We start from the raw sequence: 57,090 nt of genomic DNA, 5'->3' as shown, positions 1-57,090 counted from the left end.
CATATCAGAGCTTGGTCTTTGCCGATCTCGAACCGGCGCTCGCCGTCAGTCAGGGTGCAGTGGCCGCTTCGGCACAGATGTAAGTGCAGCATCCTGCTGCTCTTGGTGAGCAGCCGGACCGGCAGCGATGTGGCTGAAACCAGCAACAAGAGGTTCGGGAGCTGCGCGCAAGTCGTGCTGGTCCGGAACCCCTCGCGCGGCGAGGTGCCGAGTTCGCAGCCGTAGTGTTCGCGCGCGATCTCGTAAGCGGTCGCCGGATCATCGGCATGTTGAATCTCGAAGCCTTGCAACAATCGTCTTGGGTCTTCGGGCGCCATCCACTCTCGCAAATGATCTGCAAAGGCCAATGAATCGAAGAGCAGGAAAAAGTTCTCATCTCGAGAAAACCCCGAGGTGGGCTGCTCACTATCGTCCGTTCTGCACTGGAATGTACATACACCATATTACCATTTTCGAGGAACAATGCCCGCGTCGCTCGTCTGGGGGCTGGCTTTCGCCAGGCGGGGAGCGACGAAAACGGGGGACATCATGGCCATCCTGGCGCGATTTCGGATCATTACAAAGATACTGTTCATCGTGGTTCTGCTGTCATTGGTTGCGGTTTCGCTGACCTGGGTGGCGATGAGCGCGATGGAGACGCTCAACGCCGGCTCGGACGATATGAATCGGGCCTCCAAGCGCGCGCTGCTGGCGGCCCGCGCCAATCAGAACGTGCTTGCGATCAGCCGCGGCGAATTCATCGCGGCGATTGATCCGAACGCCGAGTCGCTCCGCCGTGCGCGCAAGGTCGTCGATGAGAACCTCGCCACGCTGACCGAGCGGGTCGAGGAGCTCGGCAAGACGCGCGACGAGCAAGCGCGTGCGATGATCCCGAACGTGCTGGCGAAATTGAAGGCTTATCGGAGCGAGGCTGAGGACACGCTGCGAATGGTCGATGCCGTCATTTCCGGAAAGCAGCAGTCGCGCGAGATGCTGCTCGATTCGATGATGCGCAGCGTCGAGAAGTCGAACGAACTGCAGACTGCGATGCGTGAAGTCGCGAACCGTCTGACGGTCCGCGCCGACGGAATGGCCAAGGACGCAAGCGTTCTTTACGATCAGACGTCGCGGATGATGATGACGGTCACCGCGGTCGGCGTGGTCTTCGGCCTGTTGCTCGGCTTCGTCGTCGGCCAGTACGGTGTCGCCAAGCCGATGGGGTCGCTGGTGGGGCTGCTGCAGCGGATGGCGAAGGGCGAGTCCGTCGAGATGACAGGCGTCGACCGCAAGGACGAAATTGGCGAAACCGCGCGCGCCGTCGAGGGCATCAAGCTGATGCTCGAGGAGAAGACGCGTCAGGATGTAGCCGCCAAGGCCGCGCAGGACCGTGCGCTCGCCGCGCAGCGCAAGCAGGAGATGGAGAGGCTCGCTCACAACTTCGAGGCCGCCGTGGGCGAGGTGATCCAGACCGTGTCGTCGGCCTCCACCGAACTTGAAGCCTCGGCCACGACACTGACCTCGAACGCCCACCGCTCGCAGGAGGTCACGACCTCGGTGGCGGCGGCTTCGGAGCAGGCATCTGCGAATGTCCAGTCGGTTGCGTCCGCGACTGAGGAGATGGCCTCTTCGGTGACCGAGATCAGCCGTCAGGTTCAGGATTCTGCGCGCATCGCACAGGAGGCGGTGACCCAGGCGCAACGCACCAACGAGCGGGTCGCGGAGCTGTCGCAGGCTGCCACGCGGATCGGTGATGTGGTCGAACTGATCAACACCATCGCCGGCCAGACCAACCTGCTGGCGCTCAACGCTACGATCGAGGCGGCGCGCGCCGGCGAGGCCGGCCGTGGTTTTGCCGTGGTCGCGGCGGAGGTGAAGGCGCTCGCCGAGCAGACCGCCAAGGCGACCGGCGAAATCAGTCAGCAGATCGGAGGCATCCAGCTTGCGACCAACGAGTCGGTGAATGCGATCCGCGAGATCGGCGCCACCATCGCCAAGATGTCTGAGATCGCTTCGACGATCGCCTCCGCGGTGGAGGAGCAGGGGGCTGCGACCCAGGAGATTTCCCGCAACGTCCAGCAGGCGGCGCTCGGCACCCAGCAGGTCTCTTCGGGTGTGGTCGACGTGCAGCGCGGCGCCAGCGAGACCGGCTCCGCATCGACGCAGGTGTTGTCGGCAGCGCAATCCCTCGCCAACGACAGCAATCGCCTGAAGATGGAAGTCGGCAAGTTCCTCGAAACTGTACGCGCGGCTTGAGCGGCGCATCCATTCGAACCGGCGCGGGCCTCTTCGATGGGGCCCGCGCTTTCTTTTTGTCATTCAGTCGTCTCGCATCGCTGGCCGCACTGGCGAAGCGGGTTGAACCCGGCCCGCATTTTGGTCGACTATGGGGCAGGCGGCCCGATCCGGCCGTATGGCTCATCGGGGAACTGGGAATGCGATCGCTGCGTGCGCGCGGGATATCGGCGGTCGGTCTGATCGCCGCGGTGCTGATCTGGTGTGCGCCGGCCGAGGCTGCCAAGCGGGTCGCGCTGGTGATCGGCAATGACGATTATCGCAAGGTTCCCAAACTGCAGAAGGCGGTCAACGACGCGCGCGCCATGGGCGATGCGCTGCGGACGCTCGGCTTTCAGGTGATGGTGGCGGAGAACCAAACGCGTGCCGGTTTCAGCCAGAGCCTTTTGGCATTCGATTCCATGATCGAGCCGGGGGACACCGCGTTCTTCTTCTATGCCGGCCACGGATTCGAGATCGCCGGTCAGAATTTCCTGCTGCCGGTCGACGTGCCGGCCGCAACGGAAGGGCAGGAGGAGCTGGTACGCGACGCCTCGATCATGGCCGATCGCATCGTCGACCGGTTGCAGAACCGCGGCGCCCGGACCGCCATTCTGGTGCTCGACGCCTGCCGCAACAATCCGTTCGAGCGTCGCGGCGTGCGCGCGCTGGCCGGGCGCGGCGGATTGGCGCCGATGACAGCGCTGCCGGAGGGCGTGTTCTCGATCTTCTCCGCCGGTCCGCGCCAGACCGCGCTCGATCGGCTGTCGGACACAGATAGTAACCCGAACTCGGTGTTCACCCGTGTCTTCGTCAAGCAGTTGCTCGATCCCGGTGAGAACCTGGTGCAGGTCGCGCAACGCACCCGTCGCACTGTCAGTGAACTGGCCGAGCAGATCGGGCACAAGCAGGTGCCGGTGTATTTCGACCAGATGGTCGATGACGTGTTCCTCAACGGACCGCCCAAGGCGGCCGCCAACAGCTTGGCTCAACCGAGTCAGGTGCCCGAGAAGGTTGCCGCGCTGCCGCCGGTGGCGCCTCTGAAACCGCCGACCTCCGAAAGCCTGAATGCGCCGATCGCCAGCTTCTCGCGGCACAATGGCGGCTGGACCGTGGTTTTCTCGATCGCCGATCCGACGCTCGGCATCTCATGGCGGATGGTTGGCGAAAGCGAGTTCCGCGAAACCGGATTCATGGATGCGCTCGACCCGCGCACCCGCAAGCGATTGCCGAACCCGTCGATCCAACTGCCAGCGGACGCCCCGGCGTCGACCATCGAAGTGCGTTACGTCGATGCCAACGGCGAATTGCAGGGCCCGTTTCCGATCAAGTTCGAGCCCGAAGCGGCGTTGCTACGCGACCAGCGCAAGATCCTCGACATGACCGCGACGAGCTGGTTGTCGTTCCGCGACTACAACGGCCTGTTGGTCTACTATACGCATTTGATGTCGTATCGCTGCGCGATCCGTGAGGCGCGGATCGGCATCGACAGCGCAGTGCCCGACAAGGTGCTGAAGATGCCGGCCTGCGACATGCGCGACCCGATCGCGATCCCGAGCAGCGCTACGCCGTATTTCAAGCTGCCGTCGACCGTGAAGTCGGTCTCAGTCGAGCTGACTTACCGCGACGGCAGCGTGTCGGAGATCAAGACGTTCCGGAAGTAGTTGCGACGTCGCCGCGCCGGCCCCGTCTCAGGAGAGAAGGCTCCAGAAGCCGGTCTTGCGGCTGTGCTCCGCTCGCAGGCGAGTCTTGTAGGTGACGTGGCTTTCGAAGCCGCTGAAGTCCGAGATTGCGCCGGACAGGCTCTCGCATTCCAACAGATGCCGCGCGGCATGGCGGTAGCGGGCTGAGCGGCCCTGGACCAAAGTGAAGTCGATCATCGCCCGCAGCGCCAGCGTCGCGGCGAGCGGATATTTGCCGGCGAGCGCATCGGCTGCCGGGGAGAGAAGTTCGTAGTGATTGCCGTCGAGTTCTTTGGCGCGCCGGGTCACCAGTCGGGCGGCGCGATCCAGCGCGGGCCACGCCACGAGAAAGTCCAGGGCCGGCAGCAAATGATCGAACCGCTCGACATAGTCCAGCGCGCGTCGTTCGGCTTCGACGTCGTCGAAATCCGGTAGGCGTTTGAGATAAGCGCGCAGATGGTCGACGCTCAGGAACCGCTCGAAACACGACCACCGCGCGGTCTGCGCTTGGTCGTGCCGGCCCAGTGCGTCGAGGACTTCGATCCGCGCATCCTCCCAATCGAAATCGGGAAATCTGGATGGACGCGACTTCGCATCGTCCACGATCCTCAGCGCCTCGTCGGCACGACCGGCGGCCAGCAGCCGCCGCGCGAGCTCCGCGGCGATCCCGGGACTCTTCCGCGCTTCGATGCTGTACTGGGCAATGTAGGAGTCGACATCGCCCTGGACATCGGCGACGGTTCGGAGGCTCGCGGCGATCATCTGTTCACGGCGGGAGGACATGATCTGATCGAGGTAGATCGGGCCCCCTGATCCCAAGCCGATCACCGTCCGGTCCTCGTCGGCAGGCAGTTGCACAGGCTGTTTTGACAGCTCGATCAGCCGCTGCTTCAGATGGTCGAGACCGGCTCTCCCGAGCGCCGGGCCGAGCGACTCGATCAGATCCTCCTCCTGGTCGTAGAGGCTCTCTTCGAGTGTCTTGAAAGCTCGTTCGGCCAAGGCGATCGGATCGGACTGTGTGGCTTGTGCGAGTGGCCCGAGATCGCGGATCGCATCGACGAAGATCTGGAACAGGAGGCCGTTGCTGTCGTAGCTGCGCTGCAAGACATCGTTTGCCATGTCGACCAACTGCCACATCAGATCCTGTGCCGCCGCGGGATCGTTGGCGGCGACGTGGTTGACAATCGTGCGACGTTGCGCCTCCAGGTCTGCGGCGAGCTCCTTGACTTTGGGCCCTTCCAGCAGGCTTTGCGCGCGGGCGATCTGGCCCAGCCTCTTGCCGATTTCGCCGACGACCGCCTTCGGCGAGGTGAGGGCCGTGATCTCCAGCTTGAGCCGCCGTTTTGCTGGAGCGTCGTTGGCGGTGATCGCCAACAGCAGTTCGGCCAGACGCGGCGCGCCGAGTGCTTCCAGTTGGCGAGCCGTCAACGTTGATTTCGGGGCCATGGTCGACGCTTCCGGCGGCTACGACCGTCGCGAAACGAAGATCAGCAATAGCCCGCCGAACGCAGTCGAGGCGCCGTACCACATCCACTGCGACTGGTTGATCATGAAACTCTGGGCCGGCCACTGAATCAGGCCGGCGCCCTGGCCGGTCCAGACCAGGCCCACGAGAAGGGCGATGACGCCGATAACGAGAAAAAGTGTGCGCATGAGCCAATTAGGCATCTTTTTGCGCGCCCGTTCAAGCCCGGCGAGGATCGGGCAGCGCTAGCCGCTAAGCGAGCGGCTGTCCCATTTGCGCTTCTCGGCGGCCGGATATTTGATCAGCACGCAATTCATCACGGCACGGCCGCGGTTGCAGCGGTTGTAACAGATGCGGCCGTTGCGGATGCTCGACAACGCGAAGAACCGCGGGGTGACGCGGCGATAGATGATGCCCGATGGCGGGTTGCGCGCCGCCAGGAACGCGGCCGGGGAGGCGCCGTCGGGATTGGGCACCGCCTGCACGGTGAGATCGCGCGCGGCACGTCGGCGGCCGCCGAGCCGGCGGCGACTTTGTAACGCTGCCAGTCGAGCGAGCGCGGCTGGGCGTGGGCCAGGTCAGGACGAGGGTGATAGCGGCGGCGATCAGCGCGTGTGGTTTCATCAGCGGTCTCCGGCAGTCGCTGCAAACGCCGCCGCGCCGTCAAGGTTGCGAAGGCAAAAGATCAGGGAGCCTGCCGCATCTTCGCCAACCGCTCAAGCCGAGCGGCTTGAGGTTCGCCGTTTGCCGTAGTATGAATTTGCCATGATCCGGTCATGGCGCAATGCTGCCACCCGGAAGTTATGGGACGGCAGCCGGTTCGACCAATTCCGCGCCCTTGATGTCGAGGCCGCGATCGATCTGTTGCTGGCTTTGAATGCCGCCAAGTCGCTGCAAGATCTCAGTCCTCTACAGAGCGTAGGATTACACAAACTCAAGGGCGTGCGCAGGAACCAATGGGCGATGACGGTCAACGACCGGTGGCGGATTTGTTTCGAGTTTCGCAAAGGTGATGCGTTCGAAGTCGAGATCGTCGACTATCACAAAGGGTGAAAAGAGGACGACCATGGCTCCTGTTTCCCATCCCGGCCGGCTGCTGAAGCGAGAACTGGCGGCGCGGAAACTCAGCGCCAACCGGCTGGCGCTGGACATAGGCGTTCCGTCTGGACGGATCACCGACATTCTCAACGGTCGTCGGTCGATTACTGCGGATACCGCGGTGCGGCTGGGGCGTTATTTCGGAAATGCTCCGCAGTTCTGGCTCGATCTGCAGAGCCAGTACGACATCGCCGTCATCGAGCGTGACAAGGGCGCGGAGATCGACCGTCAGGTGCGGCCGGCGGACGCCGCCTGACCGATCGTTTCCTTACACGTCCAGCATCTCCTCGCTGGCGAATTCGGCCTTTTCTGAGATGAAGGCGAAGCGGGCTTCGGCCTTGGTGCCCATCAGCCGCTCGACCGAATTGGCGGTGCCGTCGCGGTCGTCGGCGAGCAGCACGACGCGCAGCATCGTGCGCTTGGCCGGATCCATCGTGGTCTCTTTGAGCTGCGCCGGCATCATCTCGCCGAGGCCTTTGAAGCGGCCGACATCGACCTTGGCGTTGGCGTTGAATTCCTTCTTCAGCAGCTCTTCCTTGTGGGCGTCGTCGCGGGCGTACACCGTCTTGGCGCCGTGGGTCAGGCGGTACAGCGGCGGCACGGCAAGATAGAGGTGGCCCTCGTCGATCAGCTTCGGCATCTGCCGATAGAAGAAGGTGATCAGCAGCGAGGCGATGTGGGCGCCGTCGACGTCGGCGTCGGTCATGATGATGATGCGCGAATAGCGCAGGTCTTCCTCGCGGTAGTTCACCCCGGTGCCGGCGCCGAGCGCCTGGATCAGATCGGACAGCTGGGCGTTCGCCACCACCTTGTCCTTGCCGGCGGAGGCGACGTTGAGGATCTTGCCGCGCAAGGGAAGCACAGCTTGGGTCTTGCGGTCGCGCGCCTGCTTGGCGCTGCCGCCGGCCGAGTCGCCTTCGACGATGAACAGTTCGGAGCCTTCGGCAGCGGTCGAGGTGCAGTCGGCGAGCTTGCCCGGCAGCCGCAGCTTCTTGACCGCGGTCTTGCGCGAGATTTCCTTTTCCTGGCGGCGGCGCAGCCGCTCCTCGGCGCGCTCGATGACGAAGTCGAGCAGCTTGTTGGCCTGCACCGGATTGCCGGACAGCCAGTGGTCGAACGGATCCTTGATCGCCTGCTCGACGATCTTCTGCGCCTCGGCGGTGGCGAGGCGGTCCTTGGTCTGGCCCTGGAACTCGGGTTCGCGGACGAACACGCTGAGCATGATCGCGGCGCCGACCATCACGTCCTCGGACGTGATCGAGGAGGCGCGCTTGCCTTGGCCGGCGCGCTCGGCGTGGTCCTTCAGGCCGCGGAGCAGGGCGCTGCGCAGGCCGGACTCGTGAGTGCCGCCGTCGGGCGTCGGCACGGTGTTGCAGTACGACGACAGGAAGCCATCGGCATCGGCGGTCCAGGCCACCGCCCATTCGCACGCACCGTGCGCGCCGTTGCGACCGGATTTGCCCGCGAAGATGTCCGGGTGCACCAGCGTGTCGTTGTGGATCGCCGCGCCAAGGAAGTCCTTCAGGCCGCCTGGAAAATGGAATTCATCCTCGGCCGGAACGTCCTCGATGCCCTTCAGCAGTTCGGGGTCGCACTTCCATCGGATCTTCACGCCGCCGAACAGATACGCCTTCGACCGCGCCATCTTGAACAGACGCTGCGGCTTGAACGACGCCTTGGCGCCGAAGATGTCGGTGTCAGGCTTGAAGCGCACCCGGGTGCCGCGGCGGTTGTTGACCTTGCCGAGGTTTTCCAGCTTGCCCTTGGGATGGCCGCGCTCGAACACCATGCGGTGGAGCTGCTGGCCTCGCGCCACTTCAACTTCAAGACGAGACGACAACGCATTGACGACGCTGACGCCGACGCCGTGCAGACCGCCCGAGGTCTCGTACACCTTGCTGTCGAACTTGCCGCCGGCGTGCAGCGTGCACATGATCACTTCGAGCGCCGACTTCTTCGGAAATTTCGGATGCGGATCAATGGGAATACCGCGTCCGTTATCGGAGACGGTGAGGAAGCCGTCGGCCGACAGCTCGACCTCGATGAAGGTCGCGTGGCCGGCCAGCGCTTCGTCCATCGAGTTGTCGATCACCTCGGCGAACAGGTGGTGCAGCGCCTTCTCATCGGTGCCGCCGATATACATGCCGGGCCGGCGCCGGACCGGCTCCAGCCCCTCCAGAACCTCGATGTCGGCGGCGGTATAACCGTCCTCGGCGCCGCTCGGCTTGGCCGGGGTCTTGGGCGCGGCAGACTTCGGCGCGCCTTCGAACAGGTCGTTGCCGGATTTCGATTTCGAGCTTGCCTTCAATGCCTTGGCCATGAGTCCTGGAGTCTGTTCTGATGTCGTGCGAACGGCCGAGGCCGTGCGAATCGCTGTGTTGCACTATGCCATGGAAGGGCTACGGGTGTGACGCTGGGGCGAGCCCCGGCCGGCGCAGGCGCCGACAGGGGCGGGGGGCCGGGCGGATGCACGAGAATTTGCACCCCCCAAGCCGGTGCCGACTGACCACCGTGAGGCCATATAGGCTCCTCCGGCAGGGTTGAATAGAGCCGACGCGCCGCGTGACCCTGCGTCGCGGGATACCTTAATACCGGCAATGGCTTGTGCCGGATCAATCTTCTGCGCTGAGGCGTGAGGTCGCGCCGGCCGGCCGCATTGCGGCCACGCGGGTCTGGTCGGGAAGGCGTGTCGCATGTTGGACCCGCCATGGTCCGTGCTATTGCGACAGCCCTATGAAGGCCGCGTCGGGGGATGGCGGCCACCTGAAAGACAATGGAAGCCTATATCCACGACATCGCCGAGTTCGTGCGCCAGCATCAGGCGTGGGCCGCACCCGTCGTCCTGATCCTGGCGTTCGGGGAGTCGCTTGCGTTCATCTCGCTGCTGATCCCGGCATGGGGCGCGCTGGTTGCGATCGGCGCGTTGATCGGCGTGTCCGGCGTCAGCTTCTGGCCGGTGTGGATCGCCGGCGGCGTCGGCGCCGCGCTCGGCGATTGGGTGTCGTATTGGTTCGGCTACCGCTACAAGGACAACGTCACCCGGATCTGGCCGCTGTCGAAATACCCTGGGCTACTGGCGCGCGGCGAGGACTTCGTCCGCAAATGGGGCGTTCCCAGCATCTTCATCGGCCGGTTCTTCGGGCCGCTGCGCGCCTCGGTGCCGCTGGCGGCCGGCATTTTCGAGATGCCGTTCTGGTCGTTCCAGATCGCCAATGTGGTGTCGGCGCTGGTCTGGTCGGCGGTGCTGCTGCTGTTCGGCGACGGCCTGTCGATCGGGCTCGGCTGGATGCTACGGTCGGTCTGACGATCCCGATCAAATGCACGTCATGACGTGATCGCGCCATGAAACGCGCCATGAGTTGCCGCTTAGACTGCACCCCAAATCACCAGCGAGGACACGCCATGGATCTGACCCGACGTCACGCCCTCACTGCGACTGCCGCGCTCGCGGCGGCACCGCTGTTGCGCAATGCGCCCGCCCATGCCGCGGCGCCGGTCGCCGACAAGCAGGCGCCGAGTTACTACCGCTACCGGGTCGGCGACGCCCAGGTGAACGTGATCTCCGATGGCATCAACACGTTCCCGCTGTCCGACGGCTTCGTCACCAACGTCATGAAGGAGGAGGTCAGCGAAGCGCTGGAAGCCTCGTTTCTGCCGAAGGACAAGGTTTCGATCCAGTTCGCGCCGCTGGTGATCAACACCGGCGGCAAGCTGGTGGTGGTCGACACCGGCAACGGTCCCGGCGCGTTCGCGTCGAGCAAGGGCAATGTCGGGCAGTTCGCCGGCAACATGGCCGCGGCCGGGTTCGATCCGAAGGCGGTCGACCTGGTGGTGATCTCGCATTTCCACGGCGACCACATCAACGGCCTGCTCGATGCGTCCGGCAAGCCGGCGTTCCCGAACGCCGAGGTGCTGGTGCCCGCCGCCGAGTGGAAGTACTTCATGGACGACGGCGAGATGAGCCGCGCGCCGTCGGGCCGGATGCAGAGCGTGTTCCAGACCGCGCGAAAAGTGTTCGACACCGGGCTGAACAAGAAGGTCACGCCCTACGAGTGGGGCAAGGACGTCGCGCCCGGTCTGCTGGCGGTCGAGACCCGCGGTCACACCCCGGGCCACACCTCGTTCGTGCTGTCGTCCGGATCGGACAAGGTGTTCATCCAGTCCGACGTCACCAATCTGCCGGCGCTGTTCGTCACCCATCCGGGCTGGCACCTGATGTTCGATCAGGATCCGGCGATGGCGGAGACCACCCGCCGCAAGACCTACGACATGCTCGCCGCCGAGAAGATGCGGGTGCAGGGCTTCCACTTCCCGTTCCCGGCGATGGGGCACGTCGAAAAGACCGCCGACGGCTACCGGCTGGTGCCGACGCCGTGGAGCCCGGTCATCTGAGACCGTCCCCGATACTCCGGCGTCCCGTTATTGCGAGCGCAGCGAAGCAATCCAGGGCTCAATTCTGAGAGCTGGATTGCTTTGTCGCGGAGCCTGTGGGCGCCGATCCGGGGGCGCCTCGATAATCAGGGCTCAGGCCGCGAGCCGCGGGGCGAGGTGGCGGATCAGCGCCACGGCTTCCGGCGGCGGCTTCTGCTCGACCCGGCGATACACCCGGCCGTCGCGGGTGCGGGTCATCAGGCCGGTGTCGCACATCATGCGGCGCAGCAGCGCGTGATCGCCGAAGCCGTGATGGCCGAGCAGCAGCTCGTTGAGCTGTTTCTCGCTGAGCTCGCCGCCCGCCGGCACCCGCGACCACATCACCCACAGGCACAGCAGGCGATGGCTGGCCTTCTTCGGCCACCGCGTCAGCACGCCGGTCGTATCGAAGTAGCGCGTCGCCTGCGCGACCTTCTGCAGATCGGGCGCCGGCTCCGGTTCGGGCTGGCGTTGCAGCATGTCCTCGGCGTCGAACTGGGCGCGAAAATGCTGGAAGTTGCGATAGCCGGCCGAGCGTGCCAGCAGGTTCAGCATCTCGACATGGCCGAGCTTGTGGCCCTGGGCGTCGAGCTCGCGGTTGAGCGCACGCGCCAGCGCGGACACATCCTGGGTGGCGAAGGGGAAAGCAGTTCTGGTCATGACCTCATCCTCGATCGTGCCGAACGATGAATGTCGTTGGTCGCTGACTTACGACGGCGGCACGGGACAAGTGTCAGCCGATCAGGAAAACAGGCAGGTTTAGCTCCCCTTGCGGGACAGCGACGCCTTGGTGAACTGCCGACCAGTGCGCGGGGAGATACACTCTCGATGAAGTGTTTGCAAGCAGAGCTTGTATGGACGGCGCCGCCGGTGTGTGGCGCTCTCTGGGCGAGATCTCGTTGCTCACTCGGCGTCGTCGTCGAGGGGCCTGATGTCGATCCGTTCGGCTTGCGCGACGTTCTCGCCAGTCGTGACAAGCTGTCCGGATTGACGCGGCGTCAGACCAAAGCGTCGGCGGTAACAGGTCGAAAAGTAAGATTGGCTGGTGAAGCCGCACTCGTAGGCGACCTGGCCGAGGTTGACGTGGTTGGCCCCGCCGTGCCGAACGATCAGTTGGCGGGCGCGCTGCAGCCGGAGTTCAAGTAACCGCTGCCCGAACGACGTGCCGTGATAGTGAAAGATCTTGTGCAGGTAGCGGACCGAGATCTTGTGCTCACGCGCCGCTTGATCCGGGGTGAGCTCGTGATCCTTCAGGTTGTGCTGGAGATAGTGATCGATCCGGCTGAACAACGAGGAAGCCAGCCGCTGCCGGATGAACGCGCCGTCCTGCGGCTCCTCCCGCAAGTCGAGCATCAGGCAAATCAGATCGATGACCGACTGCTGCAACCTGTCGGCGTGCTCGCCGGGTGGAAGGCTCAGAAGTTGCGTGCCCAGGGTTGCGACGACCGGGACGAGTTTTGAGTTCCCGATATTCATCGTCGCGCAAAGACCGTCGATGCCTTTGACACGATCGATCAGCAGTTCGCGGTCGATCTTGATCGTGATGTTCTCGGAGCCGTCGGGCACGTCGACGACGTAGTCTTCAGCGGAGTTGAGGAGAAAGACAGCACCGGGCATGGCGAGACCCGAGCGCCCCCGTTGCTCGAATTGCAGGGCTTTCCGGGTCGGAAACAGGAATACGAAGTCTTCGGACTGGTCGATTTTGGCCGACTCCTTGCGCCTGATCACCCGTTGGGCATCCGCCCTGAAGTTGGACACCCCCATTGCCGCGAATTGCACGTCGATCAGTTCGCCGACAACGCGATCGTCCTGCCGGGCCTGGATATCAAGTCGATAGTAGACCTCCGCCATCGCCTGGCGCCATGCGGCGATGCTGTCCGCCGCGGATAGGGAGGCGGTCGAGTAGTGGTTCCTCTGACTCATCGCGGTGACCTCGCCGGAACGTGCAGACCTGTCTCAGGCAAGAAGTATGCCGATCATCGGCGGCTCCGAGCGCTCTTGTATTAGCAGTGCACTGATCTTGCAGAGACAGTACCCTGCAGTGAAAGACCTAACTCCGATCAGTCACCTAAGATGCCCTCGTTGTTGAAACAGCGCTCCTCCGAGGGGGACGCTTGTCAGGAGAGGTCTTATGGTCGGCAAGGTCTCGCGTCGCAAACTGCTTCAACTTGCGTCAGCCGGCACGGCTGCTGCTGCGTTTCCAGCCCCTTTCGTCGCCAGCGTGACGCGCGCCGCCTCGGCCGACCCGATCCTGCTCGGCGTTCCGACGGCCCAAACTGCGCAAGCTGGGGTTGCTGATCACCAGGACTATCTCAATGGAACTACGCTGGCGCTTGAGGAAATCAACGCCGCCGGCGGTGTGCTCGGGCGTCAGGTCAAACCGGTCGTGGTCGACATCGATCCGCTGTCCCCGGAAAGCGGTCAGGTTGCAATCAACAAACTGATCGACGCCAAGGTGCATGCGATGTCCTGCGCCTTCGTATTCACGCCGATCCCGGTCGCGGACGTCTCGGCGCGCTACAAGGCGCCGCTGCTGTGGGGACTGACGCAGCGCAATATGACCGACTTGGTCGTCAAGCAGCCGGACAAATACTCGCACGTATTTCAGACCGACCCGTCCGAAGTGCATTATGGTCACACATTCCCGGTGTTTCTCAAGGCAATGAAGGACCAGGGCACATGGAAGCCTCTGAATAACGGCGTTCATATCGTCCAGGAGCAGATCGCCTACAACCAGACGATCTCCAAGGCGCTGCAGGCCTCGCTGCCCAAGAGTGAGTTCAAGCTGGCGGGTATCACGGACATCCAATACCCGGTCCAGGATTGGGGGCCGGTGATTCAGGAGATCAAGAAGATCGGCGCCGGCGCGGTGATGATCGACCACTGGGTGGCGGCCGAATATGCGGCCTTCGTCAAGCAGTACAGTGCCGATCCGCTGAAGGGGGCGCTGGTCTATCTGCAATACGGACCGTCGCAGCCGGAGTTTTTGGAACTGGCCGGCCCCGCCGCCGAAGGCTTCGTCTGGAGCACCGTGCTCGGCGTCTATGCCGACGACAAGGGCAAGGCGTTCCGGGCCAAGTACAAGAAACGTTTTCCCGGCATCATGGGGCTTTGCTACACCGGCAACGGCTACGACACGACCTACTATCTCAAGGCGGCATGGGAGGCGGTCGGTGATCCGTCGAACTTCAAGGGCGTGAGCGACTGGATCCGCAAGAACTCGTATCGTGGCGTTTGCGGCTTCATGAGCATGGATAATCCGTACCAGGAGTGCGCGCACTATCCGGACACGGGCGACGCGATCGGCGCTGCCGACCTCGAGAAGGGCATGGCCCAGCTGTTCTTCCAGGTCCAGAACAACGAGCACAAGATCATCTATCCGGACGTTCTCGTCGAGAACAAGCTCCAGAAAGCGCCGTGGTGGTGATGCCTGGGCGATAACGATGACGCCGTCGCCGATCTTCTCCTGTGACCGGATCGCGCTCGATCTCGGTGGCCGGTCGATCCTGCGTGAGATCTCCCTCGACGTGAAGCCGGGCGAGGTGATGGGGATCATCGGACCTAACGGTGCGGGCAAGACCAGCTTGTTCGAGGTGCTGTCCGGCCGAATTTCGCCGAAGAGCGGCACGGTGACCTATGACGGTCGGGACGTCACCGGTCTGCCGTTGCATCAAAGGGCCCGGCTCGGCATCGGCCGGACCTACCAAACGCCGATCGTGCCGGAAGACATGACCGTCGCACAGGTTTTGAAAGCTGCTCGCCAGGCCTATCGGCCATATCTGACGCCGGATGATGCCGAATGGGGCGCGGGGCTGGTCGGCTTTCGGACCCCCGGCGGGACGATGGCGGATCGGCTCGACACTCTCAACCGACGCAAGCTGCTGATGACCTGCCTGTTGATGCGGCGGCCATCGGTGCTGTTGATGGACGAGCCGGCGGCGGGGTTGATCAACTCCGAGATCGACGAACTCGACGACATCATGCGAGTGCTGGCGAAGGAGCTCAACATCGCGATCGTGCTGATCGAGCATCGAATGGAGCTGCTCGATACGATCGCCGATCGTGTGCTGGTGATGGATGCCGGCGAGACGATCGCCGAGGGGCTGCTCTCGGAGATCCTGGAAAATCCACGGGTGAAGGCGGCGTATTTCGAGACGGAAGCAGGCGGAGGGTTGCACTGATGGCTGCCCCCGAAACCGTCTCGACCCGCCCGGCTGTGCTCGATGTCCAAGGACTGTCCGCGGGGTGGGGACCGATGCGGGTGATCCACGACCTCGACCTCACGGTGTTCGCCGGCGAGCGGATCGGCCTCGTCGGCCTCAACGGGCACGGCAAGTCGACCTTGTTTCAGGCGATCGCAGGGCTGACAGGCTGGCAGCGCGGCTCGATTAAGCTCAACGGCTACGAGGTCGGTCGCACCCGCAGCCAGGGGCCCGGACGTTACACGCATCTGATCGTTCGGCGCGGCCTGGCGCTGATCCCGCAAGGCGACGAGATCTTTCACGGCCTGACGGTGGAGGAGCATCTCGACAGCGGCGCCTTCACCAAGCGGGCCTGGGCCGAACGCGCGCTGCGCAAGAAGCGCATCCTGCAGATTTTTCCGCCGCTGGAGAAGCTGATGAAGACGCCGGTCGGCCGCCTGTCGGGTGGCGAACGCCGGATGGTGTCGATCGGTCGTGGCCTGATGTCCGATGCCGAATTGTTTCTCGTCGACGAGCCGTCGCTCGGGCTCGCCCCGAAGATCGGGCGCTCGGTCGTCGAGGCCTTGATGGCGGTCGAACTCGGCGGCTCGGCGATGGTCATCGCCGAGCAGAACGTCGCGCTGCTCGAAGGCAGCGTCGACCGCATCATTGGAATGCATGCCGGCAAGCTGAAGGGCGAGGCTTCGGCGTCTAAGACCCTGTCGATGGAGCGCAACCGATGAACTGGGGCTTCATCGTCACCAATGCGATCACGCTGACCTGCATCTACGGCACCCTGGCGATCGGCATTTCCGTCACCTGGTCGAGCCTGGGTCTCGTCAACATGGCCTACGGATTCATCTTCGCGCTGTCCGGCTACGGTGCGTGGCTGGCGAGCGTGTATATCGGCCCGTTTCCGGTGGTCGTGATGATCGCGGGAATTCTGACCGGTGCGATCGGCGGACTCATCGTCTGCCTGCTCGCCTTCATTCCGATCCACGACAAGCCGAATTTTCCGCTGCGCGCGCTGATCGCGACGCTCGCCATCAGCCTGGTCGGCAACCAGATCCTGCTGTGGTGGTTCGGCCCACGGGCCAAGTCTCTGCCGCGGCTGTTCGGCAGCTGGAACGCCGATATCCTCGGCGTCGTGGTGACGTCCGACAAGCTCGGGGCGTCGCTGTCGGCGATCCTGCTGCTCACTCTGATCCTGCTCTGGATGCGCTCCAGCCGCCGCGGTCTCGAAATCCGCGCGATGATGATGAACCCGCATGCGGCGTCGATCGTCGGCATCGGCGTCCGCCGAACCAGCATCTATGTGATGGCGCTGACCGGATCGCTCGCGGGGTTGGCGGCTGTGCTGCTGGCTCAGACCTACTACGTCGCGCCGTTCAGCGGCATCACGCCGATGATCAAGGGGCTGAGCATCGCGCTGGTCGGCGGCCTCGGCAGCATTCCGGGTGCGGTGATCGGTGCGATCATGCTCGGCGTGAACGAGTCGCTGACTTTGACCTTTCTCGGCGGTCAATACGTCCTGATCACCCAGTTCCTGCTCATCATCGTGGTTCTCCTGATCCGTCCGCGCGGCATCTCCGGAATTCTCGACAAGGCCCGCGAGGCATGACGATGACCGACACGACCGCTCCGATCTGGATCGATCCGACCGACTCCCAGCATCCGGAGACCCCGGCGCGGGAGGTCGTGACCAATCCGTTTCTGTCGCATCAGGTGACCTGGGACGAGACCACGCGGTTTCGTCCGAAAATGTATCTCGTCGGACGGCTGCGCTATTACTACAAATGGCCCGGCCACGGCGGAGCGTTGTGGACGCGGACGCGCTACTGGCCGACGCGCCGGCGCGTGCTGAACATCCATGGCGAATACAATCCCAAGACGATGCGCCGCGAAAAGACCATCGTCGACAAGCGGCCGATCTGGTGGGTACTGGCGCTCGCGGCGTTCCTGATCATGCCGCTTTTCGTGCCGGCCAGTTCTTTCAACACGGCGATGTCCGCAGCCTCGGTCTTCGCGATCTATGCGGCCATCAATCTGTGCTGGATGCTGGTGGTCGGCACCGCGGGCATCTTCTCGCTGGCAACCTATGCGGTCGTCGGCGCGGCGGCTTACGGCACCACCTATATGGCGATTATGCTGGGATTGCCGTGGTGGCTGCTGCCGCTTGCGGGGGTGCTGATCGGTCTCGCTTTCGGTCTCCTGATCGCACTGCCGGCGATGCGGCTTGACGGCTTCTATTACGCGCTGCTGACGCTCGGTGTCGTCGAGCTGTGTCGCGTTTATGTGGTGCAGTCGCGCCAGTTCGGCTCGGCGACCGGCGGTCTATACGGCGCGCCGAGCTATCTGCCGGCAGGGCTTTCGCAGACCAACCGTCTGCTGCTCGGCTATTACGCCGCGCTGTTCGTGATGATCCTTGCGCTGTTCCTGTATCGGTTCGTCGATGGCAAGCGACTCGGCCGTTTGCTGCGGATGGCCCAAGAGAAGAAGGAGGGCTTCGCACAAGCCTGCGGCGTCGATTTCATTCGCGCTCGCATCATGGTGTTTTTGATCTCGTCCGCCGCGCTCGGCTTCATCGGCGGTTTCTATGCGACCCATTTCGGCGGCGCTTCGCCGAACCTGTTCTCGTTCGACACGCTGCTGCTGTCGCTGGCGATGCTGGTGATCGGCGGCATCGGGCGCGCCGAGGGCGCGGTTGCCGGCACGTTGATCGTCGTTTTCATCGATCGAGTGTTGATCGATCTCGGTCCACTACGCTTCGTGCTGATCGGCGCGATCATGCTCGGCGTGGTGCTGTTCCTGCGTGGCGGCATCTTCGGCATCAAGTCTCAGTTTCGGGCGTGGCGCGACAAGAAAAAGAGCGAGAGACGATCAACCCGAGCCGAGAAAGGAGGCGAGATGTTGCCCGAAGAAGCCACCGAGGTGGAAGACAAGGATCAGGTCTATTTCCGCCGCTTCGACAAGATGCAGCGAGACTTTCTCAAGCGCCTGGTGTCCGACGCGGTGATCGCCGAGCATAAATCCAAGCCGCTCGGCCAGCACAGTGAAGCGCTCGAACGCCTGTTGATCTATTTCCGGCGCCAGGGGCAGGTCGACAAATATGCGATCATGGTGCTGGAAGAATTCAAGGCCTATCGCATCGTCGCGCTGTCGGGGCATCGCGGCACCGCGCCGCGCATGGTCGAAGATCGCAACTACGAAACGCCCGACGAGGCCTATCACGCGCTGTTCCTGCGCCGTGTGCAGGATCTACTCGAAACCTGAAGCCGTTCTGTTCAGTCGCCGGAGAAGCCCACCACCATGGCCGAGAAGAAGATATTCGGATACGCGGACAAGATTTCGGTCAAACCCGGCGATGACATCTCGTTCTATGTGCACGCGGACGGTACCGACGTCGTCGATGCGCAATTGGTGAGGCTGATTCACGGCGATGCTCATCCGGCTGGTCCGGGCTATCGAGAGGAAGAGATCGCTTCCGAGGCGAATGGCGTGTGGCGAGTCCGCAAGCAGTTCACCCAGGTCGGATCCTTTCTGACCGTTGCCGATCCCGATCGGCGTCTGGCCCTCGGCGGCAGCTTCAGCCTTTGCACCTTCGTGTATCCGAACAATCCGGGGGGCGGCCGGCGGCAGTGTCTGCTCGGACGGTGGGACGCGTTCGGCAATCGCGGGTACGGATTGTGGCTCAATCCGGACGGCTTTCTCGAATTCGGGTTCGGCGACGGTGGCGAAGTCGATTACCTCGACGCCGAAGTGCCCGTGTTGAAGAACAATTGGTATTTCGTCGCGGCGACATTCGATGCCACCACCGGGGTCGCGACGCTATACCAGGAAGGTGTCTCGACCCGTTACAATTCACTGCTCAGCAAGGTCGCCAACGTCGACTTCCGGTCGCATGTGCGTGAGACGCTGCGCTTCCGTCCGGCGAACCCGCCGGAGCTGCCATTCCTGCTCGCCGGAGCGCGGGATCACCATACGCTACGCGGCGACTTCGTTACCCAGTGTCTGAATGGCAAGCTCGATCGTCCCGGCGTGTTCGAGCGTGTCCTGACCCGGACCGAGCTCGACAGCTACCGCGACAGCGGGGTGCCGCCGCAGGACGGGCTGGTCGCATTCTGGGACACCACGCAGGGCTATACCGAGCGCGGCATCGGCGACCGGGTGGTCGATGCCGGCCCATATGGTCTGCATGCGACGGGTTACAACCGTCCGGTCCGCGCGCAGACGGGGTTCAACTGGCAGGGGCGGGACGACTGCTTCCGGCTCGCGCCACAGCAGTACGGTGGCATCGAGTTTCACGACGACGCCATCATCGATTGCAGATGGGAGCTGACGCGCTCGATCAAGGTGCCCGACGTCAGGAGCGGCGCCTACGCCTTCCGCTTACGAACGGGCGACGCGAAAGGAATGCGCGAAGAGTATATCGTGTTTTTCGTGCGCCCCGTCAGGCCGAAAGCGCCGATTCTCTTCCTGGTGCCGACCGGAAGCTATCTTGCCTATGCGAATGAACATCTCAGTTTCGATGCCGAGATCATGCAACCGCTCGCCGGCCAGTCGCCAATTCTCTCGGAAGTCGACATCGAGCTGTATCAGACTGCGGAGTTCGGTCTGTCGCTTTACGATCATCACGGCGATGGGGCAGGGGTCTGCTACAGCACCTATCGACGGCCGATCTTGAACATGCGCCCGAAAGCCCGGATGTCGTCGATGGGTGTGACGTGGCAGTTTCCGGCGGACCTGTCGATCATCGCCTGGCTCGACCACATGGGCTACGACTACGACGTGACGACGGACGAGGATTTGCATCGCGACGGCATCGAGGCGTTGAAGCCGTACAATGTGGTGCTGAGCGGAACGCATCCGGAGTACGTTTCCGAGCAGATTCTCGATGCCACCGAAGACTACATCGCCTCCGGCGGCCGGTTCGTCTATCTCGGCGGCAATGGATATTACTGGAATGTCGGGTACCACAGCGAAGATCCCTGGTGCATGGAGGTGCGCAAGCTGAACTCCGGCATGCGCGCCTGGCAGGCCCGGCCCGGCGAATACTATCTGGCGACGACGGGGCAGAAGAGCGGACTCTGGAAGGACCTCGGACGCCCGCCCCAGAAGGTGTTCGGCGTCGGCTTCATTTCGGAAGGGTTCGACTCTGCGCGGCCGTTCCGACGGATGCCCGACAGTTGGCATCGCCGCGTGTCCTGGATCATGGAGGGCATCGAAGGCGAAATCATCGGTGATTTCGGTCTCGCGCAGGGCGCGGCCGGCGGCATCGAGATCGATCGCTATGACTTGACGCTCGGCACGCCGCCGCACTCGCTGATCGTCGCGTCCTCGGGCGGGCACAGCGACAATTATCAGACGGTGGTCGAGGAGGTGCTCTATCCCTATCCGGGCCTGTCCGGATCGCACGACTATCGCGTGCGCGCCGATATGGTGTATTTCACCGCTCCGAACGACGGCGCGGTGTTCTCGACCGGGTCGATCGCCTTCAGTCAGTCGCTACCGTATCGAAATTTCGACAACAACGTTTCGCGCCTTCTTGCCAATGTCGTCTCGGCATTCAGCAAGCCTGGAAGGCTGCCCGGCTGGGCCTGGTCGGCCGAAGAGAAACAGTGGCGCTGAGGGACGGCAGCATCGGCATGTCCCTCAGGTTGCGGCCGGCCTGAGGCAGCCGCGGTCGCTGCATTGTCTTGCTCCAGGATTGTCTTGCTCCCGGCGCGCGACTTGACGCTCCGTCGTTCTGACCTTATCAAACCTCTCATGCTCAACGCGCTCACCACCGCCAAAGCCCGCCGCCGCATTCCCGCGGCATGGGTTGACGCGCGCGTCTGACAGCGTTGTCCCTGCCGCCGGTTACGGTCCGCGGCAGGTGAGCTTCGAAAATCCCCTTACGCGCATCGATCCGACGGCTCCCGTTCAAACCAGGAGTCTTTACCGATGTACGCGCCACCCCAGTTCAAGCCCGACCGGTCCGCCTGCCTTGCCTTTGCGGCGGCGCGCGGTTTCGGCCTCGCTTGCGCCCATGACGCCGCTGGGCCGGTTGCTTCCCCGCTGCCGTTCGCGATCCAATATGCCAGCGACGGCACCCCGCTGTTGTCGTTTCACATCGCGCGCAACAATCCGCTCGCCGGCTGCGCCGATGCCCGCACTCCGTGGCTGATGGCGGTGACCGCCGGTCATGCTTATGTGTCGGCCGACTGGTACGCGTCGCCGGACCAGGTGCCGACCTGGCTGTATCGCAGCGTGCAGCTGAGCGGGCCGGCGGCGGTGATGTCGGCGGCCGAACTGGATGCGCAGCTCGACGACGTGAGCGCCCTGTTCGAGAACGCGCTGGAGCCGAAGCCGCCTTGGACGATAGCCAAAATGGCGGCCGGACGGCGCAACGCGATGAAGCAGGCGATCGTCGGGGTGATGATGCGGGTCGATGCGGTGGTGGGCAGCTTCAAGCTCAACCAGCACAAGTCCGATGCCGATCATGTCGCGATCGCCGCCGCGCTGGCGCGCCAGCCCGACGCTGGCTCGCAGGAAATCGCCGCCGAGATGGTCGCGCTGCGGCCGCATCTGGATTACACCGTCCCGGCACTCGCCGGTGAACCCGCTTGATCAAGGAGCTTCAAATGACCCTGACCGACAGCACCAATCCAGGCCAGGCGCAGGCTGCTAGCGGCAAGCCGGTGGTGTTCATCGACGGCGCCGCCGGCACCACGGGCCTCGGCATTCGCGAGCGGCTGGCGCGCCACGGCCAGGTCACCGTCAAGGACATACCCGACGACAAGCGCAAGGACGCCGGCGCCAAGCGGGCGCTGATGGCAGAAGTCGATCTCGTCATCCTGTGCCTGCCGGACGATGCCGCCAAGGAGACGGTGGCGCTGATCGACGACCTCGGCGCTTCGGGCCCGAAGGTGCTCGACGCTTCGACCGCGTTCCGTGTCGCTCCGGACTGGGTCTATGGCTTCGCCGAGCTGGCGCCGGATCAGGCCGACAAGATCCGCGCCGCCAGGAAGGTCGCCAATCCCGGTTGCTACCCGACCGGCGGCATCGCGCTGCTGCGGCCGCTGGTCGACGCCGGCCTGCTGCCGGCCGACTATCCGGTGACGATCAACGCCGTCAGCGGCTATTCCGGCGGCGGCAAGTCCATGATCGCGGCCTATGAGGCCGGTACGGCACCGGCGTTCGAGCTGTACGGCCTCGGATTCGCCCACAAGCATCTGCCGGAAACCCAGAAGTACGCAGGCCTGTCGCGGCGTCCGATCTTCATTCCCTCGGTCGGCAATTTCCGGCAGGGCATGCTGGTGTCGGTGCCGCTGCATCTCGACACGCTGCCGGGCAAGCCTGCGGTCGCCGAGCTGCATGCCGCGCTGGCGCAGCGTTATGCCGGCAGCACCTATGTGTCGGTGCCGCCGCTGGATGCTGCGCCTTACACGGGCGGCCGGATCGAGCCGGAAGCGCTGAACGACACCAACCAGCTCGAACTCTACGTGTTCGGCAGCGACACGCACCGCCAGGCGGTGCTGGTGGCGCGGCTCGATAATCTCGGCAAGGGCGCCTCCGGTGCCGCCGTGCAGAACATGCGACTGATGCTCGGCTTGCCTGATACTGGCGGGGTCGATTAACGGCCCCGCTTTGCTGTGGAGTGGCTCCCGTCCTCTGGGCGGGAGCCGCGTCATTTTTGGAACCTGACATGACCCAAGCTTTCGACGACGACACGCTGCGGTTCTATCGCGGCAATGCCACCGCTTACGCCGAGCGCCAGCCGCGGAGCGCGACGCTGACCCAGTTCCTGGGCGAACTGCCGGCGGGCGCCAAGATCCTCGAGCTCGGCTGCGGGGCCGGCTACCAGGCCGAAGCGATGCTCGCGGCCGGCTTCGATGTGGATGCGACCGACGGCTCCCCGGAACTCGCGGCGGAAGCCTCGCGCCGGCTTGGGCGGCCGGTTCGCACCATGCTGTTCCATCAGCTCGACGCGATCGACGCTTACGACGCTGTTTGGGCGCACGCCTGCCTGCTGCACGTGCCGCGCGATGAGCTTGCCGACGTGCTGAAACTGATCTGGCGGGCGCTGAAGCCCGGCGGCCTGTTCTACGCCAGCTACAAGTCCGGCGACAGCGAGGGGCGGGACAAGCTCGCCCGCTACTACAATTACCCGTCCGAGGAGTGGCTTCGCGGGCGTTACGCGGAAGCTGGGAGCTGGGCGTCGGTCGGGATCGAGACCAGCGAAGGCAAGGGGTTCGACCAGGAACTTGCTCAGTTCCTTCATGTCACGGTACGGAAGCCGGAGTGACGGATTACCGTCACTCAATTCTGGGGGGCGACTGTGCAGAGTGAGACACAGTGTTGCTGTTGCGTCTCACCAAGCCGGTCGCTTGTTCAGTTAGCGAACGGTTAGTACCAAGGAAGTAATAGTCTGAGATTAGCCCTCGGTGATAATTGAGTGAGTTGTGCCGGGCGTCCTTGCCAGCGCCCGGCGACCTGAGCCAAGCTCCAAGCGGGAGGCCGAAGGCGGGTCGCTTTCGGTTGCGAGAGCAGGTGAGGGCGGCAATGGCGAGTGTGCAACCGGCGGCGCGGCCGTCGAAGCGGTTCCAGATCGCACTGATCAAACCGTCGCATTACGACGACGACGGCTACGTCATTCAGTGGTTCAGATCCTTCATTCCCTCCAATTCACTCGCGGTGGTTTACAGCCTGGTGGAGGACGCCCGGCAGCGCCGCGCGATGGGCGACGTTGAGATCGACATTACCGCTGCTGACGAGATCAACACCCGAACGCGCATGCCGCAGATCATCGAGCGGTTCAGGGCCCATGACTTCTTCGGGCTCGTGTTCATCGTCGGGGTGCAGTCCAATCAGTTTCCGCGCGCGATGGATATCGCCCGCCCGCTGCGGGCCGCCGGCGTGCCGGTGGCGATCGGCGGCTTCCACGTCTCCGGCTGCATCGCGATGCTTCCCGGAATTCAGCCCGATCTGCAGGAGGCGCTCGACCTCGGCGTCACCCTGTATGCCGGCGAGCTTGAAGGCCGATGCGACGAGCTGCTGCGCGACGCCGCCAGCGGCGCGCTGAAGCCGCTCTACAACTACCTGAACGACCTGCCATGCCTGGAAGGCGCGCCGACGCCGGTGCTGCCGCGCAAGTTCCTCAAGGGTACGTTCAGCCTGCAGACCTCGTTCGATGCCGGCCGCGGCTGTCCGTATCAGTGCTCGTTTTGCACCATCATCAATGTGCAGGGCCGCAAGTCGCGCGGCCGCAGCGCCGACGATATCGAGCGCTTGGTGCGCGCCAACATGGCGCAGGGCGTCAACTGGTTCTTCATGACCGACGACAACTTCGCCCGCAACAAGGACTGGGAGGTGATCCTCGACCGGCTCGCCGCGCTGCGCCGCGAATTTGCTGCGACCGGGCAGAAAGACATCAAGCTGGTCATCCAGGTCGACACGCTGTGCCACAAGATCGACGGCTTCATCGAGAAGGCGCGGGCTGCGGGCGTGGTCCGTACATTCCTCGGATTGGAGAGTATCAACCCGCAGAATCTCGCTTCGGCGAAGAAGCGTCAGAACAAGATCACCGAGTATCGGCAGATGCTGCTGGCCTGGAAGAAGGCCGGGGTGATCACCTATGCGGGCTACATCCTCGGCTTTCCGCACGACACGCCGGAGAGCATCGCCGAAGATATTGCGATCATCCAGAAGGAGCTGCCGCTCGATATCCTCGAGTTCTTCTGCCTGACGCCGTTGCCGGGCTCCGAGGATCACCAGCGCCTGTTCAATCAGGGCGTGGCGATGGACAGCGATCTCAACCGGTTCGACATCGAGCACGTCGTCACGCCGCATCCGAAGATGAGCCGACAGGAGTGGCAGGGCGCTTATCTCAAGGCTTGGGAGCTGTACTATTCGGCCGAGCACATCGAACGGATGATGCGCCGCGCCGCCGCGACCGGTGTCGGCGTGTCGCGGCTGGCGTCGATGATCTTCCTGTTCTCGTCGATGGTCCGGATCGAGAAGGTGCACCCGCTGCAGGGTGGCATCATCCGGCTGAAATATCGGCTCGACCGCCGCCCGCCGCTGCCGGTCGAGCCGGCGCTGGTGTTCTATCCGAAGCTGATCGCCGAGGGGGCCCGCAAGCTGGTGCAGAACGTCCGGCACTGGTTCTGGATCGACGGCCTGCGCCGCAAGATCCGCAGCGCCCCCAACCGGATGAGCTACACCGACGCCGCGATCACCCCGGTCGGCGACCACGAGGTCGAGGAGCTCGAGCTGTTCACCCACAGCCAGGCCGCCCAGGACGCCGTGGAGCACATCCGCAAGATCAACCAGCTCACCCACGCCAAATCAGTGGCGTAGGCGGCTGCTGCTTGTCTCCGTCATTCCGGGGCGCGCGCCAGCGCGAACCCGGAATCTCGCGGTTGTCGCCAAGGAAGATGCCGCAAGGTGCGCGGCGGGCGCCGTGACAAGCACGTCGAGATTCCGGGTTCGCGAGCTGCGCTCGCGCCCCGGAATGACGGCCAGGCGACGCTCTTTCGGATCTGTTCTCAAGGTCCCGCCGTCATGCTTAAATCGCTCCGTTGCATTGAAACGGTTTCGGAGGCGGCATGACGACAGCTCCTGTGCTGGTGATCCTCGGCGCGGCGACGGCGTTGGGGCTTTATCTCGGACTGTTGTATCTGCGCGGTGACCGCAAGCAGGGGCTGGTCGCGCTGCACATGCTGCTCGGCTTTGGCGGGCTCGAGACCCTCGTGATGCTGCTGCACGGCACGCCGGATGGAGCTTCGACGACGGATAGCGTCTCTTTCGGCAAGATTGCGGCCGGTCTGTTCGCCGTATCGGCCTTCTCCGGCTTCATCGCCGCGCTGGCGCGGCGTTCGCCGGTCGGCGCCAACGTCCTACTCGGCACGCACGTCACCGTCGGTCTCGCCGGTTTCGCGCTGCTGCTGGCCTGGGTGTCGGGGACCTGAACCATCAGGTCCCGGCAGGTCGGGCGATAGGCCTGCGAAGCCGTAACGTCTCCTACGACCGTACCTTGACGTAGCTGCCCGGCGCGTCTTCCAGCGGTGGGTAGGCTTCGTTGCCGATCGTGCGGGCAGGGACCTGCTCGTCGTCGAATTGGCCAATCCAGGCACGCCAATCCGGCCACCATGATCCCTTGTGTTCCTCGGCGCCGCTGAGCCAATTGGCGACCGAACCGGCGAGGATATCGGGGTTGGTCCAGTACTGGTACTTGTTCGCCGCAGGTGGATTGATGACGCCGGCGATGTGGCCGGAGCCCGACAGCACGAATTTCACCGGACCGCCGAAGAACTGCGAGCCGTACAGCACCGACTCCGCCGGCGCGATGTGGTCCTCGCGGGTGGCGAGGTTGTAGATCGGCACCTTGACCTTGGCGAGATCGAGCGCCGTGTTGTCCAGCACCATGGTGCCGGCCGAAAGCTTGTTGTCGAGATAGCAGTTGCGCAAGTAGTAGGAGTGGTTCGCCGCCGGCATCCTTGTGGCGTCGGAATTCCAGTGCAGCAGGTCGAACGCCTGCGGCGGCTGGCCCTTCAGGTAGTTGTTGACGACGTAGGACCAGATCAGGTCGTTCGGCCGCAGCATGTTGAAGGCCATCGCCATCTTGGCGCCTTCGAGCACGCCGGTGACCTTCATCTCGCGTTCGACCGCGGAAATCTGCTCCTCGTCGACGAACACCATCAGGTCGCCGGCGTGGGTGAAATCGACCTGCGTGGTCAGGAAGGTCGCCGAGGTGACGCGCACCCGGCGGCGCTCGGCGAGCCAGGCCAGCGTCGAGGCGAGCAGGGTGCCGCCGACGCAGTAGCCCAGCGTGTGCACCTTCATCTCGCCGGTGACCTTCTCGACCACGTCCATCGCGGTCAGCGGGCCGAGCTTCATGTAATCGGCGAAGTCCTTGTCGGCGAGACTCTTGTCCGGATTGACCCAGGAGATCACAAACACCGTGAGGCCCTGGTCGACGCACCACTTGATGAACGATTTCTCCGGCTTCAGGTCGAGAATGTAGTACTTGTTGATCCACGGCGGCACGATCAGCAGCGGCGTCCGCTGCACCGTCTCGGTGGCGGGCTCGTACTGGATGAGCTGCATGATCTCGTTCTGGAAGATCACCTTGCCGGGGGTCACCGCCATGTTGACGCCGACCTCGAGCCCGGCCGGGTCGGATTGGCGGATCTTCAGATGGCCGCGGCCCGACTGGATGTCGTCGGCCAGCATCTTCATCCCGCGCAGCAGATTGTCGCCGCTGGATTCGAGCGTTTGACGCGTCAGTTCCGGATTGGTCATCACGAAATTGGACGGTGCCAGCGCCGTGGTGAGCTGCTGGACGTAGAAAGCAGCCTTGCGCTTGGTGTGCGGGTCGATCTCCGCGTTTTTCACCAGCTCGTCCGCCCATTGCGTGGTGAGCAGGTAGGCCTGCATCAGGAAGTCGTAGAACGCATTGGTTTTCCATTCCGGCGCCGCGAACCGCTTGTCGCGCGGCGAGGGCGCGATCGTCGGTTCGGCCTGCTGGCCGGCGAGACGCTTCGAGGCCGCGCCCCACAGCTCGAGATACGACTTGCCGAGCCGCTGCTGCAGCTCGTTGGCGCGGCCCTGATCGGACAGCCAGTAATTGGCGACGCTGGAGAAGCTCCGCACCATTTCGGTCAGGCCTGGGGGCGGATGACCGTCCGGCGGTACGGCGCCGTTTTGCGACTTCATCATCGTCGCGAGGGCCTGGCTGCCGCTCTCCATCGCTTGCGTCAGGTTCCGGGCGAACGCGTCAGGATCGAATTTCGGGGTAGCCTGGGGGTCAGCGAGCTTGTCGGTCATGAAACAACACTACAGTCCAGTATGAAAATTCCACTGAGATTTGTCGTCGCGGCCACCGGATGATGGCATAGTTCTGGAAACGCCGCTGATTTCGATGTGCTGCAGTGCGACAAATTGCGCTTGATTTAGCCACATTGACATCCCACTGAGGCGGTCGGGTCGGTCAATGTCGCTGTTCGGTGCTGGCCGCTTCGAGGCGAATTGAGCTAGGGTCTAATCCGCGAGTGCGACGATTGTTGCGGCCGGCGACGGTCGAGAAGGCGGGCCGCGTGAAGGCGAGCATGGTGAAGCGAGTGGCAGGCACGGGTGGATGGGTGCGACTTGGCATGCGGGCTGCTGTGGCGGCCGGGCTGGTCGCGGCCGGCTGCGCTCTCGGCGGCTGCTCGGTTTCGCTGTCGGATATGCCGCTGGTCGGGAGCAGCGACGCCCCCGCCAAGGCCAAGCAAGCCGACGCCTTTCCGGCCGTGAACGATTTGCCGGCCAACCGTGACGAGGCCGTACTGGCCCCGGCCGAGCGCAACAAGATCGAGCAGGAATTGATTGCGGCGCGCGAACGCCAGGCAAATGCAAATGCCGGCACCACGCCGCCGGCGGCTACCGCGGCCGCCAGAACGGCGGCGTCGAAGTAGCCGGACCGACGCCGCCATTGACCACCCGCCGCCGGGGCAGGTGACGACCGCGCGCAGGCTGCATGTCAGCTTCGCCGAAAACAGCCGTAAATTCGAACGAATCAGGGCGTTGCTGCACGTTTATCGGATTCCCCTCCGATCAAGAACGCGGTAACGATCCCACCGTTACCCGGAGTCGAGGACCATGGAAGAATTTTACCGCATCCGCCGTTTGCCGCCTTATGTGTTCGAGCAGGTCAACCGGGCCAAGGCCGCCGCGCGCAACGCCGGAGCCGACATCATCGATCTCGGGATGGGCAATCCGGACCTGCCGGCCCCGCAGCATGTCCTGGACAAGCTGAAGGACACCCTCGGCAAGCCGCGGACCGACCGCTACTCCGCCTCCCGCGGTATCACCGGTCTCCGCAAGGCCCAGGCCGCTTATTACGACCGCCGCTTCGGCGTGAAGCTGAATCCCGACACCCAGGTGGTCGCGACCCTCGGCTCCAAGGAAGGCTTCGCCAACGTCGCCCAGGCGATCACGGCGCCCGGCGACGTGGTGCTGTGCCCGAACCCGAGCTATCCGATCCACGCTTTCGGCTTCCTGATGGCGGGCGGCGTGATCCGTTCGGTGCCGTCCGAGCCGACCCCGGATTTCTTCGCCGCGGCCGAGCGGGCGATCATCCATTCGATCCCCAAGCCGATCGCGCTGATCGCCTGCTATCCGTCGAACCCGACCGCCTATGTGGCCAGCCTCGACTTCTACAAGGATCTGGTGGCGTTCGCGAAGAAGCACGAGATCATGATCCTGTCGGATCTGGCCTACGCCGAGGTCTATTTCGACGACAACAACCCGCCGCCGTCGGTGCTGCAGGTGCCGGGCGCGATGGACGTCACCGTCGAATTCACCTCGATGTCGAAGACGTTCTCGATGGCCGGCTGGCGGATGGGCTTTGCGGTCGGCAATGAGCGCATCATCGCGGCGCTGGCGCGGGTCAAATCGTACCTCGATTACGGCGCCTTCACCCCGGTCCAGGTCGCCGCCACCGCGGCGCTGAACGGCCCGGACGACTGCATCAAGGAAATGCGCGAGACCTACAAGAAGCGCCGCGATATCCTGGTCGAGAGCTTCGGCCGCGCCGGCTGGGAGATCCCGCCGCCGTCCGCTTCGATGTTCGCCTGGGTGCCGCTGCCGCCGGCCTTCCGCGAGATCGGCTCGATGCAGTTCGCTACCCTGATGGTGGAGAAGTGCGGCGTCGCGGTGTCGCCGGGCGTCGGCTTCGGCGAGCACGGCGAGGGCTTCGTCCGCATCGCGATGGTGGAAAACGAGCAGCGCATCCGCCAGGCGGCGCGCGGCGTCCGGCGCTTCCTTGAAAGCGGCGTCGAAACGTTGCACAACGTCGTGCCTCTCGCGGTTCAGCGATAGGCCGTCATTGGAGGCCGCCCGCCGGCCTCCGGGTCTTTCCCCAAGAAACGCCGGTTCCGGCAGCAGGTCAGCGCGTCATGGTCGCGCCACTCAGAGTGGGTATTGCGGGTCTCGGCACCGTGGGTGCCGAAGTCGTCCGCGTCATCGAACGGCAGGAGCGGACCTTGTCCGCTCGCTGCGGCCGTCCCGTGCGCGTGGTCGCGGTCACCGCGCGCTCTAAAGCGAAGAAGCGCGGGCTCGATCTTGCCGGCATCAAATGGGCCAAGAGCCCGCTGGCGATCGCCACCGATCCCGAGGTCGACTGCTTCGTCGAGCTGATCGGCGGCGCCGGCGATCCGGCCGGCCCGGCGATCGAGGCGGCGCTGGCTGCCGGCAAGGCCGTTGTCACCGCCAACAAGGCGCTGATCGCCAAGCACGGCCTCAAGCTCGCGTCGCTCGCCGAGAAGCACAATGCGGCGCTGAACTACGAAGCCGCCGTCGGCGCCGCGATCCCGGTGATCAAGACGCTGCGCGAGGGGCTGGCCGGCACCGACATCGACCGCATCTACGGCATCCTCAACGGCACCTGTAACTACATCCTGACCCGGATGGAGCAGGAGGGGCTGTCGTTCGACGACTGCCTCGCCGACGCCCAGCGGCTCGGCTATGCCGAAGCCGATCCGACCTTCGATATAGACGGCCACGACACCGCGCAGAAGCTGGCGATTCTGGCCAGCCTCGCATTCGGCACCAAGGTGTCGGAGAGTTCGGTTTACGTCGAAGGCATTCGCTCGATCACGCCGGAAGACCTCCGCGCGGCCGACGATCTCGGCTACCGGGTCAAGCTGCTCGGCGTCGCGGTCCGCACCGCCAAGGGCATCGAGCAGCGGGTGCATCCGACCATGGTGCCGAAGACCTCGTCGATCGCTCAGGTGATGGGCGTCACCAACGCGGTGTCGATCGATGGTGACGGCATTCCACCGATCACCCTGGTCGGCGCCGGCGCCGGCGCTGCTGCGACCGCCTCGGCGGTGGTGGCCGATATCGCCGATGTGGCGCGCGGTATTCGTGCCGTCCCGTTCGGCCGGCCGGTGGCCGGGCTGAAGGCGACCGCGAAAGCGCCGATGCAGCGTCACGAAGGCGGCTATTACTTGCGGCTGTTGGCGCGCGATCACGCCGGCACCGCCGCGACCATCGCCAAGCGGCTGGCCGAACAGGACATCTCGATCGAGTCGATCGTGCAGCGGCATCCGAACCGCAGCGTCGATGCCAACGGCAAGGCCGCTAAATCGTCGGTTCCGGTGCCGGTGATCCTGATCACTTACGCCACCGCGGAAGACGCGGTGCGCCGCGCGCTGCAAGCCGTGCAGCGCGACAAGGTGATCAGCGGCCGGCCGCAGGTGATCCGGATCGAGAAGAACTGAGTTGTAACATTCGAGCCCCCGCCACAAGCGCGGGGGCGCTGTTTTGAGGAGCTGGGCCGATGTCGACCACCATTTCTGTTCCGCCGCAATTGTTGCTGGAACGCATCCTGACCCTGGAGATCGTGCGCGTGACCGAGCGCGCCGCGGTGTCTGCGGCACGGCTGCGCGGCCACGGTAACGAGAAGGGCGCGGACCAGGCCGCGGTCGATGCGATGCGCCGCGAGCTCAATAAGATGCCGATCGAAGGCACCATCGTGATCGGCGAGGGCGAGCGCGACGAAGCACCGATGCTGTTCATCGGTGAAAAGGTCGGCGCCGGCATCAACGCCGGTCCGAAGGTCGACATCGCGGTCGATCCGCTCGAAGGCACCACGCTGTGCGCCAAGAACATGCCGGGCTCGATCGCCACCATGGCGATGGCCGAAGGCGGCACGCTGCTGCACGCGCCAGACGTCTACATGCAGAAGATCGCGATCGGTCCGGGTTACGACAAGAACGTGATCGATATCGATGCGCCGCCCGAAGACAACATCCGCCGCCTGGCAAATGCCAAGGACGTGTCGGTGCACGACATCACCGTGCTGGTGCTCGACCGGCCCCGCCATGCCGAACTGATCGCCAAGATCCGCGCCACCGGCGCCGGCGTCCAGCTGATCACCGATGGCGACGTCGCCGGCGTGATTCACTGCGCCGATCCGGACAACACCGGCGTCGACATCTACATGGGTACCGGCGGCGCGCCGGAAGGCGTGCTGGCCGCAGCGGCGCTGCGCTGCATCGGCGGTCAGATGCAGTGCCGGTTGCTGCTCGACACCCACTCCAAGCGCAACCGCGCCGAGTCGATGGGCATCGAAGATCCGAACTTTGTGTACCAGATCGAGGACATGGTGAAGGGCGACTGCCTGTTCGCCGCCACCGGCGTCACCGATGGTTCGCTGCTCTCCGGCGTCAAGTTCCGCAAGGGCGTGATCCAGACCGAAACCGTGGTGATGCGGTCGGTCACCGGCACGGTGCGCTACATCAAGGCGGACCACCGCCAGCTCGAAAAGTTCCACCTCGATTAAGGAGATCGTCGGATGGCCGTCGAGATTCGTCCCGTCGGCCCCGACGAGCGGGCCGCCTGGGAGCCGCTGTGGGCCGGCTACCTGGAGTTCTACAAGGCGACCCTTGCACCCGAGGTCTCCGACGTCACCTGGGCGCGGTTTCACGATCCCGCCGAGCCGATGCATCTGCTCGGCGCCTATGTCGACGGCACGCTCACCGGCATCGTGCAGTTCATTTATCACCGGTCGTGCTGGACGGTCGGTGATTACTGCTATCTGCAGGACCTGTTCGTCGCCGACACCGCCCGTGGGCTCGGCCTCGGCCGCAAGCTGATCGAAGCCGTGTACGCGCGCGCCAAAGCCGACGGCTGCAGCCGCGTGCACTGGCTGACCCAAACCGGCAACACCACCGCACGTCTGCTCTACGACCGCATTGCCGAGGATTCCGGCTTCATGCAGTATCGGAAGGTGCTTTAGTAATACACGCTATCGTCATTGCGAGCGAAGCGAAGCAATCCAGACGTAACGTGTGCGGACCTGGATTGCTTCGCTTCGCCCGCAATGACGCGTAAATGCGTCGCAAGGGAGGACAACGATGGCCGGAAGAGCCGAACCGACAAACGTGCAAGCCCTGCTGTTCGACGTGTTCGGCACCGTGGTCGACTGGCGCAGCAGCCTGATCGACGATCTCTCGGCCTACGCGGCTGGGCGTGGCCTCGAAGGCGACTGGACCGGATTGATCGATGGGTGGCGGAAGGCCTACGTGCCGTCGATGGACGCCGTGCGCAACAATCCGCAAGCCGACTTCCTCACCCTCGACGAATTGCATCGGCGCTCACTGGAGCGGCTGGTGGGCGAGTTCGGCATCAAGGGACTGACCGAGGACGATATCAATTACATGGTCACCGGCTGGCATCGGTTGAAGCCGTGGCTGGGCGTCGTCGCGGCCCTGGAGCGGCTGAAGACCAAGTACATTCTGGCACCGCTGTCGAACGGCAATGTCGGGCTGTTGACCCGGATGGCGAAAAACGCCGGGCTGCCGTGGGATCTGGTTCTCGGCAGCGACGTCTTCAGGCACTACAAGCCGGATGCGGAGAACTATCTCGGTGCCGCCAAGTTGCTCAATCTGCAGCCGGCCGAGGTGATGCTGGTCGCCGCGCACAATTACGATCTTCAGGCCGCTCAGGCCCTGGGCTTGAAAACGGCATTCATCCCGCGACGGACCGAATACGGCCCCCTGCAGACGATCGACTTCGATGCCACAGGCGACTGGACCATCGTGGCCGACGATCTGGCGGGCGTCGCCGACCAGCTTGGGTGCTGATCCGAGAGAAGGTCAATCCTCTCCGTCACTGCGAGGAGCACCCAGATCGTCCTTCGCGTCGTCCGAGTACAGGCTCCGCGACGGCGCAATCCGGTTCTGTGCACTGAGGTGGAGTGCTTCGTTCCGCTCGCAGTGACCGTCAGGGGAGCGGGCAACCCTCCTGGCGGTTTGCGCCATCGGTCCTTCGTGCTTATCTGCGCGGACCATGACGCCGCCCATTTCCATTTTGCCGCCCGAAACCGTGCCTGCATTTCTCGGCGTGACCCGCTCGGCCACCGGCAAGGCGTGGCGCGACCGGCTCGACGTGCGTGCCACTGCCAAAGCGCAGGCGATGGTGCAGCGTTATCAATTGCCCGAGATGCTGGCGCGGGTGCTGGCCGGGCGGGGCGTCGAGATCGACCAGGTCGAGGACTTCCTTGATCCGACGATTCGCAAGCTGATGCCCGATCCGGCCTCGCTGACCCAGATGGAAGCCGGCGCCAAGCGGATCGCGGATGCCGCCTCACGCGGCGAGCAGATCGCGATCTTCGGCGATTACGATGTCGACGGCGCGACCTCGTCGGCACTGCTGGCGTGGCACTTGCGTCACTGCGGGCTTGATCCTCTGATCCACATTCCCGACCGCATCTTCGAAGGCTACGGCCCGAATATCGACGCGATTCGCATGCTCGCGGGCAAAGGCGCGACGCTGCTGATCACTGTCGACTGCGGCACAACCAGCCTGGAGCCGCTGGCGGAAGCACGGCGGCTCGGAATGGGCGTGGTGGTGATCGATCATCACCAATGCGGTGACGAGCTGCCCGAGGTCGACGCGCTGATCAATCCGAACCGGCCGGACGACCTGTCGGGGCTCGGTCATCTCGCCGCCGTCGGTCTGGTGCTGATGACGCTGGTCGCGGTCAATCGCGAGCTGCGGCACCGCGGATTCTGGACCACCGAGCGGCCGGAGCCGAACCTACTCGACATGCTGCATCACGTTGCGCTCGGCACGGTCGCCGACGTGGCGCCGCTGATCGGATTGAACCGCGCCTTCGTCGCCAAGGGCTTGATCGCGATGCGACGGCGCGACCATGTCGGCCACACCGCGCTGATGGACGTGGCGCGGCTGAACGGACCGCCGGAGGCGTGGCATCTCGGCTTCATGCTGGGGCCGCGGATCAATGCCGGCGGCCGAATCGGCCGGGCCGATCTCGGCGTCCGGCTGTTACTCGAATCGGACGTCTCCGAAGCGGCCCGCATCGCAGCCGAACTCGACCGCCTCAACAGCGAGCGCCGCGAGATCGAGCAGAAGGCCGAGGCGCAGGCGGAAGCCGAGGCGATGGCGTCGCTCGGCCTCGAGGACAAGGGCGCGGTGATCGTCACCGCGTCCGAAGGCTGGCATCCCGGCGTGGTCGGGTTGGTCGCCTCGCGGTTGAAGGAGAAGTTCGGGCGGCCTTCGTTCGCGATCGCGCTGGAGCCCGGCGGCATCGGCACTGGTTCCGGCCGATCGATCTCCGGTGTCGATCTTGGCAAGGCGGTGCGCCAAGCCGTGCACGACGGCTTGCTGCTGAAGGGCGGCGGCCACGCCATGGCGGCCGGCGTGACGCTGCGGAAAGAGCGGCTTGCAGAATTCCGTGCGTGGCTGGAAACGACGCTGGCGGCCGACGTCGCCAAGTCGCGCCACGTCAACGAGCTGTATGTCGACGGTGCGGTGTCGGCGCGCGGTGTCACGACAGAGCTGGCGGCGACGCTGAACCGGGCAGGGCCGTTCGGCGCCGGCAATCCGGAGCCGATCGTGGCACTGCCGGCGCATCAGCTCGTCTATGCGGACGAGGTCGGCCAAGCCCATCTGCGGCTGCGCTTCAAGGCCGGCGATGGCGCGATCGTCAATGGCATCGCGTTCCGCGCCGTCGGCCAGAAGCTCGGCAACGCCCTGACCGAGAACCGCGGTCAGACGCTCCACGTCGCCGGCAGCCTCAGCGTCGACCGCTGGCAAGGTGCCGAGCGCGTCCAGCTCCGCGTCATCGACGTGGCGGTGCCCGACGCCGGGCCGGCGATGATTCGTTAGCAGGCGATTATTTCGCAGCTAATTCCGTTCGGCGGTCTACCCGCGTCAGCGCTGAGTCGTTCGATCGGTTCTGCTGCGTAGAATCGCCAGTCCGTTGGTGCCTGTAGCTATTATCGCTGTGATCATAAAAACTGATGGGTGGCGATCGTCGATTGATGTGACGACTCTGGGTGTCTGTATTTGTACTAGGTCTACTGGTTTGATAATCGGTTGTGGAGCCTTGAGTTGCGCAATGCAGAATTGAAAACATCCTGTTATTTCAAGTAATTTCGGATTGTTTACTAATTGTTGTAGGCGCGGGGTGAACTTGATCCCGACATGGCGATGAAAGCCTCGCGCGTTAGTGTTCTGCGGGTACGGGCATGGCTTGCTTGTGAGACGATCAACTCATCTGTCCTCTTGTTTTCGATGTATCGACGGCAAGGTGATTGCTGATCTGCCATCTGTTGGCTGTGTCGAAAGAGGCGTTTTGCCGAGTTGCTCCAGAAGGAAAGAACAACGACGATGCTGTCTTCACTGCTCAACCTGAAGACCTCTTATAAGCTGGCAGGTATCTTTTTTCTGATCGCGTTCGTATCGCTCGCTGCCAATGGGCTGATCGTCCGCAACCTGGCGACCCTCGCGTACAACAACGAGATGACGACCCATACCTACAAGGTAATGGACAACGCCAAGGGGATTGTCGCTGCCATGGTCGATGCCGAAACCGGCTTGCGCGGCTATCTGATCAGTGGCGAGGACAAATTCCTCGATCCCTATCGCAGCTCGGATAAACTGTTCAGAGCGTCGTGGGACGAAACCAAAAGGCTCACCTCGGACAATCCCGCGCAGCAGAAGCGGCTCGATCAGATCGCGGCATCCGCCGCTGAATGGCACAAGAATGTCGCCGAGCGAGAAATCGGCCTGATGAAGTCACGGAATGTCGACGAGGCGCGCGCAGTTGCTTCGTCAGGGATCGGCAAGAAGTCGATGGACGCGATACGCACGGAGGTCGATGCCCTCGTGGCGGCCGAGGCTTCGCTGCTGTCTGTCCGCGCCGAGGCCGCGGCCGCGGCGCTGTCGTCATCTTACACCGCGATCATCGTCAGTGCCGTGGTGATGGTGGTGATCATCGTTGCGGGTCTTTTGTTCCTCGGCCGTGCGGTCACTCGCGGCATCGTCGACATGACGGCGGCGATGGGGCGGCTCGCGCAGAACGATTTGAGCGTCGATGTCCCGCATGCCGAACGGCGCGACGAAGTCGGCAAGATGGCGGCGGCCGTTCAGGTGTTCAAGGACAATGCCATCCGCGTCCGTCAGCTCGAAGCCGAGCAGCAGGAAGCGGAGCGTCGTCAGGCCGAGCAGCGTCGATCCGAGATGATGAAGATGGCGAACGGCTTCGAGGCCGCCGTCGGCGAGATCGTCAACACGGTGTCGTCCGCCTCGACCGAGTTGGAAGCCTCGGCGAGCACGCTGACGCAGGCCGCCGATCGTGCCCAGCATCTCAGCTCGACGGTGGCGGCTGCCTCTGAAGAGGCGTCGACCAACGTGCAGTCGGTGGCTTCGGCGACCGAAGAGCTCAGCTCGTCGATCAGCGAGATCAGCCGGCAGGTGCAGGACTCCGCTCGGATCGCTGCGGATGCGGTCAATCAGGCGCGCACCACCGACGACCGAGTCAGCGAGTTGTCGAAGGCGGCGACCCGGATCGGCGATATCATCGAGCTGATCAACACCATCGCCGGCCAGACCAATCTGCTCGCGCTCAACGCGACGATCGAGGCCGCGCGTGCCGGCGAGGCGGGACGAGGCTTTGCGGTGGTTGCGTCCGAGGTGAAGGCTCTCGCTGAGCAGACCGCCAAGGCGACCGGCGAAATCAGTCAGCAGATCTCCGGGATCCAGGCGGCGACCAACGACTCGGTGACTGCCATCAAGCAGATCACTGGCACGATCGAGCAGTTGTCGGAGATTGCCTCGACGATCGCTGCGGCGGTCGAAGAGCAGGGCGCTGCGACGCAGGAAATCTCGCGCAACGTGCAGCAGGCTGCACAGGGCACCCAGCAGGTCTCCTCGAACGTGATCGACGTCCAGCGCGGCGCGACCGAGACCGGTTCGGCGTCGGCGCAGGTTCTGTCGTCGGCGCAGTCGCTGGCCAAGGACAGCTCTCGGTTGAAGGGCGAAGTCAGCCGCTTCCTGGATACCGTGCGCGCGGCATAACCAACGGAAAATGGTCCGGGACGCGCCGGTTCGCGTCCCGGATCGACTTCAAGCGTGGATCTTGATCAGGTGCAGATTTCGCCCTGCATCACCAGTTCGCGAAACAGCTCGACCGCTTTAGGATTGAGCGCTCCCTCGTCGGGCAGCACGAGTGGCAGGTCCGGCGGCGCCAGGATGGCGAACTGACGGCCCCATTCGTAGACCCAGGCCAGTCCGTCCTGAAACATCACCTCGTCATCGTAGCTCGGTGTGCGACCTGACCGGGCTTCGGCGAAGCCGCGGCGGAAAGTGGTGTTCCAGACGATTTCGTCGAGCGGAGCTTGAAAGGTCTCGGCCTGAGGGCGCACGTCGGTCATGGCTCAAATCCGGCGATACATCCTGAAGAAAGGGCGGAAAGGGTATTATTCCACGGCTTGGCCGGGGCAAAACCCTGACTTTCGGTCAATCGCCCCGATCGTGTTTGGCTGGGATCAGATAGGCCGGGATCAGCCGGCGGATCAAGCGGGCCGTCATATGGCGAAAGCCCGGGTGGTGCAGGCAGACGCCGCCGATCAGGCCGACCACACAGCCGACAACGGTATCGATGAACCGCGCTTCGATGATCTGGTGCGCCGGCTCCTGGCCGAGCGTGACGGCGTCGGCGAGGAAGATGGTGAGCGGCGTGATGAAGATCACTGCGAAGCCGTAGTGCCGGATCACCGCCGTCTCGATGACGAAGCTGAGCGCGATCACCGCAAATGCGATGCTCCATTTCTCCAGCGGCAGGGCCAGCAGCACCGCGGCGAGGCCGAGGCCGATCGCGGTGCCGAGCAGGCGGTGCAGATGCCGATTCCAGATCGCGCGCACCGACAAGCCCTGGATCACGGCGAGGCAGCTGACCGGTACCCAATATGGCCGCTCGAGCTGCAGGGCCTGAGCCAGCGCCAGCGCCAGGCCGACGAAGATGCCGATCACCACGGAGTCGAGCACGATGTGCTCGAAATCGTCGATCGCCAGCGGCGGCACCGGCAGCGGATCGCGGATCCGCAGCACGACGATCGAGTAGATCATCGCAATCAGGGTCGCGAGCAGGCCGCCCAGCACGAACAGCCCCGCCTTCAGCGGCAGCTGCATCAGGTCGCCTGGCGTATAGGCGGCGATCGCAGCGGCCATCACGAAGAACATGCTGCCCGGTGGTCCCACCCGATAGAACCGGCACAGCATGGTGACAACGATCGCCGTGAAGGTGATCGCCGGCACCAGCAACCACGGCAGCAGATGCACCACCAGCCCGAGCGTGTAGCAGGCGGCATAGCCGAACCCCGCCGCCATCATCGACACCATGCGATGGTGCAGCGGCGTGCGCGGCAGATACAAAAACGCCATGCCGCCGAGCGAAGAGATCAGGCCGTAGTCGAGATGATCGAAGTAGGCGCCGATCAGCATCGGCACGCCGGCGGCGAGCGCCGCCGAGAACGGCATCTGCCAGGGCCGGTCGCTGGGATTGAAGGTGACGAGCTCGCGCCACTCCTCGTGCGCCAGCGCCTTGATCCGGTGCCACGTCCAGTGATGTTGAACCATCGAACAGCCTGCGGCCTCTATCCACCCTGCCGCAGTCGCGCCAGCACCTTCAGGCCGCCGTAGCCGTCGGCGGGCGATAGGCCGGTCTTGAGCTGAAAGTCGCGGATCGCCTTCATGGTGTCGTTGCCGACCCGGCCGTCGGTGCCGCCGGTGTCGAAGCCGGCGCGGGTCAGTCGGGTCTGCATCTCCTGCACCTCGGCGAGCGTCAGCGCGCGCTCCGATCCGGGGAAGGGATGGATGAACGGGCTGCCGCCGAGAATGCGGTCGCCGAGGTGGCAGATCGCCAGAGCGTAGTTCATCGACGGGTTGTAGCTCTTCACTGCGTAGAAGTTCGGCCCGATCAGGAATTTCGGTCCGCCCTCGACCGGCACCCACATCGTCGCGCTGGCCGAGGAATTGGGAAACGGCTGGCCGTCGGCGCGGGAGACGCCGGCGCGCGACCACTCCGAATATGTGCGGCGACCGCTGACCGCGCCGCCGGGGCTCTCGACTTCGTAGCCCCAATGCTCGCCGCGGTGATACTTGCCGCGCCGGACCAGATACTTCGCGGTCGAGCCGAGTGCGTCGTCCGGCCGGCCGAACGGCGACACCCGTCCGTCGCCGTCATAGTCGATGCCGACGTTCAGCCACACCTCGGGCATCCATTGACTGTGGCCCATGGCGCCGGCCCAGGAGCCGCGCATTTCTTCGGGTGTCGACCAGCCCTTGTCGACGATCCGCAGCGCATTGATCAGCTCGGTTTCCCAATACGATCGCCGCCGCGGCTCGCGCCACGCCAGCGCGGCGAGGGACGGAAATACCGGCCGCATATGGTTCTGCTGCACCAGCGGATCGCCATAGGCGCTCTCGACGCCCCACAGCGCCAGCAGCGTGCCGCGCTCGACGCCGAAATCCCGCTCGATCCGGGCGAACAGCGCTTCGTTCTTGCGCAGCGCCTCGCGGCCGGCGGTGATCCGCCAGTCCGACACCCGCCGGTTGATATACTGCCAGAGCTGCTCATTGAACTCAGGTTGCTTCTGGAAGTTCTTGAACACGCTCATGTCTGGTTCGAGCGAGCCCATCACCCGATCCCAGGTGCGCGGCGAGATGCCCTTGGCGAGCGCCTTCGCCCGGAATGCGTCGCGCCATTCGTCGAAGCCCGCCGGCGCTGCGACGGCCGTGACCGCCGGCAGCATCGCCGACACGCAGAGTCCGATTTGCAGCAGGCGACGGCGGGTGAGGGAAGCGTGGGAATCGTGGTTGGCCATGCTCGCCAGTCTACGGCATTGCCGGCCTCTCCCAAAGCCGCCGCACCATTCGGGCATGCTCTCGACCGGAACCGAACATGGTTCCCTGCGCCGGCAGCGACACGATGTCTCCGCCTGTGCCCTTGTACCGCCGCGCTCGAAACCCAACTGGTGACACCGACCCTTCTTCCGCAGCCTCGGGCATTCGAGGCGCAAGACAGCCGACAGCCAACGAGGAGTTGAGGTGGACCGCGAATCCGAAATCGGGCCGGATCTCGAGGAGGCTGCGCCGAGCGGCGGCTTCGGGCTCGGCAGCGCCGTTCCTCAAGGGGCGCCGACCCGCCGGCTGCTGATGGTGATCAATCGGGGCAGCCGCTCCGGCAGTCAGGCCGTCGGTCTGGCGGGCTCCAAGCTCAGCGCCGCGGGTTTCGACCTGATGGTTTCGGCGCCTTCCAGTCGCCACGAGGTCGCGCCGTGGATCGAAACCCATGCCGAAGGGGCCGCAGGCGTGGTGATCGCCGGCGGTGACGGCACATTGAACGCGGCAGCGCCTGCATTGGTGACTACCGGGCTACCGCTGGGCATCATCCCGGCCGGGACCGCCAACGATCTGGCGCGGACGCTCGGCCTGCCGCTCGATATGGAAGCTGCCGCAGACGTGATCGCGGCGGGGCATCTCAAGACCATCGACCTCGGAGACGTCAACGGCCACAACTTCTTCAACGTCGCAAGCGTTGGCCTGAGCGCAGATTTGGCGCGCGAACTGAGCGGCGAAAGCAAGCGCAGGTTCGGTCGCCTCAGCTACGCGCTCACCGCCGCGAAGGTGCTCAGCAAGGCGCGGCCGTTCCACGCCGTGATCGTGTCGGGCGATGAGCAGGTGCGGGTGAAAACCATGCAGGTCGCGGTCGGCAACGGTCGTTACTACGGCGGCGGCATGGCGGTGGAGCACACCGCCGAAATTGACGACGGCCAGTTCGATTTGTATTCGCTGGAATTTGCGCAGGTGTGGAAGCTGCTGGCGGTGGCCTACGACTTCCGCAAGGGCCGCCACGCATTGTGGCGCGAGGTGCGTGCCGCGCGGGGCACGTCGTTTGAAATTCGTACCCGTAAGCCGCGTCCAGTGAATGCCGATGGCGAGCTGGTGACGTTTACGCCGGCCCGGTTCGAGCTATTGCGCAACGCGGTCAGCGTGTTCGTGCCGAAACGGCCGCCGCCGCGCCCTTGAAGAACGCCAACGAAAAAGCCCGCCGGGATGCGGCGGGCTTTGCGGCAGTCAGCAGGGCTGATTGCAATTAGTCCTTGGCGCGCTCGACGTAGGAGCCGTCTTCGGTCAGTACGACGATGCGGGTTCCGGTGCCGATATGCGGAGGGACGGCGGTGCGGACGCCGTTGGACAGCACCGCCGGCTTATAGGACGACGATGCCGTCTGTCCCTTGGTGACCGGCTCGGTCTCCACGACTTCAAGCGTGGCGCGCTGGGGCAGGGTGATCGCGACGGCCGTGGTGTCGTGCATCGACAGCTTCACCACCATGCCTTCCTGCAGATAAGGGGCGGACGATCCGACCACGTCCTTCGAGACCTGGACCTGATCGTAGGATTCCGGCTCCATGAAGTGGAACCCTTCGCCATCCTCGTAGAGGAAGCTGTAGTTGCGCTCTTCGATGGTGACCTTTTCGACCTGGTCGGTGGTCTTGTAGCGCTCCGAGATCTTCACGCCGTCGCTGATTCGGCGCATTTCGATCTGACTGACGGGCGTGCCCTTGCCGGGATGAATGTTTTCGGCAGACAGGACAACGTAAAGCTTCCCATCTTGCTCGAGGACGTTGCCCTTGCGAATAGAACTGGCGATGACTCTCAAAGGAATGTTTCCTGTCGTTCAGGTCCGGGCCCGATCCGGGCGTTGGTATCCCGAGGCCGAAACGGTTTCGGGGCGCAACATACTGATTTGTGGCGCTGATGCCAGTGTTTTGCGCGGCCGGATGGGGGCGACTTGAGATGGAGGCGACAAGCCAACCGTCGCCCTGGTGGAACAGGGATAGGTATCTGGACCGTCAGCCATTTTTGCGTGCGCGGGGCGCGGTGACGCGAGCCGTGCGCGGCTGGTTCGAGGGCGCGGATTTCACCGAGGTGGAGACCGCCGTCCTGCAAATCTCGCCAGGCAACGAGACCCATCTGCACGCGCCGCGGACCGAACTGCAGGGCCCTGATGGCGAACGGCGGACCCGATATCTGCGGACCTCGCCGGAGTTCGCCTGCAAGAAGCTGCTCGCCGCCGGCGAGACGCGAATCTTCGAACTCGCCCGGGTGTTTCGTGACCGTGAGCGCGGCCGGGTGCATCTGCCGGAGTTCACCATGCTGGAGTGGTATCGCGCCGATGCGCCGTACCGGCAGGTGATCGACGACACCATCGCGCTGATCCGCGTCGCGGCCGACGCCACCGGAATCGGGGCGTTCTCGTTCAGGGGGCGCCGCGCCGATCCGCAGGCCGATCCCGAGCTCGTGACGGTGGCTGAGGCATTTACCCGCTACGCCGGCATCGACCTGCTGGCGACAATCGTTGCAGGCGAGGGGGATCGCGCGGCGCTGGCGTCGGCCGCTGCCAACAGAGTGCGGATTGCCGACGACGACACTTGGTCCGACATCTTCAGCAAGGTGCTGGTCGAGCATGTCGAACCGCGGCTCGGCGACGGACGGCTGACGGTGCTCAGCGAATACCCGGCGCCCGAAGCGGCGCTGGCCCGGGCCAAGCCCGACGACCCACGCGTCGCCGAACGGTTCGAGCTGTATGCCTGCGGGGTTGAGCTCGCCAATGGCTTCGGCGAGCTCACCGACGCGAGCGAGCAGCGGGCCCGTTTCGTCGCGGCGATGGACGAGAAGGAGCGGCGTTACGGCGAGCGCTATCCGCTCGACGAGGCGTTTCTCGCGGCAGTCGCTGAAATGCCGGAAGCCAGCGGCGTGGCGCTCGGCTTCGACCGCCTGGTGATGCTGGCTGCCGGCGCAACGACGATCGATCAGGTGGTGTGGACGCCGCCGGCGGGCGAGGGCTCATGACCAAGGTCACGCGATTGCACACGCCGGCTTCGGCGACGTTGCGTCAGGCCGCCGAGCTGATCGACGAAGGCCTTGCTGCTGCCGAAGATCGCGCGGTGCTTGAAGAAATCTCGGCGCGCTACGCCATTTCGGTGACGCCGGCGGTGGCGGCGCTGATCGATCGCGACGATCCCGACGATCCGATCGCGCGGCAGTACATCCCGCGCGCCGACGAACTCGTGACATTGCCCGTCGAGCGCGACGATCCGATCGGTGATGCCGCGCATTCGCCGGTCGAAGGCATCGTGCATCGCCATCGTGATCGGGTGCTTTTCAAGCCGGTGCACGTCTGCGCGGTGTATTGCCGGTTCTGCTTCCGCCGGGAGATGGTCGGCCCCGGCAAGGACAATGCGTTGTCGCGCGAGGCGACCGCTGCGGCGCTGGACTACATCCGTGCGCACGACGAGATCTGGGAGGTGATTTTCACCGGCGGCGATCCGCTGATGCTGTCGCCGCGCCGGCTCGGCGAGATCATGGGCGAACTCGCTGACATCGAGCACGTCAAGATCGTCCGCTTTCATACCCGGCTGCCCGTTGCCGATCCAGCACGGGTGACGCCCGATTTGGTTCGGGCTCTGCGTGCGCCCGGGAAAACGACCTGGCTTGCGCTGCACGCCAATCACCCGCGCGAATTGACTGAAGCTGCGCGCGCGGCGTGCGCGCGGATCGTCGACGCCGGGATTCCCATGGTCAGCCAATCGGTGCTGTTGCGCGGTGTCAACGACGACGTGGCGACGCTGGAGGCGCTGATGCGCGCCTTCGTGGCATGCCGCATCAAGCCGTACTACCTGCATCATGGCGATCTCGCGCCCGGTACCGCGCATCTGCGGACGACGCTCGCAGAAGGTCAGGCCTTGATGCGGGCACTGCGCGGCAGTGTTTCCGGACTTTGCCAGCCGGAGTATGTGCTCGACATTCCTGGCGGCTACGGCAAGGCGCCGATTGGCCCCAATTATTTGTCGGACGGAGATGGAACTGAAGCGGATTCGCGCTATCGTGTCGCCGACTATTGCGGCGAGGTGCATTTGTATCCGCCGCAGTCGGGATGAGCGATGGTTCACCGTCGCTCCAGAGGCACCGCAACTGAGCGGAGCGTAATGCGTTGGTGCGAGGTCGGCGCGGGATTGCTGGCTGAAGACGATCGCTTGGCTGCCGGCGGCGTCGCAGACCAGCATCGCGGCGGCAACTTGGATGGAAGGAGAGCTCCGATGAAACCTGTAATGATCGCAGCCGCGATCCTGACACTGAGTGGGGGCGTTGCATTCGCACAGTCCGGCTCTGGCGGAGCCTCGACCTCGTCACCCGGTTCGACGATGTCGCCGGGCGCCTCGAGCGGATCGGGGACCAGACAGGCACCGATCGGTCATCTGCAGCCGCGACGGTCGGACACGCCGTCGGAGCGGTCGATCGATCAGGTCGATCCGCGGGACGCTGCGCTCGACCGCAAGATCAAGAGCATCTGCCGCGGCTGCTGACGCGAGCCGCGGCCAACGCTTATCGGATCAGCTTGCCTTGCGAGCGGCGAGGGCCATCGCGATCAACGAGGTCCCGCCGAACACGAGGTTGATGCCGATCAGCAGTCCGATCGCCCAGGCTGTGCCTGGCCAGCCCGAGATGATGATGAACGCCACCAGGATGTCGGCGACACCGGCTGCGAGCATCCAGCCCCAGCGTTCCGACATCCGGCCACGATGCTGGAACGCATACATGATGGTGGCAACGCCTTCGGCGAGGAAGTAGACGCCGACGATGAAGGTGAGGGTCAGCGTGCCTTGCAGCGGCATCGCGATCAGCACCAGGCCTGCGATCAATGCGAGCGCCGCGGACAGCAGCGACCACCAGAAGCCAGGCCCCTTCCGCGCCCAGATCGAGAAACCGACGCCCGCCACGCCGGCGATGAAGAACAGCCAGCCCAGCATGATGGTGAAGGTGAGGCTGGCGAGCAGCGGTAGCAGGATGGCCGCAAAGCCGATGATCAGCAGCAGAATGCCCTCGAACAAATAGGCCTTCCAGTGATCGCGAATGGCCGCCTCGACGCGGGCCTGCAAGCGCGCGACATCTTCGGGACGAAGGCCGTCATCTGGCATCGACATGGGAGGTTCTCCTTCAAGGGTTCCCGAACAGGAACCTACATCGCGCAACGCCCGTCGGTGGGAAAAGGTTTCGCGGTATTCATCTGCATCATCTGCGAGCGTGACAGCGATCGAACCAGCGCGGGAATCGGTTAATCATAGCGCTTGATTGCGACGACTTTGGCGGGCGTGGCACAATGATCCCAGCCGTTTTGCATCTTGTCGCGTTGGCACTTGCGATCACACTGTTTGTATTCGCCTGATCGGCTTTCTTGACGATTGGTCTGTGCGACGGCCCCGCGGTATCGCGGCCGCTCAGCGATCTCCGGCTGCCGTCGAGCGGTTGCAGCGGGAAATCGGGCTTGTTTGTCGACGATGGACCGAGGTCGACATGGCCGCTATCCCGATATTCGATTCCTTAGATGATGAATTTAGGTGTATATACTGGGAAATATTCAATCATAGATTGTTGTCCTCGCGAAATTCTCGCGGGCCAATCAGTTTCTGTTCGGTGCCGTTATGGGAACAGAGATGCGACCGCGATGCACGCGCTGCGGAGCGCGCACAGGCCTCGCCCGGATTTCGCCGGTTCGGTCACTTGAATTGCGAATCTACGAATGCCCGACTTGCGGACAAACCGACTATTACGAAGTTAGTCCGGCCCCGAATACTGCCTGGACTCTTCTGGCCGACGAGCGTCTGGCGGGAATTATTGCTGCGCTGAAAAACAAGGATGGCGCTCCCTAGCGGACTGTTAGGAAGGAATTTGTTTAACGCACTGAACTCGTTATTCAACCGTCGGCTTATGTGCTGGATGATGTGTTGAAGTTGCGCAGACTGCATCAACAAACCATCAAGCATGATGGAGATGCCGGCCGTCGCGGTTCATCGTTCTGGTATCCGCATCGCGGAAGAAGGCCACCGAGGATCAGGGGGCGCTTGACCTCGAAACCGACACCGAAAACGCTCTGATCGATGAAATCCGCGGCTATATCGACAGCTGGCGGGCGCTGCGCAATCCTGCTGACTGGCAAGTTATCGGTACGACCCAGCGGCTCCTGGAGCACTGGCGTCATCACCAGTTCAACGGCCCGAGGCCATTCCTCTGTCAGGTCGAAGCCGGCAGCGACAAGACCACCGTGATGGCGATGCTCCTGTACGTCTTGCGGCGAGCGCACCGCGCTGGCGCGAATCCCCCCGATCGAGTTGATCCACGAGGTTCGGATGTTCGAATGCAGCAGCTGCGGTCAGGTCGATCGCTATGCCGTCAAGTCCGGCCCGGATTCCGATTGGCTCTTGCTGTCCGACTCCAGCGCGAAGAATGGAAGCCTGAGAGTTCGCGCGAATTGAGCCTCCCCGAAAAAGGGGGCATCGCGGCGCGGATTTGGGCGACATTTTTCTAGCGATGGATCCGCAGCATACTGAACAGCGCGGATAGCGAGCAGATCGCACAGGCGACGCCGAACACCGAAGCGATGAAGCTGCCGCCGGCGCTGCCCGCCAGGCCGTTCGACAGCACGATGATCATCGCGACCAATGCGGCTCCGATCGATTGCCCCGCCGTTCGGGCCGTCGACAGGACGCCGGACGCCGTCACGGCTCGGCGCTTTTCGACGTTCGAGAACATTTCCTTGTTGTTCGGTGGCAGGAAAAAGCCGTAGCCGACGCCGCAGATCGCGATCCGCCAAACCAGGTCGACGATCGTGGCGTCCCGAGGCAAGACCGCGAGCGACGCGAAGCCGATGCAAAACAGAGCGACTCCGGCGGTCGAAATGTGGGTCGCGTTGAACTTGGCCGAGAGGCTTCCCGACAGCGGCGCGCAGATTGCGACGGCGAGTGGCCACGCCGTGAAGATCAAGGACGAGGTCAGGACGCTATAGGAATAGGTGTGCTGCAGCACGAACGGCAACGCGACCAGTGCCATGCCCTGCGAGACGAACATCGTGACCGACGACAATACGGCAAACGAGTAGCGTCGCTGGGTGAAGATATCCAGCGGCAGCAGTGGACTCTTGGCTTTGGTCTGAATGAATAGGAAGATCGCGAGCAGGATCGCGGATGTCGCCAGGAGCAGCCCGACCGTGAGGTCACTCCACCGTCCGATTTCGTCGACGGCCACGACCAGCAAGCCGAATGCCCCGGCGGAGGTAAATGCACCTGCAAAGTCGAAGCCCGTTTCGCTCGCCGAGTCCAGGCCGAGGAAACTGATGGAGAAATAGATCGCCACGAGGCCGAGCGGGATGTTGATGTAGAACAGCCAGGGCCAAGACAGATATGAGATAATCAGCCCGCCAAGCGCAGGGCCGACCGCGGTGCCGATCGCGAATGCCAGCGCGTTGAGGCCGAAGATCATGCCCAGCGCGCTCGGCGGGAATATCGCGCGATACAGGCCTAGACCGACGCTGATCATGATCGCGTAGCTGATGCCCTGTGCAACTCTCATGAAGACGAGCATCGCAAACGTCGTGGAGACCGCACAGCCGAGCGAGGATAGCGTGAACAGCACCATCCCGATCGCGTAAAACCGACGCTCGCCCAGTCTGGCACCCAGCGAAGCGAAGATCAGCATCGTAGATGCGCTGGCCACCTGATAGCCGTTCGCCACCCAGATCACCGAGGCGGAATCGACCTCCAGCGCTTGCGCGATCGATGGAAGCGCAATGTTGACGATCGAGCTGTCGATCGCGGCCATCAGCACGCCGATCAGAATCGCCGCCGCCGCAAAATAGCGTCGCGGAGCCGCAAAACCGGTCTCCAGGGTTTCTACTGCAGATGACATGGTCGTTCTCATTGGAGCTTCAGTGCATTGCGGCCGATTCTGACATGTCGGTCAGCCCGATCTCGTCTGAAAGCCTTCCAGAAACAGCAGGCAGCCGAGCAGCAACACATCCTCCGGTCGGGCGGCCATAGGATGTTCAGGCGCCACCCACGGCCGCCCCGTTCCGTTGATCCGCATACTGCGAAGGAAGCAGTAGACAGTGAGGGCATAGAATTTTGGGATTTCCGCCGGGTCCAACCAGCCGAATAATCCGGACATGCCTCTTAGTTCCGGAATTCCCTCGAGAATCCGCCGGTGCTCATCGTTTCTGATCACAAACAAGACCGAATTCGACATGGGAACGATTTTGACGGCGTCGACAATTTCCGTCGCAAGCTCATGCCAAAACGAGAAGACGAAGCGAGATAAGCCGAACAACGGGTCGATACCGCGCACCGAGTAGTCCGGGTCGATAAAGGCGACCTGTTCGGTTGCCTCGTCGTAGAGCACATTACCGAAGTGGAAATTGAGGTGGGCGGTCTCGATAGGCCGGAGTTGATATCGCGAGGCGATGATCGGGATACCCCTTTCGAGGTGGCTGCTAAACGTTGCGTTGACGGGCAATTTGGTGCGGTCGCTGTCACCGGCCGCAAGTACTGCGCAGCCGATGGAGACCAGCAAGCAGAACCGCGCCATCTGCAGTGCGTCTTGGTAGAACGAGGTGTCGTCGTGGATGAGGTCGACCATTGTTGCGTCGAATGCAGCCATGCCGTCGTGCTCGTGCGAATTTCTGTCATCCCGATGGATGCGACGTTGCGACGTCGACCGCGATCACGAAATGATACGATCGACGTCTCTTGTCGCTGAGTATGATCGGTAGGGGCGACCGACGGATGCCGCAAACGAGTAATTTCGATGGCGCGATCGACGTGGTCGATACGCAATTCCCCGAGGTGCGTTACTGCTGCAAGTTGGTGGCGTTTGAAGATGAGGGATGTGTCGCCGAGATGCCGATGGACATGCAAGATGACGTCGCCTTGAAGTAAATCTTGCGCAAGGAGAGGTGCCGCGGGATGCTGGCGACGATGGGCTGCGAAGCGCAGGTGAGGCTTGATATCGGGGCCTGCAGCACAAGACGTTCAACGGTCGGCATGCTGCTGTCGTTTTTTGGCTCCATGATCCGACGTTGGAGACATTGCTTATTCAATGATCGGTTTGAGTCGGCGATGAGGGGGACACGGCCGTTCAGAGTTGTTTGATCCGCAGGGAAGGACGCGGCTTTGCGCGACTTAATGTTGGTATTTTGGGATTGCGAGACAGGGGGCGACTTATGGCTCCCTCATCTTGGTCTGACCTTTTTCGGTTGTTGGTGGTGGCCTCTCATGAATGAAGCACGGGGCTTCGTCATAGGAGCCGGTGGACCGGAGGCTTCGATCGCCGTCCGGAATAGCTCTGACCTGACAACAACGGCGCGTGGGATGGTGGAGTATGAATATCAATGAATTGATGGCGTTCGTCGAAGTTGTCGAGTCGGGCAGTATGACCCTGGCGGCCGGGCGCCTGCATCGGGTCCAGTCGAGCATCTCGCAACGGATTAAACGACTGGAGGAGCAACTCGGCGTCACGCTGTTCGACCGAGGCAACGGTTTAGTGCCGACGGCGGAGGGACAACTTCTCTACGACTACGGCAAGAGGATTGTCTGCCTCATCGAGGAATGCGAATGGCGGTTCAGGCGTGGGCTGGCGAGAGACGTTCTCCGACTTGGCGTCATCGAGTGTATGCCGGCGCCGATCATCGATCGGATTATGGATGTGAATGATGCTGATGGTGTCGAGCTGAATATCGTTGTCGGAAATACGATGAGTCTGATTCACAGTCTCAATAATGACGAGCTCGACGCGGTCATCGTCGGAGCGGGGTTTGCCGGCGCGGACCATGTCCGCGTGCCACTTTTTTCCGACAAGCTGGTTCTCGTGACGGAGAGAAGCGCGGCGAAAATCGATTCGATCGCAGACTTGAACGATAGTGCCTTCCTTCTGCGGAGCAAAAAGTCGGCTTCATTCCGGAATCTGGAGATATTGTTTTTGGAAGGCTGTATCGTGCCGCGTCGGGTGGTGGAGTGCGGGTCCTATCCGATCCTTTTCATGAATGTGAAAAAGGGAAACGGAGTGTCACTGGTCTTGAACTCGTCAGTGAGCGGCGGCCTCAGGGATGAGATCAGGGTTCACGAGATTCAAGGACGTTTCTCGAAGTTCGATGTCGAATTGCTGTATCGCAGGACGGTCTCACATGCGTCGATGACGTTCTTCCGGCAGACGGTCGTCGATGCACTTGCCAGCAGGGCGCCGTAAGGCGCGAAGACGATCGGCTAAGCGCATAGTCTGGAACGGCGTTTAGGTGGCTGTGGTTGTCGACGTCTGGGCAGGCATGCAGTCAGGGTCGGCTTGGCTGAGGGAGAACCTGAAGGAGCATTCGCTGGAGCAGCCCACTGCAGAAACTGGAAGGGGCTTGACTATCGTGGCTGCCGGAAGCGATCGCTCCCGAGTTCCGCGGAAGAGCATTGCGGTGCCGCTATTGCAGTGGTTGGGCGCGGTGGCTCTCGTCTTCACCTCGGAACGTTGAGCTGGAATGTCCAGCCGGCTCCGCGGCGGCATACATGACTAGCCATCGTGTGTTGAATCCTGTGTTTTTTCACAGGCTGAGACGGCTCAGATTCAATGATTTCAGAAGGTTAGCTGTGGCGCTCCCTAGCGGAATCGAACCGCTCTCTCCACCGTGAAAGGGTGGCGTCCTAACCGATAGACGAAGGGAGCGTAACCGCCGGACGCGCGCGACATGGACATCGCGAGCAGACGGAAACGCACGGTTTTACCCGAAACGGCAGCTTCAACGTGGCCGGGGAACCGGCCCGCCGCGAAGCAGCGGCGAACGTATAGAGGCGTTTTTTCCGAGGGGCAAGCGGTCTGCGGAGCGATCTGCCGATACCCCGACTTTTCGCTAAATCTTGCAACGATTTTTCAACAGCCGCGGACCTAGAGCAGGAGCAGTTCTGAGCAATCGGAGCTGCAGTTCTCGCGTCGAACGCTGGATGCGGCGGGTCGTGCGCATCGGATTCGCCGGCAAGTTCGGCGGAGCAGGTCGAGGAGTCAGCGATGGCCAAGGACAAGACCAAACGCGAACAGCGCAAGTCTGTGCGCCAGCGTGGATGGATCACGCTCGACGGTGGCTTTGCTGCTCGTCCCTGCGAGGTGCTCGATCTGTCGAGCTCCGGGGCCAAACTGGTTCTGAGCGAGGCGGAGTCGCTCGGGGCCCGGCTGCGGCTGGGATTCACGCGAGATGCGCGTCAGGGCCGATCCTGCGAAGTGGTCTGGCGAAGCGGCACGACGCTCGGCGTCAAATTCGTCAATTGAGCAAACGCGGCGTCTGCCGACGTAAAACGGGCTCCGCAAGTTGCGGAGCCCGCGGCGACCGGCGAGCGGTCGTCGATCTCAGTGGCCGAAAAACAGCCACAGCAAGATGATGATCGGGATCGGAACGCCGATCAGCCACAGCAAAAGTCCTCGCGCCATTGATGTCCTCCGTTGGTTACTCGACCAACGCGAGCTACGGCGCGTCGTTCCTTGCCGTCAGGCGGCCTCGATTCCCGGAACGACGCTATATTCTGTCGGCGCGATCCCGCCTCACCAATGGCCGGTGTTCGGCATCGAGGCCCACGGCTCCTGCGGCGGCAAGGCTTCGCCCTTCTGCAACAGCTCGACCGAATGCAGATCCGGCGACCGCACGAACGCCATCTGGCCGTCGCGCGGGGGACGGTTGATGGTGATGCCGAGCTTCATCAGTCGCTCGCAGGTCGCGTAGATGTCGTCGACCTCGAAAGCGAGATGGCCGAAGAATCGATCCTCGCCATAGCTCTCCTCATCCCAATTGTAGGTCAGCTCGATCGTCGGGGCAGGGCGTCCCTTCGATTGCTTCACCAGATCCTCGTCTTCCGGTGCGCACAGGAACAGCAGCGTGAACTTGCCCTTGTCGTTGTCGATGCGGCGGACCTCCTTGAGGCCCAGCGCGCCGCTGAAGAACTGCAGAGCGGTGTCGAGATTGCGGACGCGCAGCATGGTGTGCAGGTAACGCATGTGGTCTTGTTCTCCTTCGGGCGAAGCGCTGATGCTCTTGGATGGAAGGACAGTGACGGAAAGTCTGGGCTGCATTCAAGCGGCGCTTCAATAAGCGCGATCCTCCTGAACCCACCCCCAAAAACAATAAGGCCCGGAGCCGGGGCTCCAGACCTTATGCTCGCTCGGAGGAGGTGCCGCGAAGGGACACAAGACCACCGAGCACAGCGGTTTCGCATCCGATCGCACCGGATACCCGACGAAAAGAGCCCCGCCTTGGAGGTCGCGCGGGGCTCTTTCAGAGGAGGTCATCCGTAGAGACGGGTTCAACTATCCGACCCACGCGGCCCTCTTGCAATTCAAAAAAATGTGGCTTCGAATCTGGGCAAGGGATCCATCAGCTCGGTCGCGGTGCTGACGCGTCGGTGCGGGCGCGGCCTTGTGCCACGGTTTCGGCTCGAAGCGCGCGGATTCTGGCGCGACGAGAGGGTATTCTTGAAATGATCCAACCATGATCGCACCCAGCCTCTCCAGTGGGGTCGAACAGCTCGGCGATATGATCGCAAACGCGGCTTCGATCGTGCCTTTTACCGGCGCTGGCATTTCGACCGAATCCGGCATTCCAGATTTCCGATCGCCCGGTGGGTTGTGGAGCCGCAACCAGCCGATCCCGTTCGACGAATTCGTCGCCCGTCAGGACGCGCGCGACGAAGCCTGGCGCCGACGTTTCGCAATGGAGCAGACGTTTGCCAAAGCGCGGCCCGGCCGCGGCCATCGTGCTCTGGCATCGCTGTACAAGGCCGGCAAGGTGCCGGCGATCATCACGCAGAACATCGACAATCTGCATCAGGTGTCCGGCTTCGCCGAACACGACGTCGTCGAACTCCACGGCAACACGACTTACGCGCGCTGTATCGGTTGTGGCAAACGTCACGAGCTCGCTTGGGTGCACGATTGGTTTCAACGCACCGGCCATGCGCCGCATTGCACCGCCTGCGACGAGCCGGTGAAGACCGCGACGGTATCGTTCGGTCAGGCAATGCCGCCGGATGCGATGCGTCGCGCGACCGAGCTCGCGCAGCATTGCGATCTATTCATTGCGATCGGTTCATCGCTCGTGGTGTGGCCCGCTGCGGGATTTCCGATGCTCGCAAAAGAGTGCGGCGCCAAGCTCGTGATCATCAACAACGAACCGACCGAGCAGGATGAAATCGCCGATCTGGTGATCCGTCACGACATCGGCGACACGCTCGGACCGTTCGTCGGCAACTAAACCTCGTAAGATTCGCAGGCTTTCAAGGCTGTTTATAGTTGTCGCGTAACGATTTTTTTGTCTTTGCCGTTCTGGCCACGATGTTATCTTCGAATCAACAGATTCGCGGCGGCACAATCCAGAGTAGTTGAGAGGACGTTCCGCGAATCATCGTCGTCGCAGACGCGGCGAATTGTTTGATGACGTGCGCGGGGTCCGGGGTCATGGGGTCGGACGGATTTGAGTCCAAGAAGCCGGGTATTTTGCCCGCAGCTAGCGCTGCGAAGCCGAGAGCGGCGGAGTTTCCAGCAGGCGATTTTTCGCCGCGAGACTTCGGAGCCGGCGCGCACCGCGAACTCTCGACATCCCGCGATGTGAATCCGCGCGATGCCTTTGCCGGCCTCGGCGATACGGCGAACCTGGTCGAGATCAGCGGCGTCATCAAGTGGTTCGACGCATCCAAGGGGTACGGCTTCGTCGTCCCCGACAATGGGTGGCCGGATGTCTTGCTGCACGTCACCGTGCTGCGACGCGACGGCTATCAGACCGCCTACGAGGGCGCACGCATCGTCGTCGAATGCGTTCAGCGCGCGAAGGGCTATCAGGCGTTCCGTGTCGTCTCGATGGACGAGTCGACCGCGATCCATCCGGCCCAGATGCTGCCGGCACGCACGCATGTCAGCGTGACGCCGACCAGCGGGCTGGAACGCGCTCAGGTGAAATGGTTCAACCGGCTGCGCGGCTTCGGCTTTCTCACCTGCGGCGAGGGCACGCCCGACATCTTCGTGCACATGGAGACGCTGCGCCGCTACGGCATGACCGAGCTGCGTCCGGGCCAGTATGTGCTGGTGCGGTTCGGACCGGGCTCGAAGGGCATGATGGCGGCCGAGATCCAGCCCGAGAACGGCGCACCGGGATTGTCCTCGCACTGATCTCGCTCGGCCCGGCGTATCGGCGCGCGACCCACCCCGCGTTCTTGATTGGGCCATCCTTGATCGCCAATTTGTGAATCGGCGGGCGCCTGCCGCGTGTGCTCTTTGCGCGGCGTAAGTGCGTTCGGCATGATCCCGGCGGCGATGCGCTGCCATGGCGCCCGCGAAACACAGGTTCGATTCCATGCAGGCTTCTGAAATGTTCAAGTTCCGCCGGCTGCGGTGGCTGGGTGCGCTCGCGATGGCGGCGATGCTGTGCGGCCTTCTGGTGCACGGCGCGGTCGCGGCGCAGATGCAGTCGCTGGAGATCGTCGGCAAGACCGGCGTGCATGTGTTCACCGTTGAGATCGCCACCACCGACCAGGAGCGGGAAGTCGGCCTGATGTACCGCAAGAGCCTGCCGGACGGGCAGGGGATGCTGTTCGACTTCCGGCCCGAGCAGCAAGTCTCGATGTGGATGAAGAACACCTACATTCCGCTCGACATGATCTTCATCCGCGGCGATGGCACCATTCTGCGGATCGCCGAAAATACCGAGCCGCTGTCGACCCGCATCATCGCCTCCGGCGGGCCCGTCGCGGGCGTGCTCGAGGTCTCGGGCGGCACCGCCAAGAAGCTGGGCATCGCGGCCGGTGACCGGGTGGCGCATCCGCTGTTCAAGTCGCACTGATGTTCAAGTCGCACGGAGCCCGGCTTGCTGGGGTGCCGTGAACCGTGTATCGACGGCCGTCTGCCTCCGGATCATGGATTTGGGGGCATGGATCGGGGTATAGCGCAGCCTGGTAGCGCGGCAGTTTTGGGTACTGCAGGTCGTTGGTTCGAATCCAGCTGCCCCGACCAACCGCCCTTTTGATTTTGCGACGGATTTGGCGTTCGCCCCGTCGGCACGCGAGCGATGTCGAAAGTCGTCGTCGCGCGTGAAGCTGGGGAGTTCGGCCGATGAGGATCGCCCTGGCGATCGTGTCGCTGTTCCCGAGCGGCGGCTTGCAGCGAGACTGCATGGGGATCGCCCGGCGGCTGATGTCGCGCGGTCACGACGTCACCATTCTGGCCTCGCGTGTGCAAGGCGAGTTGCCGACCGACCTGAACATCGAGCTGCTGCCGGTCAGCGCCTGGAGCAATCATGGTCGGGATTTGGGTTTTGCCGAAGCGGCGGCGCAGCGCAAATCAGCATTCGACCGGCTCGCCGGCTTCGGCAAACTGACCGATCTCGACGTACTGTACTGCGCCGATGGCTGTGACAAGGCGCGGCCTTCGCGGTGGTCGGATCGCTTCACCGCGCGCCGCCGGATAAAGCTTGCGCTGGAGGCCGCGAGTTTTGCGCCCGGACGACCAACGCAGTGCCTGTTGCTGAGCCAGAACCAGCTCGACAACTTCCAACAGGCCTGGGGCACCGAACCGGAGCGTTTGGCGCTGATGCCGCCGACGATCGATCCTGGCCGGCGGCATCCGGAGCTGCGACAAGACGGTACGCGGGAGCGGATCAGGGGCGAGTTCGGCGTCGGTGCCGACACGATCGTCTGGCTGGCGGTCGCGGCGCATCCTTTGACGAAGGGCCTCGACCGAGCGGTTGCGGCACTTGCGGCCTTTCCAGAGGCTCGGCTGGTGGTGGCCGGGGTGGCCGACGACAGCAAACAGGGGCGGTTGATGCGCCAGCTCGCCGACGACGCCAAGGTGTCGGACCGCGTCGTGCTGCTCGGCATGCGGCGCGACATTCCCGAATTGATGGCGGGGGCGGACCTGCTGATCCATCCGGCGCGGGTCGACACCACCGGCACCGTGATCCTGGAGGCGGTGGTCAACGGCCTGCCGGTGATCACCACCGCTGTGTGCGGCTATGCGCGCCATGTTGCGGCGGCCGATGCCGGCGTGGTGCTGCCGGAAGCGTTCGGTCCCGGCAATCTGATCGAGGCGCTGCGTCAGGCGTCGGCAGCGGGGCGCCGCGCGTCATGGAGCGAGAACGGCGCCAGCTACGGCGCCAGCAATGACCTCTATTCCGGGCTCGACCGCGCCGCCGCGATCATCGCCGGCGAAACCACCGTCGCGCTGTCGTCCTGAAGCTGCGACCGGGCCACCTGAGGTTCCGCCGCCGAAGCGGCCGGGCTGTCTCTTATACCCATCTGACGCTGCCGACGACGGGCTGTGTCGA

The 57,090-nt window shown here is 63.7% G+C and carries 51 protein-coding genes, 2 tRNA genes and 1 pseudogene (1 of these 54 only partly in view); 37 read left to right on the top strand and 17 right to left on the bottom strand.

The genetic code is table 11. The annotated features are described in order from the left end of the window. A protein-coding gene (locus DY468_RS03675) for a helix-turn-helix transcriptional regulator (RefSeq protein WP_164602487.1) crosses the window boundary here: on the bottom strand, positions 1-317 show its start. Its footprint begins 688 nt before the window's first position; the window shows 317 of its 1,005 coding nt (coding positions 1-317); the start codon lies at positions 315-317; its stop codon lies off the left edge, out of view. 211 nt (positions 318-528) lie between these two features. On the opposite strand from DY468_RS03675, the gene DY468_RS03670 reads away from it, so the two are divergent. Both DY468_RS03670 and DY468_RS03665 read left to right on the top strand, forming a co-directional pair. Further along, positions 529-2,232 (top strand): methyl-accepting chemotaxis protein, encoded by a 1,704-nt coding sequence (locus DY468_RS03670; RefSeq protein ID WP_164602485.1) that lies wholly within the window; start codon positions 529-531, stop codon positions 2,230-2,232. 179 nt (positions 2,233-2,411) lie between these two features. Further along, positions 2,412-3,914, top strand: a complete 1,503-nt coding sequence (locus DY468_RS03665) for a caspase family protein (protein ID WP_164602483.1) — start codon at positions 2,412-2,414, stop codon at positions 3,912-3,914. A gap of 27 nt (positions 3,915-3,941) precedes the next feature. On the opposite strand, the gene DY468_RS03660 is transcribed toward DY468_RS03665, so the two are convergent. The 3 genes and pseudogenes from DY468_RS03660 to DY468_RS03650 form a co-directional block, all read right to left on the bottom strand. Beyond that, positions 3,942-5,378 (bottom strand): DUF6880 family protein, encoded by a 1,437-nt coding sequence (locus DY468_RS03660; RefSeq protein WP_164602482.1) that lies wholly within the window; start codon positions 5,376-5,378, stop codon positions 3,942-3,944. A gap of 18 nt (positions 5,379-5,396) precedes the next feature. Beyond that, positions 5,397-5,585: a hypothetical protein gene (locus DY468_RS03655; RefSeq protein ID WP_164602480.1), complete on the bottom strand. Its 189-nt coding sequence runs from the start codon at positions 5,583-5,585 to the stop codon at positions 5,397-5,399. 57 nt (positions 5,586-5,642) lie between these two features. Next, positions 5,643-5,891 (bottom strand): annotated as a pseudogene (locus tag DY468_RS03650) (hypothetical protein); the annotation flags it as partial. Between the two features lie 271 nt (positions 5,892-6,162). Between DY468_RS03650 and DY468_RS03645 the strand changes: the two are divergent. Both DY468_RS03645 and DY468_RS03640 read left to right on the top strand, forming a co-directional pair. Next, positions 6,163-6,450, top strand: a complete 288-nt coding sequence (locus tag DY468_RS03645) for a type II toxin-antitoxin system RelE/ParE family toxin (RefSeq protein ID WP_164602478.1) — start codon at positions 6,163-6,165, stop codon at positions 6,448-6,450. A gap of 13 nt (positions 6,451-6,463) precedes the next feature. Next, on the top strand, positions 6,464-6,751 hold the full coding sequence (locus DY468_RS03640; protein ID WP_012495962.1) for a HigA family addiction module antitoxin: 288 nt from the start codon (positions 6,464-6,466) through the stop codon (positions 6,749-6,751). Between the two features lie 12 nt (positions 6,752-6,763). Here DY468_RS03640 and parE read toward each other — a convergent pair whose 3' ends face one another. Beyond that, positions 6,764-8,815, bottom strand: a complete 2,052-nt coding sequence (gene parE, locus DY468_RS03635; RefSeq protein ID WP_164602476.1) for a DNA topoisomerase IV subunit B — start codon at positions 8,813-8,815, stop codon at positions 6,764-6,766. A gap of 453 nt (positions 8,816-9,268) precedes the next feature. Here parE and DY468_RS03630 point away from each other — a divergent pair, with 453 nt between their 5' ends. Both DY468_RS03630 and DY468_RS03625 read left to right on the top strand, forming a co-directional pair. Continuing rightward, complete coding sequence (locus tag DY468_RS03630; RefSeq protein ID WP_164602474.1) at positions 9,269-9,799, top strand: DedA family protein; 531 nt, start codon at positions 9,269-9,271, stop codon at positions 9,797-9,799. A 98-nt stretch (positions 9,800-9,897) separates the two neighbouring features. Next, positions 9,898-10,887, top strand: a complete 990-nt coding sequence (locus DY468_RS03625; RefSeq protein WP_164602473.1) for an MBL fold metallo-hydrolase — start codon at positions 9,898-9,900, stop codon at positions 10,885-10,887. Positions 10,888-11,019: 132 nt separating this feature from the next. Here the strand turns inward: DY468_RS03625 and DY468_RS03620 are convergent, their stop codons facing one another. Both DY468_RS03620 and DY468_RS03615 read right to left on the bottom strand, forming a co-directional pair. Further along, positions 11,020-11,565 (bottom strand): DUF2087 domain-containing protein, encoded by a 546-nt coding sequence (locus DY468_RS03620; protein WP_164602472.1) that lies wholly within the window; start codon positions 11,563-11,565, stop codon positions 11,020-11,022. Positions 11,566-11,808: 243 nt separating this feature from the next. After that, on the bottom strand, positions 11,809-12,828 hold the full coding sequence (locus tag DY468_RS03615) for an AraC family transcriptional regulator (protein ID WP_164602471.1): 1,020 nt from the start codon (positions 12,826-12,828) through the stop codon (positions 11,809-11,811). Positions 12,829-13,036: 208 nt separating this feature from the next. Here DY468_RS03615 and DY468_RS03610 point away from each other — a divergent pair, with 208 nt between their 5' ends. The 11 genes from DY468_RS03610 to DY468_RS03560 all read left to right on the top strand — a co-directional run bounded on the left by DY468_RS03610 (position 13,037) and on the right by DY468_RS03560 (position 26,038). Continuing rightward, positions 13,037-14,332 (top strand): ABC transporter substrate-binding protein, encoded by a 1,296-nt coding sequence (locus DY468_RS03610; RefSeq protein ID WP_164602470.1) that lies wholly within the window; start codon positions 13,037-13,039, stop codon positions 14,330-14,332. A 16-nt stretch (positions 14,333-14,348) separates the two neighbouring features. Continuing rightward, the gene (locus DY468_RS03605) at positions 14,349-15,086 is read left to right on the top strand and encodes an ABC transporter ATP-binding protein (RefSeq protein WP_164602469.1); all 738 of its coding nucleotides are present in this window, start codon (positions 14,349-14,351) and stop codon (positions 15,084-15,086) included. After that, positions 15,086-15,829 carry an ABC transporter ATP-binding protein gene (locus DY468_RS03600; protein ID WP_164602468.1) on the top strand — a complete coding sequence of 248 codons (744 nt, stop codon included), beginning with the start codon at positions 15,086-15,088 and terminating at the stop codon, positions 15,827-15,829. The genes DY468_RS03605 and DY468_RS03600 overlap by 1 nt, the downstream gene beginning before the upstream one ends. Further along, positions 15,826-16,707, top strand: a complete 882-nt coding sequence (locus tag DY468_RS03595) for a branched-chain amino acid ABC transporter permease (protein WP_164602467.1) — start codon at positions 15,826-15,828, stop codon at positions 16,705-16,707. The genes DY468_RS03600 and DY468_RS03595 overlap by 4 nt, the downstream gene beginning before the upstream one ends. 2 nt (positions 16,708-16,709) lie before the next feature. Continuing rightward, positions 16,710-18,359 carry a branched-chain amino acid ABC transporter permease gene (locus DY468_RS03590; protein WP_164602465.1) on the top strand — a complete coding sequence of 550 codons (1,650 nt, stop codon included), beginning with the start codon at positions 16,710-16,712 and terminating at the stop codon, positions 18,357-18,359. Positions 18,360-18,395: 36 nt separating this feature from the next. Beyond that, entirely contained in the window at positions 18,396-20,714 is a 2,319-nt protein-coding gene (locus DY468_RS03585; protein WP_164602463.1) for a N,N-dimethylformamidase beta subunit family domain-containing protein, read from the top strand. A 315-nt stretch (positions 20,715-21,029) separates the two neighbouring features. Next, positions 21,030-21,695, top strand: coding sequence for an FMN-binding negative transcriptional regulator (locus DY468_RS03580; RefSeq protein ID WP_164602462.1), 666 nt, complete (start codon positions 21,030-21,032; stop codon positions 21,693-21,695). Between the two features lie 14 nt (positions 21,696-21,709). Beyond that, the gene (gene argC, locus DY468_RS03575; protein ID WP_164602461.1) at positions 21,710-22,705 is read left to right on the top strand and encodes an N-acetyl-gamma-glutamyl-phosphate reductase; all 996 of its coding nucleotides are present in this window, start codon (positions 21,710-21,712) and stop codon (positions 22,703-22,705) included. Between the two features lie 68 nt (positions 22,706-22,773). After that, positions 22,774-23,373, top strand: coding sequence for a class I SAM-dependent methyltransferase (locus DY468_RS03570; RefSeq protein WP_164602460.1), 600 nt, complete (start codon positions 22,774-22,776; stop codon positions 23,371-23,373). 257 nt (positions 23,374-23,630) lie between these two features. Beyond that, positions 23,631-25,427, top strand: coding sequence for a B12-binding domain-containing radical SAM protein (locus tag DY468_RS03565; RefSeq protein WP_164602459.1), 1,797 nt, complete (start codon positions 23,631-23,633; stop codon positions 25,425-25,427). Between the two features lie 248 nt (positions 25,428-25,675). Then, positions 25,676-26,038, top strand: a complete 363-nt coding sequence (locus DY468_RS03560; RefSeq protein WP_164602458.1) for a hypothetical protein — start codon at positions 25,676-25,678, stop codon at positions 26,036-26,038. A gap of 52 nt (positions 26,039-26,090) precedes the next feature. Here DY468_RS03560 and DY468_RS03555 read toward each other — a convergent pair whose 3' ends face one another. After that, positions 26,091-27,896, bottom strand: coding sequence for a PHA/PHB synthase family protein (locus DY468_RS03555; protein WP_164602457.1), 1,806 nt, complete (start codon positions 27,894-27,896; stop codon positions 26,091-26,093). A 233-nt stretch (positions 27,897-28,129) separates the two neighbouring features. Here DY468_RS03555 and DY468_RS03550 point away from each other — a divergent pair, with 233 nt between their 5' ends. From DY468_RS03550 to DY468_RS03515, 8 genes are all read left to right on the top strand, one after another. Continuing rightward, the gene (locus tag DY468_RS03550) at positions 28,130-28,525 is read left to right on the top strand and encodes a hypothetical protein (RefSeq protein WP_246700871.1); all 396 of its coding nucleotides are present in this window, start codon (positions 28,130-28,132) and stop codon (positions 28,523-28,525) included. Positions 28,526-28,709: 184 nt separating this feature from the next. Then, positions 28,710-29,930 carry an LL-diaminopimelate aminotransferase gene (locus tag DY468_RS03545; protein ID WP_164602456.1) on the top strand — a complete coding sequence of 407 codons (1,221 nt, stop codon included), beginning with the start codon at positions 28,710-28,712 and terminating at the stop codon, positions 29,928-29,930. Between the two features lie 77 nt (positions 29,931-30,007). Further along, positions 30,008-31,333, top strand: coding sequence for a homoserine dehydrogenase (locus DY468_RS03540; protein WP_164602454.1), 1,326 nt, complete (start codon positions 30,008-30,010; stop codon positions 31,331-31,333). A gap of 59 nt (positions 31,334-31,392) precedes the next feature. Continuing rightward, a complete protein-coding gene (glpX, locus tag DY468_RS03535; RefSeq protein WP_164602453.1) occupies positions 31,393-32,397 on the top strand; it encodes a class II fructose-bisphosphatase in 1,005 nt (334 codons plus the stop codon). Between the two features lie 12 nt (positions 32,398-32,409). Continuing rightward, the gene (locus tag DY468_RS03530; protein WP_164602452.1) at positions 32,410-32,853 is read left to right on the top strand and encodes a GNAT family N-acetyltransferase; all 444 of its coding nucleotides are present in this window, start codon (positions 32,410-32,412) and stop codon (positions 32,851-32,853) included. 118 nt (positions 32,854-32,971) lie between these two features. Beyond that, positions 32,972-33,700 carry a haloacid dehalogenase type II gene (locus DY468_RS03525; protein ID WP_164602451.1) on the top strand — a complete coding sequence of 243 codons (729 nt, stop codon included), beginning with the start codon at positions 32,972-32,974 and terminating at the stop codon, positions 33,698-33,700. A gap of 205 nt (positions 33,701-33,905) precedes the next feature. Next, a complete protein-coding gene (gene recJ / locus DY468_RS03520; RefSeq protein WP_164602450.1) occupies positions 33,906-35,747 on the top strand; it encodes a single-stranded-DNA-specific exonuclease RecJ in 1,842 nt (613 codons plus the stop codon). A 504-nt stretch (positions 35,748-36,251) separates the two neighbouring features. Beyond that, a complete protein-coding gene (locus tag DY468_RS03515; RefSeq protein WP_164602449.1) occupies positions 36,252-37,940 on the top strand; it encodes a methyl-accepting chemotaxis protein in 1,689 nt (562 codons plus the stop codon). 65 nt (positions 37,941-38,005) lie between these two features. Here the strand turns inward: DY468_RS03515 and DY468_RS03510 are convergent, their stop codons facing one another. The 3 genes from DY468_RS03510 to DY468_RS03500 all read right to left on the bottom strand — a co-directional run bounded on the left by DY468_RS03510 (position 38,006) and on the right by DY468_RS03500 (position 40,747). After that, positions 38,006-38,296: a hypothetical protein gene (locus DY468_RS03510; RefSeq protein WP_164602448.1), complete on the bottom strand. Its 291-nt coding sequence runs from the start codon at positions 38,294-38,296 to the stop codon at positions 38,006-38,008. An 85-nt stretch (positions 38,297-38,381) separates the two neighbouring features. Beyond that, positions 38,382-39,500, bottom strand: coding sequence for an FUSC family protein (locus DY468_RS03505; RefSeq protein ID WP_164602447.1), 1,119 nt, complete (start codon positions 39,498-39,500; stop codon positions 38,382-38,384). A 17-nt stretch (positions 39,501-39,517) separates the two neighbouring features. Further along, positions 39,518-40,747 (bottom strand): lytic murein transglycosylase, encoded by a 1,230-nt coding sequence (locus DY468_RS03500; RefSeq protein ID WP_164602445.1) that lies wholly within the window; start codon positions 40,745-40,747, stop codon positions 39,518-39,520. Between the two features lie 223 nt (positions 40,748-40,970). Here DY468_RS03500 and DY468_RS03495 point away from each other — a divergent pair, with 223 nt between their 5' ends. After that, positions 40,971-41,951, top strand: a complete 981-nt coding sequence (locus DY468_RS03495) for a lipid kinase (protein ID WP_164602443.1) — start codon at positions 40,971-40,973, stop codon at positions 41,949-41,951. A gap of 67 nt (positions 41,952-42,018) precedes the next feature. On the opposite strand, the gene efp is transcribed toward DY468_RS03495, so the two are convergent. After that, positions 42,019-42,585: an elongation factor P gene (efp, locus tag DY468_RS03490; protein ID WP_164602441.1), complete on the bottom strand. Its 567-nt coding sequence runs from the start codon at positions 42,583-42,585 to the stop codon at positions 42,019-42,021. A 137-nt stretch (positions 42,586-42,722) separates the two neighbouring features. Between efp and epmA the strand changes: the two genes are divergently transcribed. From epmA to DY468_RS03475, 3 genes are all read left to right on the top strand, one after another. Continuing rightward, a complete protein-coding gene (gene epmA / locus DY468_RS03485) occupies positions 42,723-43,778 on the top strand; it encodes an EF-P lysine aminoacylase EpmA (RefSeq protein WP_164602439.1) in 1,056 nt (351 codons plus the stop codon). Beyond that, positions 43,775-44,866, top strand: coding sequence for a lysine-2,3-aminomutase-like protein (locus DY468_RS03480; protein ID WP_164602437.1), 1,092 nt, complete (start codon positions 43,775-43,777; stop codon positions 44,864-44,866). Before epmA ends, DY468_RS03480 begins: the two co-directional genes overlap by 4 nt. A 159-nt stretch (positions 44,867-45,025) precedes the next feature. Beyond that, positions 45,026-45,292, top strand: a complete 267-nt coding sequence (locus tag DY468_RS03475) for a hypothetical protein (RefSeq protein ID WP_164602435.1) — start codon at positions 45,026-45,028, stop codon at positions 45,290-45,292. Positions 45,293-45,319: 27 nt separating this feature from the next. On the opposite strand, the gene DY468_RS03470 is transcribed toward DY468_RS03475, so the two are convergent. The 3 genes from DY468_RS03470 to DY468_RS03460 form a co-directional block, all read right to left on the bottom strand. After that, positions 45,320-45,910, bottom strand: coding sequence for an HdeD family acid-resistance protein (locus DY468_RS03470; protein ID WP_164602433.1), 591 nt, complete (start codon positions 45,908-45,910; stop codon positions 45,320-45,322). Between the two features lie 1,378 nt (positions 45,911-47,288). Then, complete coding sequence (locus tag DY468_RS03465) at positions 47,289-48,668, bottom strand: MFS transporter (RefSeq protein WP_205511890.1); 1,380 nt, start codon at positions 48,666-48,668, stop codon at positions 47,289-47,291. A 51-nt stretch (positions 48,669-48,719) separates the two neighbouring features. Then, entirely contained in the window at positions 48,720-49,415 is a 696-nt protein-coding gene (locus DY468_RS03460) for a hypothetical protein (RefSeq protein WP_164602429.1), read from the bottom strand. A gap of 125 nt (positions 49,416-49,540) precedes the next feature. Between DY468_RS03460 and DY468_RS03455 the strand changes: the two genes are divergently transcribed. Next, a complete protein-coding gene (locus DY468_RS03455) occupies positions 49,541-49,693 on the top strand; it encodes a hypothetical protein (RefSeq protein WP_164602427.1) in 153 nt (50 codons plus the stop codon). Between the two features lie 442 nt (positions 49,694-50,135). Beyond that, entirely contained in the window at positions 50,136-50,999 is an 864-nt protein-coding gene (locus tag DY468_RS03450; RefSeq protein WP_164602425.1) for a LysR family transcriptional regulator, read from the top strand. A 387-nt stretch (positions 51,000-51,386) separates the two neighbouring features. Here DY468_RS03450 and DY468_RS03445 read toward each other — a convergent pair. After that, positions 51,387-51,461 (bottom strand) — tRNA-Glu (locus tag DY468_RS03445). A 339-nt stretch (positions 51,462-51,800) separates the two neighbouring features. Here DY468_RS03445 and DY468_RS03440 point away from each other — a divergent pair. Further along, positions 51,801-52,058 (top strand): PilZ domain-containing protein, encoded by a 258-nt coding sequence (locus DY468_RS03440; protein ID WP_164602423.1) that lies wholly within the window; start codon positions 51,801-51,803, stop codon positions 52,056-52,058. 270 nt (positions 52,059-52,328) lie between these two features. Here the strand turns inward: DY468_RS03440 and DY468_RS03435 are convergent, their stop codons facing one another. Beyond that, complete coding sequence (locus tag DY468_RS03435; RefSeq protein ID WP_164602421.1) at positions 52,329-52,778, bottom strand: VOC family protein; 450 nt, start codon at positions 52,776-52,778, stop codon at positions 52,329-52,331. Between the two features lie 490 nt (positions 52,779-53,268). Here DY468_RS03435 and DY468_RS03430 point away from each other — a divergent pair, with 490 nt between their 5' ends. The 5 genes from DY468_RS03430 (at position 53,269) to DY468_RS03410 (ending at position 56,999) form a co-directional block, all read left to right on the top strand. Next, positions 53,269-54,030 carry an SIR2 family NAD-dependent protein deacylase gene (locus DY468_RS03430; RefSeq protein WP_164602420.1) on the top strand — a complete coding sequence of 254 codons (762 nt, stop codon included), beginning with the start codon at positions 53,269-53,271 and terminating at the stop codon, positions 54,028-54,030. Between the two features lie 203 nt (positions 54,031-54,233). Beyond that, positions 54,234-54,941, top strand: coding sequence for a cold-shock protein (locus tag DY468_RS03425; protein WP_164602418.1), 708 nt, complete (start codon positions 54,234-54,236; stop codon positions 54,939-54,941). Between the two features lie 184 nt (positions 54,942-55,125). Continuing rightward, on the top strand, positions 55,126-55,611 hold the full coding sequence (locus DY468_RS03420; protein WP_205511886.1) for a DUF192 domain-containing protein: 486 nt from the start codon (positions 55,126-55,128) through the stop codon (positions 55,609-55,611). 93 nt (positions 55,612-55,704) lie between these two features. After that, positions 55,705-55,781 (top strand) — tRNA-Pro (locus tag DY468_RS03415). 99 nt (positions 55,782-55,880) lie between these two features. Then, positions 55,881-56,999, top strand: a complete 1,119-nt coding sequence (locus tag DY468_RS03410; RefSeq protein WP_164602416.1) for a glycosyltransferase family 4 protein — start codon at positions 55,881-55,883, stop codon at positions 56,997-56,999. The last annotated feature ends 91 nt before the right edge of the window (positions 57,000-57,090 follow it).

Source organism: Rhodopseudomonas sp. BR0M22, from assembly GCF_010907035.1.
Classification (GTDB): Bacteria; Pseudomonadota; Alphaproteobacteria; order Rhizobiales; family Xanthobacteraceae; genus Rhodopseudomonas.
Note: the sequence above shows the minus strand (reverse complement) of the source record. Positions and strands in the feature narration are given on the sequence as shown.

Coding starts and splice junctions, on each gene's coding strand:
- DY468_RS03465 (WP_205511890.1), bottom strand. CDS start 48,668: ATGTCATCTGCAGTAGAAACCCTGGAGACCGGTTTTGCGGCTCCGCGA.
- DY468_RS03500 (WP_164602445.1), bottom strand. CDS start 40,747: ATGGCCAACCACGATTCCCACGCTTCCCTCACCCGCCGTCGCCTGCTG.
- DY468_RS03580 (WP_164602462.1), top strand. CDS start 21,030: ATGTACGCGCCACCCCAGTTCAAGCCCGACCGGTCCGCCTGCCTTGCC.
- DY468_RS03460 (WP_164602429.1), bottom strand. CDS start 49,415: ATGGCTGCATTCGACGCAACAATGGTCGACCTCATCCACGACGACACC.
- DY468_RS03610 (WP_164602470.1), top strand. CDS start 13,037: ATGGTCGGCAAGGTCTCGCGTCGCAAACTGCTTCAACTTGCGTCAGCC.
- DY468_RS03665 (WP_164602483.1), top strand. CDS start 2,412: ATGCGATCGCTGCGTGCGCGCGGGATATCGGCGGTCGGTCTGATCGCC.
- DY468_RS03565 (WP_164602459.1), top strand. CDS start 23,631: ATGGCGAGTGTGCAACCGGCGGCGCGGCCGTCGAAGCGGTTCCAGATC.
- DY468_RS03600 (WP_164602468.1), top strand. CDS start 15,086: ATGGCTGCCCCCGAAACCGTCTCGACCCGCCCGGCTGTGCTCGATGTC.
- DY468_RS03660 (WP_164602482.1), bottom strand. CDS start 5,378: ATGGCCCCGAAATCAACGTTGACGGCTCGCCAACTGGAAGCACTCGGC.
- DY468_RS03640 (WP_012495962.1), top strand. CDS start 6,464: ATGGCTCCTGTTTCCCATCCCGGCCGGCTGCTGAAGCGAGAACTGGCG.
- DY468_RS03430 (WP_164602420.1), top strand. CDS start 53,269: ATGATCGCACCCAGCCTCTCCAGTGGGGTCGAACAGCTCGGCGATATG.
- DY468_RS03450 (WP_164602425.1), top strand. CDS start 50,136: ATGAATATCAATGAATTGATGGCGTTCGTCGAAGTTGTCGAGTCGGGC.
- DY468_RS03555 (WP_164602457.1), bottom strand. CDS start 27,896: ATGACCGACAAGCTCGCTGACCCCCAGGCTACCCCGAAATTCGATCCT.
- DY468_RS03425 (WP_164602418.1), top strand. CDS start 54,234: ATGGGGTCGGACGGATTTGAGTCCAAGAAGCCGGGTATTTTGCCCGCA.
- DY468_RS03595 (WP_164602467.1), top strand. CDS start 15,826: ATGAACTGGGGCTTCATCGTCACCAATGCGATCACGCTGACCTGCATC.
- DY468_RS03410 (WP_164602416.1), top strand. CDS start 55,881: ATGAGGATCGCCCTGGCGATCGTGTCGCTGTTCCCGAGCGGCGGCTTG.
- DY468_RS03545 (WP_164602456.1), top strand. CDS start 28,710: ATGGAAGAATTTTACCGCATCCGCCGTTTGCCGCCTTATGTGTTCGAG.
- DY468_RS03530 (WP_164602452.1), top strand. CDS start 32,410: ATGGCCGTCGAGATTCGTCCCGTCGGCCCCGACGAGCGGGCCGCCTGG.
- DY468_RS03620 (WP_164602472.1), bottom strand. CDS start 11,565: ATGACCAGAACTGCTTTCCCCTTCGCCACCCAGGATGTGTCCGCGCTG.
- DY468_RS03625 (WP_164602473.1), top strand. CDS start 9,898: ATGGATCTGACCCGACGTCACGCCCTCACTGCGACTGCCGCGCTCGCG.
- DY468_RS03510 (WP_164602448.1), bottom strand. CDS start 38,296: ATGACCGACGTGCGCCCTCAGGCCGAGACCTTTCAAGCTCCGCTCGAC.
- parE (WP_164602476.1), bottom strand. CDS start 8,815: ATGGCCAAGGCATTGAAGGCAAGCTCGAAATCGAAATCCGGCAACGAC.
- DY468_RS03540 (WP_164602454.1), top strand. CDS start 30,008: ATGGTCGCGCCACTCAGAGTGGGTATTGCGGGTCTCGGCACCGTGGGT.
- DY468_RS03570 (WP_164602460.1), top strand. CDS start 22,774: ATGACCCAAGCTTTCGACGACGACACGCTGCGGTTCTATCGCGGCAAT.
- recJ (WP_164602450.1), top strand. CDS start 33,906: ATGACGCCGCCCATTTCCATTTTGCCGCCCGAAACCGTGCCTGCATTT.
- DY468_RS03630 (WP_164602474.1), top strand. CDS start 9,269: ATGGAAGCCTATATCCACGACATCGCCGAGTTCGTGCGCCAGCATCAG.
- DY468_RS03655 (WP_164602480.1), bottom strand. CDS start 5,585: ATGCGCACACTTTTTCTCGTTATCGGCGTCATCGCCCTTCTCGTGGGC.
- DY468_RS03505 (WP_164602447.1), bottom strand. CDS start 39,500: ATGGTTCAACATCACTGGACGTGGCACCGGATCAAGGCGCTGGCGCAC.
- DY468_RS03420 (WP_205511886.1), top strand. CDS start 55,126: ATGCAGGCTTCTGAAATGTTCAAGTTCCGCCGGCTGCGGTGGCTGGGT.
- DY468_RS03585 (WP_164602463.1), top strand. CDS start 18,396: ATGGCCGAGAAGAAGATATTCGGATACGCGGACAAGATTTCGGTCAAA.
- DY468_RS03470 (WP_164602433.1), bottom strand. CDS start 45,910: ATGTCGATGCCAGATGACGGCCTTCGTCCCGAAGATGTCGCGCGCTTG.
- argC (WP_164602461.1), top strand. CDS start 21,710: ATGACCCTGACCGACAGCACCAATCCAGGCCAGGCGCAGGCTGCTAGC.
- DY468_RS03560 (WP_164602458.1), top strand. CDS start 25,676: ATGACGACAGCTCCTGTGCTGGTGATCCTCGGCGCGGCGACGGCGTTG.
- DY468_RS03670 (WP_164602485.1), top strand. CDS start 529: ATGGCCATCCTGGCGCGATTTCGGATCATTACAAAGATACTGTTCATC.
- DY468_RS03525 (WP_164602451.1), top strand. CDS start 32,972: ATGGCCGGAAGAGCCGAACCGACAAACGTGCAAGCCCTGCTGTTCGAC.
- epmA (WP_164602439.1), top strand. CDS start 42,723: ATGGAGGCGACAAGCCAACCGTCGCCCTGGTGGAACAGGGATAGGTAT.
- DY468_RS03590 (WP_164602465.1), top strand. CDS start 16,710: ATGACCGACACGACCGCTCCGATCTGGATCGATCCGACCGACTCCCAG.
- DY468_RS03615 (WP_164602471.1), bottom strand. CDS start 12,828: ATGAGTCAGAGGAACCACTACTCGACCGCCTCCCTATCCGCGGCGGAC.
- DY468_RS03480 (WP_164602437.1), top strand. CDS start 43,775: ATGACCAAGGTCACGCGATTGCACACGCCGGCTTCGGCGACGTTGCGT.
- DY468_RS03455 (WP_164602427.1), top strand. CDS start 49,541: ATGCCGCAAACGAGTAATTTCGATGGCGCGATCGACGTGGTCGATACG.
- DY468_RS03605 (WP_164602469.1), top strand. CDS start 14,349: ATGACGCCGTCGCCGATCTTCTCCTGTGACCGGATCGCGCTCGATCTC.
- DY468_RS03475 (WP_164602435.1), top strand. CDS start 45,026: ATGAAACCTGTAATGATCGCAGCCGCGATCCTGACACTGAGTGGGGGC.
- DY468_RS03435 (WP_164602421.1), bottom strand. CDS start 52,778: ATGCGTTACCTGCACACCATGCTGCGCGTCCGCAATCTCGACACCGCT.
- DY468_RS03645 (WP_164602478.1), top strand. CDS start 6,163: ATGATCCGGTCATGGCGCAATGCTGCCACCCGGAAGTTATGGGACGGC.
- glpX (WP_164602453.1), top strand. CDS start 31,393: ATGTCGACCACCATTTCTGTTCCGCCGCAATTGTTGCTGGAACGCATC.
- DY468_RS03515 (WP_164602449.1), top strand. CDS start 36,252: ATGCTGTCTTCACTGCTCAACCTGAAGACCTCTTATAAGCTGGCAGGT.
- DY468_RS03440 (WP_164602423.1), top strand. CDS start 51,801: ATGGCCAAGGACAAGACCAAACGCGAACAGCGCAAGTCTGTGCGCCAG.